Origin of the sequence: Aeromonas sp. 600886 (assembly GCF_049174935.1) — a bacterium.
In the GTDB taxonomy this organism is placed as follows: Bacteria; Pseudomonadota; Gammaproteobacteria; order Enterobacterales; family Aeromonadaceae; genus Aeromonas; species Aeromonas veronii_A.
On the sequence record NZ_JAAKUB010000022.1, the window covers coordinates 1 to 57,145 of the forward strand.

Genomic DNA, 57,145 nt, shown 5'->3' on the forward strand with positions numbered 1-57,145 from the left:
GTTCGTTTCACACCTTGTCCCATCGGGTTCTCCATGTATTGGGGGGAAAGGTGTAAACCATATTCAGGACGGGACATGCCAGACAAAAAAAGAGCAAGGTTGGCACCTTGCTCAAGGACGGGCTAGCGCCGTTTTGGCGCATTCATGCTGCTGTTGGCACGCCAGATGCAAAGACTAGATTGTCCTGCATAAGGATATGTGTGTGATTGTTACCCCAATGTTCAGGTATTCAGGCCATTTCTCGCGAAATGGCCTCTTTTTTGGCTGATTGTCGGACGTTGGCCTGCCACAGGCAGTCATGAGTGCCGCTGGTTGTGCCCGTTTGGGGCATCTCCTTGGTGAACTTATCCCATCATGGTGCGTTTGAAGGCTTAGTTGGCAAAGCCGCTCATGTCGATCACCAGCTTGCCTACCATGCGGCCCGCTTCAACCTCGGCATGGGCCTGAGCCAGCGTGACCGGGGTCAGTGAGGGGATGGTTCTGGTCAGGGTGGTCTGCAGTACCCCTTCATCGACCAGTGCCGCCACCCGGCAGAGCAGGTGGTGCTGTTCGATCATGTCCGGTGTCTGGAACAGGGATCGGGTGAACATGAACTCCTGGCTGAAGGTGACGCTCTTGCTCTTGAGCAGGGAGAGATCCCACGGCTCGCTCGATTCGGCGATGGTGCAGATATGGCCAAACGGGCGGATCAGCCCTGCCATGGTGGCCCAGTGCTCGGCGGTGGCGTTGGTGCAGAAGATGGCATCGACCTGAGTGATGCCAAGGGCGGTCAGCTCCTCCTGCAACTTGTGGTGGTTCACGACCTGATGGGCGCCCATCTCGAGGCACCACTCGCGGCTCTCGGGGCGGGAGGCGGTAGCAATCACCTCCATGTCGGTGAGCTGGCGGGCCAGCTGGATGGCGATGGAGCCCACGCCACCGGCGCCGCCGATGATCAGCAGTTTGCCACGACTTTCGCGGGTAAGAGCGAAGCGCTCGAACAGGGTCTCCCAGGCGGTGATGGCGGTGAGCGGCAGGGCGGCGGCCTCCACATCGCTCAAGCTGGTGGGGGCGATGGCGGCGATGCGCTCATCCACCAGTTGCAGGGCGCTGTTGCTGCCCGGACGGCTGATATCGCCGGCATACCAGACTCGGTCGCCCGCCTTGAACAGGGTCACTTCGCTGCCAGTGGCGATCACTTCCCCCACCGCATCCCAGCCCAGCACCCGGGGCGAGCTTTCAATTTTGGCCTTGGGGGAGCGCACCTTGGTATCCACCGGATTGACGGAGGTGGCGGTGACCCGCACCAGCAGATCCCGCGGGCCCGGAACCGGATCGGGCAGGTTGGCGGCGATGAAGCAGTCGGGGTGGTCGCTTGGCAGATAGTGAGTCAGGGCAATGGCTTTCATGGTTTTTCCTTTCAAATCGCTGTGTTCGGGATTGCCACTCACTCTAGTCTGGTTGATTATCAAGATTAAGATGGGTAATCGGCAAAGACTGTTTGAATATATGAACAATGTCGATCTGGAGTTGATGGGGCTGTTTGCCACCGTGGTGGAGCAGGGAAGCTTTACCCGAGCCGCCGAGCTGCTCGGTATGCCCAAGTCGTCGGTGAGCCAGAAGATCTCGCGGCTCGAATCCCAGCTCGGGGTGCGGCTGTTGCAGCGTACCACTCGCAGGTTGAGCCTGACGCCGCAGGGGGAGCTCTATGTGGAGCACTGTCAGGGGCTGCTGGCACTGGCCCGTAGCGCCAATCTGGCGATGGCACGGCTGCGCTCGGCCCCGGCGGGGCGGGTGCGGATCACCGCCCCCGAGGCGACCGGCACCCTGCTGCTTGGCCGGATCCTCGCCGAGTTTCGCGCCCTCTATCCCGAAGTGGTGCTGGAGCTGACCCTGAGTGACGATCAGCTCGATCTGGTGGGGGAAGGTTATGATTTGGCGCTGCGGGCGGCGCCGCTGAAAGACTCCAGCCTTATCTGTCGGCGTATCGGTCAGGTGGCGCGTCATCTGGTGGCTGCGCCCGCCTATCTGGCGGCCCACGGTATGCCGCAGCAGTTGAGCGAGCTGGGCCGTTATGCCTGTCTGGTGCACTCGGCCATGCCGGTGTGGCCATTGCAGGAGGGGGGCTGGCGGCCGCAGGGGGCCTGTGTCAGCAACAGCTTGCTGGCGCTGCGGGAGATGGCGCTTCATGACGGGGGGATTGCCCTGTTGCCCCACCATGTCTGTGAAGGGGATTTGGCGGCGGGGCGGCTGCAGAAGGTGTTGCCGGATCAGCCCATTCCGGCCAACCCGTTTTACCTTATCTATCCGAGTCGGGAGCATCTGGCTCCCGCCCTGCGCACCCTGATGGATTTCGTGGCCGAGCGGTTGCCGTTTGCCTGAGTTACCAGCTGCTCTGGCTGGCCGACTCCTGATTGGGTTTGAGGCCGAGGGGGACCGACTGGCGCTCCGCCAGCATGCGGATCTGCCCTTCAATCAGGCTGGCGCTGGGGCCCAGCACCAGCACCAGCTGGTGGTCGTTGAGCTGGATCCAGGAGAGGCAGCCCAGGCCCAGCAGGCGAGATTCATCCACCAGTGAAATATCGCGCACCCGCAGGCTGAGGCGGGTGATACAGACACTCATCGCCACCAGATTGTCCATCCCGCCCAGCACCTTGAGGTACTGGATCGCCAGCATCTGCGGGTCTGAGGGGGCAACGCTGGCAAGGCGCGGATGCTCCACCGCGATGGGCTTGCTCGGCATGCTGAGGGGGGCACGCTCCAGCAGTTGGTAAAAGAGCAGGGTGTAGGCGACGAAAAACAGGATACCGACCGGGATGAGCCAGAAGCTGTGCTCCCCTGCCTGATAGCTCAGCACCAGATCCAGCAGACCGGCGGAGAAGTAACTGCCCACCTTGATCCCCAGCCCGCTACAGACAGCGAGCGATAGCCCGGTCAACAGAGCGTGGGCGAGAAACAGCCAGGGGGCGGTAAAGGCGAACAGAAATTCGATGGGCTCTGTGATCCCCACCAGTGCCGAGGTGAGCGCCAGGGTGAGCAGCAGCCCGCCCTGTGGCAGCCGCTGCATCCGTTGGCGATGCAGCCAGATGGCAAAACAGGCGCCCGGCAGGCCGAACATGATGATGGGGTAGAGACCGGCCACATACCCTTCATGAAGGGGCTGGGCGGTGGCCAGCGCCTGCAGGTTGCTCTCGCCAAGGCCGATGACGCTGCCCAATACCTGATGCAGCCCGAGCGGGATCAGCAGTCGGTTGAGGGTGCCGTAGCAGAAGGCGCCAAACGGCGTGGTGAGCAGCTCGGAGGTGAGCAGGGTCAGCCCGCGCTCCAGTGGCGGCCACAGTAGCGAGAGGGGGATGGCGATCAGCAGGCAGGCCAAGGCCGACACCAGCAGGCTGGGAAACTCCCCCCTGGCGATCTGCAGCCAGCGGGGCAGCGTTTGCTGGTGAACCCAGGGATAGATAATGGCGGTGGTGAGTCCCGCCAGCAGGCCGCAGATCATGTCGGCGTGCAGGTTGGGGGCCAGCGTATTGAAGGCGGTGCTGAGCAGCAGGAAGTTGACCGCACCCGCCAGCGTCTGCCCGCCCAGCTCTTGCCGACTCAGGCCAAAGGCGATCGCCACCGCATAGATAAGCGGCATCTGGCTGAAGATCGCCTGACCGGTGAGGGAGAGCACCGCCAAATCGAGCACGTCGGGTTGACCAAGCCGGTATATCAGCGCCGCCATCGGCAGGATGGAGACGGGCAGCAGCAGGGCATAACCGAGCCGCTGCAGGGCTTGAGTAACGACTTGTCGAGTGGCTTTAACGGGCATACAGCGGCTACGTTCTGTGACTTGGCGCACAGTTTAACCGGAAAACACCTATTTGGGGATAGTTTTGGAACCCCTAATTTATATTTTTATTATTTCTGCCCGAAAAGCTCGCGCACTTCCCGCGAGGGCGGTGCCGTCAGCAGGCTGACCGTGATAAAGACCACCAGTGCCAGCGTGAGGCTTGGCACGATGGCGTGCAGGCCAGCCAGCTTGATCCCCCACTGACTGAGTACCCCATAGCAGACGATGCCGCTGACCATGCTGGCCAGCGCGCCCGGGCCGTTGGCCCGCGACCAGTAGAGGCCGAGCACCAGTGGCCAGAGGAACACCGCCTGCAGACCGCCAAAGGCGAGCAGGTTGAGCCAGATGATCATCTCGGGCGGTTGCAACGCCGCCAGCAGCACCAGGGTGCCGAGGATCAGGGTGCAGAGCAGGGAGAGGCGCGGAATGCGCACTTCCAGCTTCTCCTGCTTTGGACTCAGATAGTTGAGATAGAGATCCTTCACCAGAGTGGCGGAAGCCTGGATCAGCTGGGAGTCGATGGTGGACATGATGGCCGCCATCGGCGCCGCCAGAAAGACCCCGGCCAGCCAGGGGGGCAGCACTTCCATCATCAGGGAGGGCATGATCTTGTCCGGGCTGTCCATGCCCGGCAGGATGGCGCGGCCGAGGGCGCCCGCCAGATGCATGCCGAACATCAGCAGGGCGCTGACCACAGTACCGATCAGAATGCCGCGATGGAGCGCCTTGCTGTCGCGATAGCCAAAACAGCGCAGCGCCGAGTGGGGTAGCCCCACCACCCCGACACAGACCAGGATCCAGAAGCTCAGCATAAAGGGCTGGGTCAGCATGTCGCCGGCCCCTTGCGGGCTTACCAGCTTGGGATCGATCTCCCTGAGCTGGTGGATAAGGTTCGGCAGCCCGTCACCGGCAATCAGAATTCCTGCCAGCAGGGCGCCGGTGCCGATCAGCATGATGATCCCCTGCAGGGCATCGGTCATCACCACGGCGCGGAAGCCGCCGATGATGGTGTAGAGCAGCACACAGCTGGCAAACAGCATCAACCCCTGCTGGTAGGAGAGGCCGGTAGCGGTCTCCAGCAGGCGGGCACCGCCGATAAACTGCACCACCATGGTCGCGATAAAGGCGAGGATGATAGTAACGGAGCCGAGGATCACCACTGCCTTGCTCTGATAGCGGGCCCACAGCATGTCGTTGATGGTCACCGCATTGACCCGGCGGGCGATGATGGCGAACTTCTTGCCCAGTACTCCCAGAGTGAGCCAGACGGTGGGCAGCTGGATCATCGCCAGCAACACCCAGCCCAGACCGATCTTGTAGGCCGCGCCCGGCCCACCGATAAAGGAGGAGGCCGAGGTGTAGGTGGCCACTAGCGTCATCGCCAGCACCAGCCCGCCCATGCTGCGGTTGCCGATGAAGTACTCCTGCACGAAGTTGCCTTCAGCTCTATGACGGCTGGCCCAGAAACCCACCCCCAGCACCAGCACCAGATAGATGAAGAGCGGCAGCATCAGCTCAAGATTCATGGGATGACTCCTTGCCGGAAGGAGCTGGGGTATCGAGGGGGATATCCACAAACAGTCGATCCACCATCAGGGCACATAGTGCGATGAACAGCAGTGGCATCGCCACGCAACTGAGCAGGAACCAAAGGGGAATGTCCCAGCATTCGATCTCTTCCGGGATCAGATAAGCCGTGCCATACCAGGCAAGAAAATAGAGTAGGGTCAGCAGCAGGCAGAAAGCTGCTTCCCGGCGGGCGAGAGCAAAACGGTTCACCTTGGCCTCCGACAATTTTGAGGGGCGCAAGGATAACAAAAAAGGGCCATGTCGCCATGGCCCTTTTTCAGCAGAGGCTCCTTGCGGAGCAGACTTCCACCGGAAGTCCGGTCTCTATCAGAGATCCTTACAGACCCAACTTCTTGTGCAGATAGTGGGCGTTGGTACTGCCACCGTGCAATGTCATCGGGTCTCTATCAGCGATCCTTACAGACCTAACTTCTTGTGCAGGTAGTGGATATTGGTGCCACCGTGCTGGAAGTTTTCGTCTTTCATGATCTCTTTTTGCAGCGGTACGTTGGTCTTGATCCCTTCCACTACCAGCTCGTCCAGCGCATGGCGCATGCGGGCGATGGCAATGTCACGATTCTCGCCGTAGCAGATCAGCTTGCCGATCATCGAATCATAGTGGGGCGGTACCTTGTAACCGGCATAGATGTGGGAGTCCCAACGCACGCCCAGACCACCCGGCGCGTGGAAGCGCTGCACCAGACCCGGAGAGGGCATGAAGGTGGCCGGATCTTCGGCGTTGATCCGGCACTCGATGGCATGACCACGGATGCGGATATCCTGCTGGGTGATCGACAGGGGCTGACCGGCGGCGATGCGCAGCTGCTCCTTGATCAGATCGATACCGGTGACCATCTCGGTGACCGGATGCTCAACCTGGATACGGGTGTTCATTTCGATGAAATAGAACTCGCCGTTCTCGTACAGGAACTCGAAAGTACCCGCACCGCGGTAGCCGATCTCGATACAGGCGCGCACACAGCGCTCGCCGATGAACTTGCGCATTTCGGCGGTGATGCCGGGTGCCGGCGCCTCTTCCACCACTTTCTGGTGGCGACGCTGCATGGAGCAGTCACGCTCGCCCAGATAGAGGGCGTTGCCCTGGCCGTCTGCCAACACCTGAATTTCGATGTGGCGCGGGTTTTCCAGGTACTTCTCCATGTAGACCATGTCGTTCTTGAAGAACTGGCCTGCTTCGGATTTGGTTAGGGCAATGGCGGAGGCTAGCTCGGCCTCGCTGCGTACCACGCGCATGCCACGACCACCGCCGCCACCGGCGGCCTTGATGATCACCGGATAGCCGATGCGCTTGGCAATGGCGGCGTTGCGCTTGGTGTCGTTGTCCACCGGACCGTCAGAGCCCGGTACACACGGTACGCCTGCCTTCTTCATCGCTTCGATGGCGGAGACTTTGTCACCCATCAGGCGGATGGTCTCGGCGCGCGGGCCGATGAAGATGAAGCCGGATTTTTCGACCACTTCGGCAAAATCGGCGTTCTCGGAAAGGAAGCCGTAACCCGGGTGGATGGCCACGGCACCGGTCACCTCGGCGGCGGCGATGATGGCCGGAACGTTGAGGTAGGAGTCGGTACTGGCTGGTTTGCCGATACAGATGGATTCGTCGGCCAGCAGCACATGTTTGAGCTCCCGGTCGGCGGTGGAGTGAACGGCCACTGTCTTTATCCCGAGCTCTTTGCAGGCGCGCAGGATCCGCAGGGCAATTTCACCGCGGTTGGCGATGACTACTTTGTCCAACATGGGTGGCGATTTCCCTTATTCGATGATGAACAGCGGCTCGTCAAATTCGACGGCCTGACCATTTTCAACCAGGATCGCTTTGATCACACCGGCCTTGTCAGACTCGATTTGGTTCATCATTTTCATGGCTTCGACGATGCACAGGGTATCGCCGACATTGACTTGCTGACCCACTTCCACGAACGGCTTGGCTTCCGGGCTGGAGGAGCGGTAGAAGGAGCCAACCATGGGAGAGCGCATCAGGTGACCGCTCGGTGCGGCATCTGCGGCCGGCGCAGCGGCAACCGGGGCGGCGGCTGGAGCGGCAACCGGAGCGGCTGCTTGCTGCATGATCATCTGCGGTGCGGCAGTGACCTGGCCTGCGAAGTTGCGGCTGATGCGAACGGACTCTTCACCTTCGGAGATCTCCAGTTCGGCGATGCCGGACTCTTCAACCAGTTCAATCAGCTTCTTGATTTTGCGGATATCCATTAGCATTCTCTTTCTTCTTTATCTGATCAGTGATTATCAAGCCGCGTGCAGATGGCGCACGGCCGCGGTTAAAGCGAATTGATAGCCATCGGCTCCCAGACCACAAATGACCCCTTTGGCGACATCAGACAGATAGGAGTGATGACGAAACGGCTCCCTGGCATGAACGTTTGACAGGTGAACCTCGATAAAGGGGATGGCGACACCCAGCAGCGCATCGCGGATGGCGACGCTGGTGTGGGTGAAGGCGGCCGGATTGATGATGATGAAATCCACCTGACCCATGGCCTGATGGATGCGGCTGACCAACTCATGTTCGGCGTTGGATTGCAGATGTTCCAGAGTGACACCGAGTTCGCTGGCGTTGAGCTTCAGATCGGCGACGATCTCATCGAGCGTCTTGCTGCCGTAGATACCCGGTTCCCGTTTGCCCAGCAGATTCAGGTTTGGACCGTTGAGCAGGAGAATTCGGCGATGTTGCGACATATTGAGTGCATCCTCGATGATCATGCTGCTATCTGTCAGCTATCTTGTGGACTACCTGAAATCTAGCCATTTTCTGCGCAAATCGGTGTGCCCTGGCACACAGATTTCGCAATTATATTGATTTCGTGAAAATTAGCAGCATTTTACTGGTCTAATCTCTACATCTGGCTATTTATTGAGTACCACCTCCCTGTGCGCCCAGTTTCAGCCGCTCAGGCCGTTTGTACCGCTGTAGAAACAGCAAAGCCGGCACAGGGCCGGCTTTGTCGAGCAACAAACGAAGCGGGATCAGGCTGCTTCCGACTTCTCGCGGATGAGTTTGTCTACTACCCCCGGGTCCGCCAGGGTGGAGATATCCCCCAAGCTGTCGGTCTCGCCGGTGGCGATCTTGCGCAAGATGCGGCGCATGATCTTGCCGGAACGGGTCTTCGGCAACCCCTCCGCCCAGTGGATCACGTCTGGTGTTGCGATGGCACCGATCTCCTTGCGCACCCACTCCTTCACCTCTTTGTGCAGCTCGCGGCTTGGCTCTTCCCCGGCGATCAGGGTGACATAGGCATAGATGCCCTGACCCTTGATCTCGTGAGGAACCCCCACCACCGCGGCTTCGGCGATCTTGGGATGGGCCACCAGCGCCGATTCAATTTCGGCGGTACCCATGCGGTGACCGGAGACGTTCAGTACATCATCCACCCGACCGGTGATCCAGTAGTAGCCGTCCTCGTCGCGACGGGCTCCGTCGCCGGTGAAGTAGCGGCCCGGGAAGGTGGAGAAGTAGGTCTGCTCGAACCGCTCGTGATCGCCGAACACGGTGCGCATCTGACCCGGCCAGGAGTCGGTGATCACCAGGTTGCCCTCGGTAGCCCCCTCCAGCGGTTCGCCCATGTTGTCGACCAGCGCCGGTTGCACCCCGAAGAAGGGACGAGTCGCCGAGCCCGGTTTCAGGTCGGTGACGCCGGGCAGCGGCGTAATCAGGATGCCGCCGGTTTCGGTCTGCCACCAGGTATCGACAATGGGGCAGCGCTCATCGCCAATGGTGCGGTAGTACCACTCCCAGGCTTCCGGGTTGATCGGTTCACCCACCGAGCCCATGATGCGCAGGCTCTGGCGCGAGGTGCCGGTGACAGCTTCGTTGCCCTTGGCCATCAGGGCGCGGATGGCAGTGGGGGCGGTATAGAGGATGGTGACCTGGTGCTTGTCCACCACCTGACTCATGCGGTTGGTGGCCGGGTAGTTGGGCACCCCTTCGAACATGATGGTGGTGGCGCCGTTGGCGAGCGGCCCGTAGACCAGATAGGAGTGACCAGTGACCCAGCCCACATCGGCGGTACACCAGTAGATGTCCTCTTCGTGGTAGTCGAACACATATTTGAAGGTGAGGGTGGCATAGACCAGATAGCCGCCGGTGGTGTGCAGCACCCCCTTGGGTTTGCCGGTGGAGCCGGAGGTATAGAGGATAAAGAGCGGATCTTCGGCGTTCATCGCCTCGGGCGGGCAGTCGCTGCTGACGGTGGCGGTCGCTTCATGCCACCAGATGTCGCGGTGGTTGTGCCAGGCGACATTGCCGCCGGTGCGCTTGAGCACGATCACCTTGTTAACCTGGGTATCCGGGTTGGTGAGCGCTTCATCCACGTTTTTCTTGAGTGGCACCGGACGGCCACCGCGCAGTCCCTCGTCGGCGGTGATCACGATGCGCGAGCCCGAGTCGATGATGCGACCGGCCAGCGCTTCCGGCGAGAAGCCGCCGAAGACGATGCTGTGTACCGCGCCGATGCGGGTACAGGCCAGCATGGCGATGGCGGCTTCGGGCACCATGGGCATATAAAGGCAGACCACGTCGCCGCGGTGAACCCCTTGTGCTTTCAAGACGTTGGCAAACTTGCACACTTCGGCGTGCAATTCGCGATAAGTGAGTTTGCGATCTTCGGCAGGGTTGTCCCCTTCCCAGATGATGGCGACCTTGTCGCCACGCTCTGCCAAGTGGCGATCGAGGCAGTTGGCGGAGACGTTGAGCTGGCCATCCTCAAACCATTTGATGGAGACATGGCCCGGATCGTAGGAGGTGTTTTTTACCTTGGTGTAGGGCTTTATCCAGTCGAGGATTTTGCCCTGTTCACCCCAGAAGGTATCGGGATCCTCGACGGAGGCCTGGTACATGGCGGCGTAGTCGCCCTTGTCGAGCAGGGCGCTGTTGCTGATATGGGGTTTGACCGGATAGACCTTGCTCTCGCTCATCACTCACTCCTTTGAATACATACTTTTAATAATTAAGTAACAACTTATACCTTTGGCTGATGGGGGCAATTAGACTTTTGGATAGACAGCAACATTTGGTTACAGGGTAATGGGTGACACTCAGGTGGTGAGTGAGTAAAAAGGAGGACTTTGATGGATGGAGGTAGTTATGTTCTCTCTATTGCTCTGTGCATCCCTCTGGCAGTTTGATGTGCCTGTACTGGCAGACAAGCCCCCCAAAGAGTTTGCGATTACGCATCAGGAGCCGTCACAGACAGTGCGGGATCGGGTTGCCGATCAGCTTGGCAACGCATGGCAGGCAAAAAAACCGGGGGCCAAATTTTCCCTCAGTGAGCCTGGATCCCGTTACTCTGGCGACTCACCGCTCACACGCATGCTCAATGAGCGGGATGATGGTGGTGTTCCCACCCTGACGTTTGGCAGATAGTCATATCTATCGCCAGGGGATTTTCCCCTGCGGCACCAATGACATCATCATCCTTTGATGAACGCAGTCGACCTGACGTTGCGTACCAATAGATAATCCCTTTTTCCCCTGTTAATGGCTTGTCGGCACAGATGTTCAGCCTGAGTTGCAAGCCCTTGCTACCGTGGTCCTTTTGACATCCCGAGAGAGCGTTATGTCGCTAACAGAGGATGTTTATCATGCGCGATCAGAGCGTTAGTGCTTGAGCTGTGCGGCTTGCTGGCAAAGAGGGCTGACGATGATTGACTCTGTTGTAATGGAATTTGGCAACATGGTTGGCATGTTGCCATTTGGTCAGGAAACCTGGAGTGCGCAGCAACAGGATATCCCCCTGATTGCAGGAAGCAGTTGCATTGTAGAGCCTAATGATGCGATGGGTTTGACTGTCTGTGCGTTTTCATTTGGCTGGACCCAAGATAGGTGGGCGCTGGTAAACGTGGAAGTTGCCTGTGGTGTGAGTGTTACCAGCTGAAGCGATAGCTCAGGGTCAGGTTCACGACGGGTTGCCAATCGCGATCCTTGATGAGCCACTGCTTGGCACCCGCTTCTGCGTCGAGTTGCCACTTTTGCCAAGCCCAACTGTGCTCCAGGGTTAGCCCCCAGTCTCGCCAACCTTCATGAGCATCATAAGCGGCCATGTGTGCCTGACTGCCCCGGGTCAGCCAGAGGTTGAGGGAGAGCCCGGCCGGCAGCGGCAGGCTGTGCTCCATGTACCAGAGCTGGCCATAACGGCCAGTGAGGTCGACGAGCTGGGACAACGTCAATTGATGGTCATCATCCAGCTGCCATCCCAGGCGCCACATAGCACTGAAACGGGTACTATCAACCACTGGCATGGATCCAACTCCCAAGGCGATAAAACTCTTTTCATAGAGAGGTAGTGCCAGCCCGGCACTGCTTCCGTTAGTGAAAAGGAGCCCAACCTGGGTCTCCCGTTCATAACCCCACCAGAGTTGGCTGTGCTGGGTTGCGTTACTACTGGCCTGGTTACTATCCAGTTGCCAGCTGCTGCCCAGTAACAACTCCTTTGCTTGCAATGGTAGCGTCACCAGTATTAGCAGCGACAGCCAATACTTATTTGCCATATAGCCGCGCCCAGTCCCGATCCTGATGCATTCCCATCAGATGACAGATGATGCCGGAGCGCTGGAAAGCATAAATAAGCAGTATGCTGGCGGTGCAGAGCAACATGATAAGGCCAAAACTGTTGGGCAGTATGGTGCCCTGACGGGCGGTCCACCACAGTAGCAAGGGGCCCCACAGGTGCACGAAGATGCTCTTGTGGAAGATGAAGACGGTCAGCGAGTACATGCCGATCCAGTTGAGTGGTCGCCAGCAGAGACGGATATTGTGTTGGTGTAGCCAGAGCACGGTACCGATCACCAGAAACTCCATACCCCAGATCCCGGCTCGGCCGATCATGTCCAGCGCCAGTTCGTGTTCGTTGGCGTAGATGTCGTTGAGCTCGACCGTGCTTGTCTCGCCGAACATGAGATAGATGGCCAGCGCCACCAGCGACAGCGTCAGTACCAGACGGTTGAGGCGATCTCGCCATTGTGGGCGCTGATGCCAGCACCAGCCATAGAGAAAGCCGAAACAGCCACTGGCCATGAAGAGGTCGAGACGGGCATCCAGCTCATAGTCGGGGTGAACGTGCAGCTTCATCCAGCTGTCGATATGGCCGAGCAGATCCTGTACGCCGAGTTGATCCAGTAGCAGGCTTAGAAGGGTCAGCAGGAGCATGCCGCGGATGCCGAACCAGGCATACACCATGGAGAAGAGCGCCAGCAGGCACATCCAGAGCATGACCGGGTAGAACGAGATGGCCTCGCCGAAGTTGGGGGCGATGACCAACCCTTCGACATAGAGCATCAGTATGATGCTGGTAAACAGGGCCAGCTTGCTGCCCAGCTGCGGCTTGAAGCTGGCCTGATCGCGGCGGCTCAGGTTGAATGCGGCCAAGGCCAGGTAGATCTGGCTGACCCAGGGGATTAACCAGGCTGATGCGTGTGCTGTCAGCTGATCCATGGGGAGCAGGTGCCCCGCCATTGCCTTGTGTGATACATAGAAGCTGTCCCACAAGGCATGTTCCCGATTGAAGAAATCGATGTACCAGTAGTTGAGGTAACCGGTGTAGTGCTCGAAGACGGCCATGAAGATGACAAGCCCGCGCAACAGATCGAGGCCTGTGATGCGCGCATCCTGTGGAGGCATACGATTGCTCCTGTGTAGTGTGGCGAAAGGAGCGGCACTATATCGGCTTTTGTAAAACTGAACGGGAGCTGAATGTAAGCAAATATTACGGGGAGCTGTACCGATGTGCTTGTAATGACTGGGAAGTGCCTGACCTTGCTGTCATGATTTGCAATATTATTGGCTGTTTTTTAGCCTTTCTCTCGGCCAAACGCCTGAACACCGCGCACAAATACCAGCCAGCCGAGCAGATGGAACGGGAGGGCAAGCAGATAGAGCAGCAGGAAGTGCGACTCGCTGCCGCTGCTGTTGATGAAGTCGATCCAGGCGGCCAGCAGCGCCAGCATGCCGGCGATCTGGAAGCGGCGGCGCAACACCACCTCGACACCGAGATTGGCAAGGTAGAGGGTGAGCAGGATGCCGGCAAATCCGGTGAGCTGGGCGGTGCCGTAGAGCTCGCGATCCGGGTTGAACAGCAGCGAGATCAGGGGAGTAATGCCCTGATCCAGCGGGATCAGGGCCAGCAGCCAGCATGCAATCAGAAGCAGGGCTGTCTTCATCGCGGCCTCAGTCGGCAGACGGTGCCGGTTTGACCAGAGAGAGGTAGTTGGCATCCATCTTGAGGAAGACCCCCAGCAGACGGGCACTGGCGCCGTAGAAGCCAAACCGGTCGGCGGCGCGACAGGCGCTTTCGAACTTGTCAAACCAGCCCAGCAGATGGCCGTGCAGCAGCGCTTCCTGCTCGTCGAGCCAGCGTTCCCGCTCGGCCGCGCTCTTGGCTTCCGCTGCGCGGATGATGAGATTGCCCATCAGATCCAGCTCGATGGCCAGATGGTCGGCAGGCTCTTTGTATTTATCACTAACATTGATGCCGAGGCGATCGAGGCGGGCCTGCATCTCGGCCATCGGGGCCTGCATCAGTAGCTTGGCTTCACCACGGTAGAGCGATTCGTAGGGCAGGGCGCCCTGCTTGGGATCCACCAGAAACAGACCGGCGAAGTCGGCGGCCAGTTCCAGTTGGCGATCCGGGCGCACCAGCAGGCGGGCGATGGCCTCGTTGAGTTCGGCCACGGCTTCGCGCATCGGATCCAGGGTGGAGAGGCTTTTCAGGAAGCTTCGCACATCATAGGTGTCATATTCGGCGATCTGCTCATCACTGAGTTCGGCGGCGAACAGGGTGGAGAACCACCAGTAGAGTTCGGCCCGGCGTTCGCTGGTAGCCATAAATTCCTGCATTTTTCCTCCGTGGATGGCAATCGGGAGCCTTGATGGCTCCCGATTCTAACGACTTTAAAAATAAAGGAAACTCAAGGGGTCGCTTTCGTCCCCTTGGGGTCAGAGTGCCGGGAACATGGGGTCGATGCCCTTGGCCGATTCCGGCGCGCCGAAGGCAGTGACGGCGGGTGCCTGTCCGCGGAACTTCTCGATCTCCACCAGCGCGGTATGGGCCGTGGTGGCCTGCGCCAGGCTGGAGGAGCCGATGTCGGCAGTCAGCACGTTGGGATCGCCGTAGGTACAGAGAGTCCCTACCTTGCCGCCCTCTTGCGGGCCATACCAGGCTCCTTCCTGAATGCGCACCACGCCGGGGGCGTAGTCATCGCTCACCACCAGCCCGGCCAGTACCTGACCGCGTCCGTTGAACACTCGCACCAGATCGCCGTCCTTGAGGCCGCGGGATTTGGCATCCTGCGGATTCATGTAGACAGGTTCGCGACCCTGCACTGTGTAGGTGGCGCGATAGTTGTCGGAGGAGCAGAGCTGGCTGTGCAGCCGCTTGTCCGGGTGGCAGGATTGCAGGTGCAGCGGGTACTGTTTGCTGCCCGGCCCGCCGTGGGAGCGCTCGTAGGGCTCGATCCAGACCGGATGGCCCGGGCAATCCCCATAGCCGTAGTCGGCGATGGTCTTGGAGTAGATCTCGATGAGACCGGACGGGGTACCCAGCGGTTCCAGATCCGGCTCCTGACGGAACGACTCGTGACGCACCCAGGGTTGGCCCGCCGGGAAGGTGACGAAACCTTCGCCGTGCCAGAACTGGCTGAAACGGGGCAGACGAATGCCGATGCCGCGGCCCTGCAGGCGGGCATCGTCATAGATGCTCTGGATCCACTCCAGCTTGCTCTTGCCACCGGTGAACTCGGTCTCGCGACCGAAGCGACGGCAAAGATCGGCAAAGATGTCGTAGTCATCGCGCGCCTCGAACAGCGGCTCCACCACCTTGTACATGGCCAGAATGCCCGCGTTGGAGTGGGAGCCCCACTGCTCGATGTCATCCCGCTCATAGGTGGTGGTGGCGGGCAGCACGATATCGGCAAAACGGCAGCTGGCCGTCCACTGGTGATCGATGCTGACCACGGTTTCCAGCTTGCGCCAGGCCGCGACCATCTTGTTGCGATCCTGCTGGTGGTGGAACGGGTTGTTGCCGCAGAACACCGCCATCTTCATGTGGGGGTAGGTGATGGTCTGGCCGTTGAAGGCGATCTGCTTGCCCGGATTGAGGATGCAGTCGACGAAACGGGCCACCGGAATGAATTTGGAGTAGCCCTTCCAGTCGCCGTCATGGAGTGGTTTAACGCCGGGGATGACCGAGCTGAAACCGGACATGATGGGGCCGCTGGAGGTGATGGTGCCCGCCCCGTTGTAGTGCCAGCCAAAGCCGTAACCGCCCCCCGGCAGGCCGATCTGACCAATCATCGAGGCCAGTACCACTAGCATCCAGGCGTACTGCTCGCCGTGGTGCATGCGCTGTACACACCAGCCGCCGATAAGCTGGGTGCGGCCGCTGCTCATGGCGCGGGCCAGCTCGCGGATGGTCTCGGCTGGTACGCCACAGATGGCGGCGGCCCACTCGGCGTCCTTCACCTGACCATCGCTGGTGCCCAGCAGGTAGGGCAGGAACTTGTCAAAGCCGGTGGTGTAGTTCTTCAGGAACGCTTCGTCGTGGCGCTTCTCGCTGTAGAGGGTGTGGGCGATGCCCAGCATCAGAGGTACGTCGGTCTGCGGATTCAGGGTCACCTGATCGCAATTGAGGTACTTCTGGGTCTTGGATTTGACCGGGTCGACACTGATCACCCGGATCTCGCCCTTGGCTACCTTCTCTTTCAGCTGTGCCCAGTAGTCGTAGACGCTGTGATCCGGCACCAGCCAGCCCACCTGCAGGTTCTTGATGGGATCGGAGCCCCAGATGACGATGGTCTTGCTGTGTTCCAGCACCAGCGGCCAGGAGGTCTGCTGTTCATACACCTCCATGGCGCCCGCCACGTGGGGCAGGATCACCTGGGCGGCACCGGTGGAGTAGTCACCGGCCTTGGCCAGATAGGTGCCGTGCAGGTTCATGGCGCGCCCCAGCATGGCGCCAGCGGAGTGCAGCTTGCCCACAGACTGCCAGCCGGAGTGACCGGCATAGAGGGCGCTCGGGCCATAGGTCTTCTGCACCCGCTCCAGCTCGTGATAGAAAAAATCGAGCGCCTGAGACCAGGTCACCCGCACGAAGCGGTTTTGGCCGCGTTCGCTGGTGTCGGACTGGTGCCCCTTGCGTAGCCAGTCCAGCCGCACCATGGGGTAGCGGATGCGGGAGGGGTTGTAGACCACTTCACTCAAGGCTTTGAGCATGTCTGTGGGGTGCTTGTCGTGCTCGAACGGCAGGGTCTCGACCCAGCGCCCATCGACCACCCGGGCGCGGAAGGCGCCCCAGTGGGAGCCGGACTGCACCAGCTTGTCGCCAGACTCGGCGGCCATCACGGCGCGACCGAGCAGGGAGGGGCCGATCAGGGCAGAGGCACCGCTGGCCAGCAAGCCACCCAGAAAACCACGACGGGAAATATTGATCATCTTGTTATTCCTCTTTCGAATCCGGACTTAGTGGCTGCCCTGACCACCGGTATCGGCGGCATGGTTTTGCAGGTATTTGAGCAGGGTGCGCTCCTCTTCCTTGCTCAGGCGATAGTAGGCAGACATCGCCTTGAGTCCCGAAATCCAGCCGTTGGCAGTGAAGTGAGCGGGATCCGGCGCGCCGTGGCAGGAGTTGCAGGTGGATTTGTACATCTCGCCGGCGTAATCCCAGATCGGCTTGAGCGAGGACTCAAAGCCCTTGCCATCGACCCAGGCCTGCACCTGAACCTGTTCCCACTTGATATGGGTGGCGCTGTCGGTCTCCTGTTTGAGCACTTTCTCGCTCGCTTTAAGTTCGTCACGGATGGTGGCGACGAAGACCCGCTTGCCCATGTATTCGCTCAGCACCCGGCCCTTGCCATCGCTCTCGCGCCACCCTTCGATGGTCACCTTGAGGCGATCGCCGCTGCGGTCAACGACGTCGATGCGGGAGGCGGGCAGCAGTTTGCCGACCGGGTCGCTGCTCTGTTCGCTGGCATAGAGATCTTTTTCACCCAGGTTGTAGAGGGTCTCGGCGGCTGGCGCCTCTTGCGCGTCGTTGACCAGGGTGGCGTAAGTGGCCCGGAAGCCGCCCGCCATGTTGGGCAGTTCGTGGGCGATGCCCTTGTGGCACTCGATGCAGTTCATGTTCTTCGCCGCCGCATCTTTCATCGCCAGCGCAGCCGCCGGGGACTGCTTGGCGTGATCCATGTTGTCGTAGCTGTGGCAGGACTTGCAGGTCTTGGAGTTCTGGCTGCTCATCCGTGCCCACACCTTCTCGGCCAGATGCAGGCGCCGGTCCTCGAACTTCTCCTGGGTGTCGATGCTGTGGCCTATGTACTCCTGATAGAGGTCGTTGGCCGCCTCCATCTTGCGGGCCACCTTGCCGACGAAATCCTTCGGCTGGTGACAGTCGGTACAGACCGCCTGTACCCCTGAGGCATTCTTGAAGTGGATGGACTCCTTGTACTCCGGATAGACGGTGTCTTTCATGGAGTGGCAGGAGATACAGAATTCGAGGCTGCTGGTTTTCTCAAAGCCATAGTGCAGACCGACGGTGCCCGCGAGGGTGACGCCGACGCCCACCAGAAGCAGCGCCAGTACCGACCAGCGGCGGCTGGGGGTGCGCAGGAAGTGCCACAGTTTTTTCATCATGCTCTCTCACATCACTTTTTTGATGGGAGCCATGATAGGGAGGCGTTGTGAACAGAGCTGCCGCCACAAATTAATGAAATAGGGGTATTTATGACAAAATGTGAATAGAATAATCCTCCCTTGTCGACCATCGTGAACCCTGCCCATGAGCTACCACATTCTGGTTGTTGAAGATGATGCGGTTACCCGCGAGAAGCTGACCGGCTATTTCGAGCGGGAGGGCTATCGGGTGACGGCGGTCGAAAACGGCCAGGAGATGCGCGCCGTGCTGGCGGAGCAGACGGTCGATCTGGTGATGCTGGATATCAACCTGCCGGGGGAAGATGGTCTGCTGCTGACCCGTGAACTGCGGGCGCGCAGCACGGTGGGGATCATTCTGGTCACCGGCCGCAGTGATGCGGTGGACCGGATAGTCGGCCTCGAGATGGGGGCCGATGACTATGTCACCAAGCCGTTCGAGCTCAGGGAACTGCTGGTGCGGGTCAAGAATCTGCTGTGGCGGATCTCGCTGGCGGCCGCCGTGCCGAGCGAGCCTGCGGTGGCTGACGATGCGGTGCGCTTTGGCCCCTGGCGTTTTGACATTCCCCGTCGCCAGCTCAGCAAGGACGGAGTGCCGGTGCGTCTGACCAAGGCGGAATATGAAGTGCTGGTGGCCTTTGTCGCCCATGCCGGGCGGGTGCTCAGTCGGGAGCGGATCCTGACCCTCATCAGCCATCGCGGCGATGGCCCGAGCGATCGCACCATAGACGTGTTGATCCGGCGGCTGCGCGGCAAGATGGAAGCGGATCCGCGGGATCCCCAGCTGTTTGTCACCGTCCATGGTGAAGGCTATCTGTTTGCCGGTGAGATAGCCTCCTGATCCCGTTGCGGCGGCCTTGACCTGTTTGACCGGGTATCAGACCGGCGGGCGGGTATCAAATTGCGGGCAGTCGTCGCCAATCTGGTGCCAGGGCGCCTTGGAGCCGACAAAGATGTGAAACGCGGGCCGCTGGCTCGGCACATCGTCCAGTACCCCCAACCGCAGGTTGATCTTGCCGCTGCTGCTCTTCTGGCTGAACAGGCTGGAGCCGCAGTGACGGCAGAAGGCCAGGGTGGTCTCTGCAGATTTCCGGTAGCGGCCGATGGCCTCTTCTCCCTTCACTATGGTGACCTTGCTGCCATCCAGTCCGCCGACCGAGGCGTAATCTCCCCCTGAAAACTTGCGGCATTCGCCGCAGTGGCAGTTACCCATATAGTCGAACTGATCCGGCAGGGTCAGGGTGACGGCGCCACACAGGCAGCTGGCATGTAACTCTTTCATCTCTTCTCCTTGAGTGTGCTGATCGGATTTGGAACGGCTATTCGACCCGATAGACGGGACGAAAAGCGCCATCCGAGAGGGAATCTGCGGGGTCGGCCAGCGGTGCAGAGAGCGTCAGAATGGGTGGCCCCATCACCCGTGGGCACTGCTCGGCATTGGCATCAGGATGTTGCAGCAGGCAGACCGCCTGAGCGACCGCAAGACGCCCCTGCAGCCGCATCTGATCGCTGTTGGCGGCCAGGATCTTGCCCCGGTGCAGGCCCCGCTGTATCCCGTGGCTGAAGTAGGTGCTCAGCACCTGGGGCCTGTCGAGATGGCGCTGCGCCAGCTCGTTGACCGCCACTTCGGCGGCGATGGCGCCCCCCACCAGATAGTCGAGGTCGGGATAGCGGGCCAGCGTCTGCTGCACCAGCGTGCGCTGGATTTCCCGGCTGTTGTCGCCGCGCTCTGTGGTGACCAGCTTGATGGCGCTCCCCTTGATGGCGTCGGCAAAGCCCGGCTCGACGAAGTTGTTGCCACCACTCGCCTGCGGGCCGGGGAAGAGGGCGACCGAGACCGGTTTGCTGCCGGCGGGGTGGCGCTGCGCCAGCCAGTGGCCAATCTGCCAGCCCATCTGGTACCAGGAGACCCCCACCTTCGCCTGCACCAGACCGCTGGGCAGATCGTTGACCAGTCCAAAGAGCGGCAGCGGCGTGGCCTTGATGGCCTCGCGCAGGCCCTGATAGCTCACTGCGCCGAGCAAGATGGCATCGCTTCCTTCCTGCACGCAGCGTTGCAACTGCTGGCGCTGCTCGGCGAGGGCGCCGTACCCCCCCGCTTCGTGGATCTGCAACTTGACTCCCAGCCGCTTCGCCTCGTCAACCATGCCCTGATTGACCGAAAGCCAGTAGGCGTCGCGCAGATGGGGGTAGAGGGCACAGAGGGTCAGCGGTTTGGTTGCGGCGGCGGGTTCCGGCCACTGCTGGCGCACCGGCTGGCCGCTGAATTCGCCGCCGGGCCAGATATCGACTGAAAAGGCGAGGGCGGCGCGAGGCAGCGTGAGCAACCACATGAGCAACAACGGGGAGAGATAGACGCTTCGCATGGCCAGGGGTTTTGTTAAAGTGTTGGGCCATATTATCCGGTCAAAGCCGACCACAACCAAGGGACTTCCCGTGAGAATCTTTTCCGGCCTGGGTGGCAAGTTGCTGCTGGCCTTCTCCCTGATGGCGTTGCTGACCCTGAGTGCTTCCCTGCTGGGCTGGGTGGGGCTTAGCCATCTGCGCCAGCTAGAGCAAGGGGTGCAGCAGACTCTGGCCGATCAGGAGCTGGCGCGCACGCTCTCTCGCCTCAGCGGCGAGATCCAGAGCGCGTCACGGCTGCTGGCCACCGCAACCAGCGAGCAGGAGCGGGAGCATCAGGGACGCTTGCTCACTCTGCAGGGACAACAGCTGCAGCAGGTGCTGGCGCAACTTGGTCGTGGGCAGGGTTCAACAAGCCTCGATCAGCTCAGTCAGAGCATCATCGGCAATCTGGGTCAGCAGGGCTGGTTGGTGGGGGAGCGGTTGACCCTGATGGCGCAGGGTGAAGCGCAGCGTGCCCGTCTGGTGGCGGCGGCCGGGCAAATTGCCGAGCTGGCGCGCAGCCAGATGGAGAACGCCGAAACCGTGATGGTGGCGGGATTGGGTTCCCTCTACCAACAGCAAGGTGCGCAGGCGGCCCGGACGCTGGATCGCTTGCTGGAGCAAGATCTCGACTGGCTGGAGCAGATGACCGAGCTGCGCCATCGCACCCTGATGCAGCAGCAGCGCATCGAAGAGATGTGGCGCAGTGAACGGCAGGAACAGTTGCAAACGCTATTGCAAGAGGGGCAGCGGGAGCTGGCTATCTTGCAACTGCGGGCCGGGGCGGTGACCGATCCGGCCCGCCGGCAGGCGGTGGAGCAGGCGCTGACCGTGCTGGTGCAGAGCGACAAGCTGGTGCAACTGCGCAGCGACTGGCTCGGCAAGGGGGAGGCGCTGCGGGTGCTGGCCAGTGCCAATGAGGCTTTGATGAGCAGTCTCAACCAGCAGGTCGGAGAGCTGGTCAGCCGTGCCCGCGATTCGCTGGGGCAGAGCCAGCAGGCGCTAAGTCAGCGCCTCAGGCTGCTGGAGCAGGCGCTGATGGCCATTGGCCTGCTCACCCTGCTACTGCTGATGCTGCTGATGTGGCGCATGGTCTATGGCCGGATCGTCTGGCCGCTGCAACGGGCGGTGGCGGGGATGAGCCGGTTGGCGCGCGGGGATCTGGCCCCCCTTGAGCCGATCGCCGGGTCGGGGCGCGATGAGCTGGCGGAGCTGGGCCGGGCCCTGCAGGTGTTTCGTGACAATGCGGTGGAACTGGGTCGCTATCAGCGTGAGCTGGAGTCGCGGGTCGAGGAGCGCACCGGCCAGCTCAGCCACGCCAACGAGCGGCTCAATGAGGAGGTGGAGAAGCAGCGGCAGGCCCGCGCCGAGGCTGAACAGGCCAACCGGGCCAAGTCGGTATTTCTCGCCACCATGAGCCACGAGATCCGCACCCCCATGAACGGGATTCTGGGGGGCCTGACGCTGCTGGAAGATACTTACCTCAGCGATACCCAGCAGCGCTATCTGGCTGCTATCGAGCACAGTGGCGAATCCCTGCTGGAGATCCTCAACGATATCCTCGACTACTCAAAAATAGAGGCGGGCCATGTGGAGGCGCGCCGCGAGCCTTTCCCCCTGTTCCAGCTGGTGGATGAGCTGGGCGAGCTGTTTCGGCCAAAGGCGGCAGCCAAAGGGGTGACCTTGGCGCTGGAATATGCGCCCGGGCTGGCGCCGGTGGTCGAGGGGGATCTGGGCAAGCTGCGCCAGGTGCTCGGCAACTTGCTCGGCAATGCGGTCAAGTTTACCGCCCGTGGCCAGATTACCCTGACGGTGGCGCCTCTTGCCTGCCAAGGCCCTTGCGCCGAGCCCTGCATCCGCTTCGTAGTGCGCGATACCGGCCCCGGCATTCCGGCCGATGAGCAGGAGGCGGTGTTCGAGGCGTTTCGCCAGCGCAAGCGCGATATAGGCCATCAGGGCGGCACCGGACTGGGACTGGCGATCAGCCGCAAGCTGGTGGCCGCCATGGGGGGCGAGCTGATCCTTGCCAGCGAGCCGGGCAAGGGGTGTGAATTCAGCTTCAGCTTGCCCTTGCAGCGCTCGAGCGCCCAGCTGCCTGCCGAGGCGCAGCTGCTGCACCTTGGCCAGTCCCGTGACATCCTGCTGGTGGAGGATAACGAGATCAACCGGTTGGTGGCGCACGGCATGCTGACCCGCCTCGGCCATCGCGTCACCCTGGCGGAGGATGGTCGCAGCGCACTGGCGCTGGTGACCGAGCGCCCCTTCGAGCTGGCGCTGCTCGATATCAATCTGCCCGATATGGACGGTATGACTCTGCGCGAGGATCTGGCCGCCATCAGCGAGGAGATGCATGAGCGGTCGCTGCCCGCCATCGCCATCTCGGCCCAGATGTATCCGGAGGATATCCGCCACTGCCTTGCCGCCGGCTTCGTCGATTTTGTCGGCAAGCCGGTGCGGCTGGCGGTGCTGGCGAACGCCATCGATCAGCTGTTTCGGCAAGAGGGCGCTTCTATCGAGCCACAGGTGCAATTACCTGCAGCCGCGCCCCCAACTAACCAGCCCGAGTGGACCAATCCGGTGCTGGACGCCGATCTGCCCCTGCTCGGCATGGCGCGGATCCGCCAGCTGGTCGCGCTGTTTGAGTCGCAAGGGCGGGTGTTGGTGGATAAGTTGGCTCAGGGTGAGGGGAGTGAGCAACGTCAGCTGGCGCACAAGCTCAAGGGGAGTGCGCTGGCGCTGGGGTTGACCGAATTTGCCAGCCACTGTGCGGCTCTTGAGGCGGGATGCGGTGAGCCTGCGGCAATCGGGGCGCAATTTGACGCGGCGGTGAGCGGGTTGCAGCAGTGGTTGGCGGCCAACAGGGATGCGCAGCCCTGATCCCTGCTGGCGATGTACGGCGTTTAGGGAGGGTAGCCAGCCCCTGCGCCGTTTATTCGATCTCGCGAAACAGCACCTGCTTGCACTTGGCACAGACCCATTCCCGGCGAAAATCTGTCAGGTGTACCATGCCCACCTCCAGCAACTCATGGTGGCCGCAGTGATAACAGAAGATGATATCGCCATCGACTGATTCAGGGTGGGCCACCAGATAGTCGGCTTTGGTGGGGAGCTGCTCCCACGAGGTGGTGGGGACATGCTTGCGTTGGCTGGTGTAGTAGACCCAGTAGAACAGAAAAAAGACCGCCAGGATCACGAATGTCAGCAGATGGTCCATCTTGAACTCCTCCGGTTAGGTGCAGCCCCTCGGATGCATGGCTGCAATCAGCTCCATCATCATTAAATTTGTTTCGAATGAATATGCTACAGGATGGATAAAGAGGGCGTTGTGATCCCCTTCGGGTTTTGCCCGCCCACCACGGGATGAAAAATGTGCCGTTTGGCGGAGCGGCCAGGGTATTGAACGGGGAGGGAATCTTGCTTTTTACAACATAAATTCAACATTTTTTTAGGTGGTTGGACTGTCTCTTTGATCCAGCTCACGTTACAATGCCCGCGCCCACTTCACCTAACGCGCAAACGATTTTCAGGAGAGAAACGGATGTTGAAACGTGACATGACCATCGCCAATTATGATCCGCAATTGTGGCAGGCCATCACAGACGAAACCCGTCGTCAGGAAGAGCATATCGAGCTGATTGCGTCTGAGAACTACACCAGCCCCCGTGTCATGGAAGCCCAGGGCTCCCAGCTGACCAACAAGTACGCCGAAGGTTACCCCTCCAAGCGTTACTACGGTGGTTGCGAGTATGTGGATGTGGTCGAAACCCTGGCCATCGAGCGCGCCAAAGAGCTGTTCGGTGCCACCTACGCCAACGTGCAGCCGCACTCCGGCTCCCAGGCCAACAGCGCCGTTTACATGGCTCTGCTGCAGCCGGGCGACACCGTACTGGGCATGAACCTGGCCCACGGCGGTCACCTGACCCACGGCTCTCCGGTCAACTTCTCCGGCAAGCTTTACAACATCGTGCCTTACGGTATCGATGAGTCCGGCAAGATCGACTACGACGACATGGAACGTCAGGCTGTCGAGCACAAGCCGAAGATGATGATCGGCGGCTTCTCTGCCTACTCCGGCATCGTTGACTGGGCCCGCATGCGCGAAATCGCCGACAAGGTCGGTGCCTACCTGTTCGTCGACATGGCTCACGTGGCTGGTCTGATTGCCGCTGGCGTCTACCCGAACCCGGTTCCCCACGCTCACGTGGTCACCTCTACCACTCACAAGACCCTGGCCGGTCCGCGCGGTGGTCTGATCCTCTCCGCCGCTGACGACGAGGAGCTCTACAAGAAGCTCAACTCTGCCGTCTTCCCAGGTGGTCAGGGTGGCCCGCTGATGCACGTCATCGCCGGTAAAGCCGTTGCCTTCAAAGAGGCGCTGGAGCCGGAGTTCAAGACCTATCAGGCTCAGGTCGTGAAAAATGCCAAGGCGATGGCTGCCACCTTTATCGAGCGCGGTTACAAGATCGTCTCCGGTGGTACCGACAACCACCTGATGCTGGTTGACCTGATCGGCCGCGAGCTGACCGGTAAGGATGCTGACGCTGCGCTGGGCAAAGCCAACATCACCGTCAACAAGAACTCCGTGCCCAACGACCCGCGCTCCCCGTTCGTCACCTCCGGTGTGCGTATCGGTACCCCGGCCATCACCCGCCGCGGTTTCAAGGAAGCCGAGTCCATCGAGCTGACCCACTGGATCTGCGACGTACTGGACAACCACGACAACGATGCTGTGCTGGCCACCGTACGCGAGAAGGTGCTGGATATCTGCCGCCGCTTCCCGGTTTATGGCTGATAAGTCAGACCATCCGGTTTGAGACCAATGCCACCTGCGGGTGGCATTGTTTTTTCTGGCTTTTACCGGTTTTGGATGGCCGTGCTACACTGGCCGACCTAGATCCTGGCCCGCCGGGCCGGTCCCTGTTCCATTAACGCCGGAGGTCCGATGCATTGCCCATTCTGTAGTGCGGTTGATACCAAGGTGATCGATTCCCGTCTGGTGGCAGAAGGCCATCAGGTGCGCCGCCGTCGTGAGTGTCTGCTCTGTCACGAGCGTTTTACCACCTTCGAGATGGCCGAGCTGGTGATGCCCCGCGTCATCAAGTCCAACGGTTCCCGCGAGCCGTTCAATGAAGACAAGCTGCGTGCCGGCATCCTGCGGGCGCTGGAGAAGCGCCCGGTGAGCATGGAGGCCATCGAAAAGGCGGTCAACCATATCAAATCCCGCCTGCGTGCCACCGGCGAGCGCGAAGTCGCCTCCGAGCTGGTGGGCAATCTGGTGATGGATGAGCTCAAGAGTCTGGACAAGGTGGCCTATATCCGCTTTGCCTCCGTCTATCGCAGCTTCGAAGATATTCGCGAGTTCGGTGAAGAGATCGCCAAATTGGAGAAATGATGGTATCGGATGGGCAAGTGGATATCCGCTTCGCCCCTCTCTACCTCAGGACACGAAGATATTCGCGAGTTCGGCGAAGAGATTGCCAAGCTGGAGAAGTAAACCGCCATTCTCACCCATGTTGCCGCGTCCGATTACGCTGCGCTAATCGAACCTACGATACTGCGTAAAGTCGAGATGTGTTGTCAAAGGAGCCCGAATGTTTAGTCAAGATGATTACCAATGGATGAGTCGGGCCCTCGAACTGGCCCGCCGCGGCCGCTACACCACGGCCCCCAACCCCTGCGTCGGCGCCGTGCTGGTCAAAGATGGTGTGGTGGTTGGCGAAGGGTGGCATCAGAAGGCGGGCGAGCCCCATGCCGAGGTTTACGCCCTGCGCGCCGCCGGTGACAACGCCCGCGGCGCCACCGCCTATGTGACCCTCGAACCCTGCTCCCACCACGGTCGTACTCCCCCCTGCGCCGAAGCGCTGATCAACGCCGGTGTGGCCCGGGTGGTGGCGGCCATGGTCGATCCCAATCCCCAGGTGGGTGGGCGTGGCCTGCGTATGCTCTCCGAAGCGGGCATCAAGACCGATTTCGGCCTGCTGGCGAGTGAAGCGGAAGCACTCAACCCGGGCTTTTTCAAGCGGATGCGTACCGCCTTCCCGCGAGTGACCGTCAAGTTGGGAGCCAGCCTCGATGGCCGCACCGCCATGGCGAGCGGTGAGAGCCAGTGGATCACCTCCCCGGATGCGCGCCGCGATGTGCAACGACTGCGGGCCCGTCACGATGCGGTGCTCTCCAGCGCTGAAACCGTGCTGGCCGATCGTGCCTCCCTGACCGTGCGCTGGGACGAGCTGCCCCCCTCGGTGAAGGCGAGCTATCCCAAGGAGACCCTGCGCCAGCCGCTGCGGGTCATCGTCGATTCGCAAAACCGGCTTACCCCAGATCTGCCGCTATTCCAGAGCGAGAGCCCGGTGCTGCTGGCCCGCCACAAGGCGTCCGGCGATTGGCCTTCGTGGGTGCAGCAGCTGGAGCTGCCGCTGCTGGATGGCAAGCTGGATCTGGTCAGCCTCTTCATGCTGCTGGCCAAGCAGAACGTCAACTCGGTACTGGTCGAGGCGGGCCCGCGGCTCTGCGGCGCTCTGCTGGAAAAAGGGCTGGTGGATGAGCTGGTGCTCTATCAGGCGCCCAAACTGATGGGCGATGAAGGGCGCGGCCTGTTCCATCTGCCGGGCCTGACCCGGCTGTTCCAGGCGCCCAAGCTCGCCATCAAGGATGTGCGCATGGTCGGCCAGGATATTCGCATTACTGCCAAAATAGCCTGATTTATCAATGTTCAAGGGGGCATAATCAGCCCCCGTCATCAGCAAGGTGATCTGCATGTTTACCGGAATTATCGAAGCGGTGGGAACCCTGGCCGAGCTGCGCCGTCAGGGCGATGACATGGCCCTCACCGTCCACGCACTAGGTCTGGATTTTAGCGACGTCAAACTGGGCGACTCCATCGCTACCAACGGCGTCTGCCTCACCGTGGTGGCGCTGGGCGACAAGAGTTATACCGCCGACGTGTCGCTGGAAACCCTGTCGCGCACCGGCTTTGCCGCCGCCAGAGTGGGCGATAGGGTCAACCTCGAGAAGGCACTGATGCCCACCTCCCGCCTCGGCGGCCATCTGGTCTCCGGCCATGTGGATGGGGTAGGGGAGGTGAAAAGCGTCTCCAGCAGCGGCCGCGCCATCGAGTACTGGATCAAGGCGCCGGGGGAACTCTCCCGCTACATCGCCGAGAAAGGCTCCATTGCGGTGGATGGCATCAGCCTCACCGTCAACGCCGTGCAGGGGGACCTTTTCCGCCTGACCATCGTGCCCCATACCGCGCAGGAGACCACCATCGCCAGCTGGAAGCCGGGTCACAAGGTCAACCTCGAGGTGGATCAGATCGCCCGCTATCTGGAGCGGCTGATGATGGGGAAAAGTCAGGAGAGCAGCGCCTCGACCCTGACCATCGAGACGCTGGCCAAGGCCGGTTTTCTCTGACGGTGTGCGCTATATCGGCCCACCAAAACGATTTTCTGTGATCCCGCTCTGATTGAAATGGAGCCGCTAGCCCCAATCTAGAGCAACATACACACGCATTTGCGTTGAGCCTGCGGGCTCAACCCCCAAGCACACTGATGGAGTAGCCCATGGCGCTGAGCACAACCCAGGAAATCATTGCCGACATCAAGGCTGGCAAGATGGTGATCCTGATGGATGACGAAGACAGGGAGAACGAAGGGGACCTCATCATGGCCGCCTCCTGCGTCCGTCCGGAGGATATCAACTTCATGGCCCGCTACGGCCGTGGCCTCATCTGCCTGACCCTGACCCGGGATCGCTGCAAGCAATTGGCGCTGCCGCTGATGGTGGATCGCAACAATGCCCAGTTCTCCACCGCCTTTACCGTCTCCATCGAGGCGGCTGAAGGGGTGACCACAGGTATCTCCGCCGCCGATCGTGCGGTGACCGTGCAGGCGGCTGTGGCGCCCAATGCCAAGGCGGCCGATCTGGTGCAGCCGGGCCACATCTTCCCGCTGATGGCACAGGATGGCGGCGTGCTGACCCGCGCCGGTCACACCGAAGCGGGTTGCGATCTGGCCCGTCTGGCTGGTTTCGAGCCTGCGGCCGTCATCGTCGAGATCCTCAACGAAGATGGCACCATGGCGCGCCGTTCGGATCTGGAGGTGTTCGCCGAGGAGCACGGCATCAAGCTCGGCACCATCGCCGACCTTATCGAGTACCGCAACCAGCACGAGACCACGGTCGAGAAGGTGGCCGAGTGCAAGCTGCCCACCGAGTTTGGCGAGTTCGACCTCATCACCTTCCGCGACACCATCGACAATCAGGTTCACTTCGCCCTGAAAAAGGGTGAGGTACAGGCCGACCAGCCGACGCTGGTGCGGGTTCATCTGCACGATGTGCTGAGCGATCTGCTGCTGACCGACCGCCATGCAGCCCGAAGCTGGCCACTGCCCAAATCCATGGCCCGCATCGCTGACGAGGGCGGCGTGCTGGTGATTTTGGGGGCGGAATCCCATGGCGCCGAGCTGCTGGCTAGGGTCAAGGGTTTTGAAGCCGCCGACAAGGGGTTGGCACCGGAAGGAGCCAAGTGGCAGGGCACCTCGCGCCGGGTGGGTGTCGGTTCCCAGATCCTCAAGGCCCTTGGCGTGAGCAAGATGCGCCTGTTGAGCTCGCCGAAGAAGTACCATGCCCTCGGCGGTTTTGGTCTGGAAGTGGTTGAGTACATCGGCGAGTAAGTGCGCCGGACTGGTTAAATCGCGATCATGGCCGTCTATTGCGGCCATGGTTTTTGTCGTGGGTCTGTTGTGCTAGAATGTGCGCACTTTTGACTCCGGCCCTTTTGATTGCACAGATACAGGATTTCCAATGAAGGTTATCGAAGGAAATATCGCCGCTCCTGAGGCGCGCATTGCTATTGTTGTTGCCCGTTTCAACAGCTTCATCAACGACAGTCTGGTGAACGGCGCGGTGGACGTACTGAAGCGTCAAGGTCAAGTGCAGGACAGCAACCTGACACTGGTAAAAGTGCCGGGCGCGGTTGAAATGCCATTGGTCATCAAGAAGCTGGCCAAGAGTGGTCAATACGACGCCATCGTGGCGGTCGGTACTGTCATCCGTGGCGGTACCTACCACTTCGACCTGGTGGCAAACGAGAACAGCAAGGGCATGGCCCAGGTAATGATGGAATATGAAATTCCCGTTGCCTTCGGTGTGCTGACCACTGAAAACATTGAACAAGCCATCGAGCGTGCAGGTACCAAGGCGGGTAACAAGGGTGCAGAGGCTGCACTGGCAGCGCTCGAAATGATCAACGTCCTGAAAGAACTGGACGTGTAACGAGGAGAAGTACATTGAAACCGTCTGAGCGCCGTAAAGCCCGCCATTGCGCCACCCAGGCCATCTACCAGTGGCAGATGACCAAGGCTAACGTGGGTGACATCGAAGAGCAGTTCAAGATCGATCAGGACACCAAGGGTGTAGACCTGAACTATTTCCGCGATCTGCTGTTCGGGGTAGCCCTCCACTGCAGCGAGCTGGACAAGGTGTTTGCACCTTTCCTTTCCCGTCCGCTGGAAGAAGTGGACATGGTGGACAAGGCGATCCTGCGTCTGGCGACCTACGAGCTGACCCGTCGTGATGATGTACCGCCGCGCGTGGTCATCAACGAAGCGATCGAGCTGGCCAAAGCTTTTGCTGCCGATGACAGCCACAAGTTTGTCAACGGTGTACTGGACAAGGTGATCAAGTCGCTGAACAAGCGTTGATCCTGCTGTCCGTCAGCATCTAAGAGAGGAGCCAGCTTATTGCTGGCTTTTTACTGTATGGGTGAATTTGAGCTGATTGATAAGTACTTCAAGGTCCCCCACGCCCGCAAGGACGTGGTGATGGGCCCTGGAGATGACTGTGCCCTGCTGACCCTGCCCCCCGATACCCAGCTGGCGGTGAGCACCGACACTCTGGTGAGCGGCGTACACTTCTTTCCCGACATGGATCCGGTGGATCTCGGCTACAAGGCGCTGGCGGTCAATCTCTCCGATCTCGCCGCCATGGGGGCTGAGCCGCGCTGGGTGTCGCTGGCGCTGACCCTGCCTGCCATTAACGAAGGTTGGGTCGCCGGTTTTGCCGAAGGGTTTCTGGAGCTGGCCGAGTACTACAATGTGGCGCTGGTGGGCGGGGATATGACCCGCGGGCCGCTCTCCATCACCATCTCGGTGAAGGGGTCGGTGCCTGCCGGTCGCGCCCTGATGCGCAGCGGTGCCAAAGCCGGTGACGGCATCTATGTGACCGGCACTCTGGGTGATGCCGCGCTGGCGCTCTCCCACCTGCTGGGCAAACGCACCCTCAACGAGAACCAGTTGGCCGCCGTGCTGCCACGGCTCGACCACCCCCATCCCCGCATTCTGGCCGGTCAGGCGCTGCGCGGGTTGGCGGGTAGTGCGTTGGATCTCTCCGATGGGCTGGCATCGGATCTCGGCCATATCCTCAAGGCCTCCGGTGTGCGGGCCCAGATCGATCTCGATCTGCTGCCACTCTCGCCGGTGCTGCAGGATGCGGTGAGCGAGCAGGAGGCGTGGCAACTGGCGCTGGCCGGTGGCGATGACTACGAGCTCTGCTTTACCGTACCGGAGGAGCATCGCGGCGCGCTCGATACGGCGCTGGCTCACAGCGGGGTCAAGTTCAGCCGCATCGGCCGCATCGTGGCGGGCGAGCCGGGCATCGACTACCTGTGTGGCGACCAAGCGGTCGAGTTGCAACTGAAAGGGTGGGATCACTTCGCATGAGTTTGTTCAGGATAAAGCCCGAGCTGACACGACTGGATCTGAAAAATCCGCTTCATTTTTTGGCGGTGGGGTTTGGTTCCGGTCTCAGCCCCAAAGCGCCGGGCACCATGGGCACCCTGGCGGCCATTCCGCTCTATCTGCTGGTGAGCTGGCTGCCGACCCACTGGTTCATCGCCTTGCTGGCGGTGGGGTTTGTAGTCGGTATTCGTATCTGCCAGAGCGCCACCGATGCCATCGGCATGCCGGATCACGGTGCTATCGTCTGGGACGAGGTGATCGGTTTTGGCGTCACCATGATCGCCGCGCCAGCCGGTTGGGAGTGGGTGGTGGCGGGCTTTGCGCTGTTCCGGTTGTTTGACGTGCTCAAGCCCTGGCCCATCTCCTGGTTTGATCGCCGGATCCACGGTGGCCTGGGCATCATGCTGGACGATCTGATCGCCGGCCTGTTCGCCCTGTTTTGTATGCAATTACTGGCATTCTGGCTCGGTTGAGAGCCACCTTCCGGGGGATGACCGTTCTGGCATCCCCCGATTTATATCTGCTTAATTTTCATTCATCGGCATATGCTGCCGTTTATCATCCATTTCACATAAATATTCACTACTCATTCGGGGCTGGTGATTGTTTTGGAAATAGTGATAAATGCTGCTTGTTGCGTTGTTGTTGAAATTAAAGTAATGATACCAATAGATGTACGGACGCACCGGCCATTTGTGTGATGAAAATCATCATTTATCTCTGCCGAATTGGTGGTTATCTGCACAAAACATTGCGGAATTGTATAACTCAATCATTTACACCCGTGGTCAAACCGTCTAAGTTACTCGCGGGTTATTCCAAAAAAATGCAAAAAACCCGCCCGGATCGCTGGTTTAGCTGCCTCATGGATTGAGCAAATATTGCCCAAGGTAACAACCGGCATCTGCGGCTGATTTACGGACGAATTATTTGGGACGGATGTCCCCCGCAGAGGTAAACATGTCCTTGCTCGAAGTAAAGAACTTGCGGATCGAGTACCCCTCCCGCTACGGGGTGCTGGCCGCGGTGAAGGATCTCTCTTTCTCTATCGAAAAGGGTGAGATTGTCGGGGTGGTCGGTGAATCCGGCGCCGGCAAGTCCACCATCGGCAACGCCGTTATCGATCTGCTGAGTCCGCCGGGTCGCATCGCCCGTGGCGATATCTATCTCAATGGCGAGCTCATCTCCGGCAAGAGCCAGAACGAGATGCGGGCCATCCGTGGCTCCCGTATCGGGTTCATCTTCCAGGACCCCATGACCTCCCTCAACCCGCTGTTCACCGTTGAGCATCAGCTGGTGGAGACCATTCTGGCCAATACCGACCTCTCTCGCGAAGCTGCTTTTGCCAAGGCATTGGAGCTGATGGGGGCAGTGGGGATCCCGAGTCCGGAGCTGCGCATCAAGCAGTACCCGCACCAGTTCTCCGGTGGCATGCGTCAGCGGGTGGTTATCGCCATCGCGCTCTCCTGCGATCCTGAGCTGATCATCGCCGATGAGCCGACCACGGCGCTCGACGTCTCCATTCAGGATCAGATCCTCCAGCTTATCCGCGCCCTCTGCAAAGAGCGTCAGGTGGGCTGCATGCTGGTGACCCACGACATGGGCGTAGTCTCCAACGTTACCGACAAGGTGGCGGTGATGTATCGCGGCGATCTGGTGGAGTTCGGCCTGACCGAACAGGTACTGGGCAGCCCCAATCACCCCTATACCCGCAGCCTCATCTCGGCGGTCCCCCGCTCCGATGTGAAGCTGGTGCGCTTCCCGCTGGTCTCCTATATCGAGGATGCCAGTGCGCCGGATACCAATATCGACCTCAAGACCCACTGGCTCGGCCAGAGTCAGGACGAGCGTGCCTATGAAGGGGCGCTGCTGCGGGTGGAGAACGTCGATCTGAAGTTCGTCACCAAGGACTCCATCTTCCCGAGCCGCCGCCAGTATGTTCGCGCCTGCAATAACATCAGCGTCGAGATCTTCGAAGGGGAGACCTTCGGTCTGGTGGGGGAGTCCGGCTCCGGCAAATCGACCATTGCCCGCGCCATCACCGGTCTCTATCCGCCTGATACCGGCAAGATTTTCTTCGAGGGGATCGATCTGACCGCTCTCAAGAGCGAGCGCGAGCGTCGCCCGCTGCGTCGCCAGATGCAGATGGTGTTCCAGAACCCCTATTCGTCGATGAACCCGCGGATGAAGGTGCGCGACATCATTGCCGAGCCGATCCGCTTCCATCAGCTGGCGAGCAGCGAGAGCCAGATCGAGGGGATCGTCGGCGATCTGCTGGATCACGTGGGTCTCGGTCGTGGTGCTGGCCTCAAGTATCCCCACGAGTTCTCCGGCGGTCAGCGTCAGCGCATCTCCATTGCCCGCGCCCTGGCCACTCGCCCGCGCTTCCTCATCTGCGACGAGCCGACCTCGGCGCTGGATGTGTCGGTGCAGGCCCAGATCCTCAACCTGCTCAAGGATTTGCAGCAGGAGCTCAAGCTCACCATGCTGTTCATCAGCCACGATCTGCCGGTGATCCGCCAGATGTGCGATCGCATCGGGGTGATGCAGCACGGTCATCTGGTGGAAGTGGCCGAGACCGAGAAACTCTTTACCAATGCCGAGCATGAGTACAGCCGCAAGCTGATCTCCCTCATGCCGGAGTTCAAGGGAATGTCCCGCGAGGGGCTGGAAATCGCAAGCTAGGAGAGCGCCGGTGCGCCGGTCTGCTTGTCAAAAAAAGTGTCATAAGAAAGCCAAAAGCATGGAGAACAAGATGAAGAAAGGATTGTCCAAGATTGCCCTGGCGCTGTTTGCCGCCGGTTTCGCCTTCAGTGTCTCAGCCGCTGATATCAAGGTGGGTGTCGCCTCTGACGCCACTTCGCTGGATCCGCAGGAGCAGCTCTCCGGTCAGACCCTGGAGATGTCGCACCTGGTATTCGATCCCCTGATGCGTTACACCCAGGACCTGCAGTTCGAGCCCCGTCTGGCCGAGAAGTATGAGCGTATTGACGATAAGACCGTCCGCTTCCACCTGCGCAAAGGGGTCAAGTTCCACTCCGGTAACGACTTCACCGCTGACGACGTGGTGTGGACCGTCAACCGCCTGAAATCCTCCGTCGACTTCAAGGCGATCTTCGATCCCATCAGCGAAGTGAAGAAGGTCGATGACTACACCGTCGATCTGATTACCGCGAAGCCCTTCCCGCTGGTGCTGCAGACCGTCACCTACATCTTCCCGATGGACTCCAAGTTCTACACCGGCAAGACCGAAGCGGGCAAAGACAAGGCCGAGATCGTCAAGAATGGCGACTCCTTTGCCTCTACCCACGTCTCCGGTACTGGCCCGTTCACCGTCAAGTTCCGCGAGCAGGGTGTGAAGCTCGATTATGCCCGCAACGCCAACTACTGGGACAAGGCCTCCAAGGGTAACGTCGAGAACCTGACCGTGGTGCCGATCAAGGAAGATGCGACCCGTGTTGCAGCCCTGCTGGGTGGCGACGTGGACATGATCTATCCGGTTGCGCCGAACGATCTGGAGCGCGTGAAGAATGGCAAGGACTCCCAGCTGGTCACCCTGTCCGGTACCCGCGCCATCATCATCGAGCTGAACCAGAACACCAACCCGGCACTGAAAGACAAGCGCGTACGTCAGGCGATCAACTACGCCATCAACCAGGTGGGTATCGTCGAGAAGATCAACAAGGGCTTCGGTACCCCTGCTGGTCAGCTGAGCCCGAAAGGCTATGCCGGTCATAACGAGGCGCTGGTGCCCCAGTATGATCTGGCCAAGGCCAAGGAGCTGATGAAGGAGGCCGGTTACGAGAAAGGCTTCAAGATGACCTTCATCTCCCCGGCTGCCCGCTACGTCAACGACGTCAAGATTGCCCAGGCTGTCTCCGCCATGCTGGCCAAGATCAACATCAAGGTGGATCTGAAGACCATGCCGGTGGCCCAGTACTGGCCCGAGTTTGACAAGTGCGCCGCAGACATGCAGCTGATCGGCTGGCACTCCGACACCGAAGATACCGCGAACTTCTTCGAGTTCCTGACCTTCACCAAGGATGCCAAGACCGGTATGGGTCAGTACAACTGCGCCGGTTACGCCAACGCCGAAGCTGACAAGCTGGTGATGGATGCCAACGCCGAGACCGATCCGGCCAAGCGTGCCGAGATGCTGAAGAAGGTCGAAGCCATGCTGATCGAAGATGCTGCCTACGTGCCGTTGCACTGGGAAGATCTGGCCTATGGCGCCAAGAAGAACGTCGACATCAAGCCGGTGGTCAACGTGATGAACTTCCCTTACCTGGGTGACCTGGTGGTCAGCAAGTAAGAGAACGTCGCAAGGAAGGACGGGGCGGGGTGGTCAGCTGGCCACTCCGCCCACTAACAGAAGCCTGTGCCACGACACAGGCCACGTAGAAGGACAAGCATGTTTACATTCCTGCTGAAACGGTTCTATCAGGCCGTGATAGTGATGTTCGTCATCAGCCTGGTCGCCTTCTCCATCCAGGACAACCTGGGTGACCCGTTGCGCGAGCTGGTGGGACAATCCGTCTCCGAAGCCCAGCGTCACGAGTTGCGCGAGAAGATGGGCCTTAACGATCCCTTCCTCATCAAATACAGCCGCTTTCTGAAAAATGCGGTGCATGGGGATTTGGGCACCTCCTATTTCTTCAAGCGACCCGCTCTCGAGGTGATCCTCGACAAGCTGGTGGCTACCCTTGAGCTGGTGTTTGCTGCCGCGCTCATCATCGTGGTGGTTTCCATTCCACTCGGTGTCTATTCGGCGATCCGCCCGCGCAGCATTCCCACCAAGATCATCATGGCGGGGAGCAGTATCGGCATTTCGATCCCGGTATTTTTGACCGCCATCATGCTGATGTACCTCTTCTCCATCCAGCTGGGCTGGCTGCCGGCCTATGGCCGCGGCGAGACTCGTAACCTGCTGGGCTGGGAGTCGGGCTTCTTCACCTGGGACGGCATCCTGCACCTGATCCTGCCGGCGGTGTCGCTCTCTTCCATCATGCTGCCGCTGTTTATCCGGCTGGTGCGCTCCGAGATGCTGGAGCAGCTCTCCTCCGAGTACGTCAAATTCGCCCGCGCCAAGGGGCTGGACAACAACAAGGTCTACTACAGCCACGCTCTGAAGAACACCATGCTGCCAGTCATTACCGTCGGTGGGGTGCAGATCGGCACCATGGTGGCTTACACCATCCTGACCGAGAGCGTGTTCCAGTGGCCGGGTACCGGCTTCCTGTTCCTCGAGGCGATCCACCGGGTCGATACGCCCCTCATCACCGCCTACGTCATCTTCGTGGGACTGATCTTCGTGGTGACCAATACCCTGGTCGATCTGCTCTACGGGTTGATTAACCCGACCGTTAACCTGACTGCCAAGGGGTAAGCATGAGTAACGCTGTAACTGCAAGCCCAAGCCGTTGGGCACGATTCAAGAACTCTGACATCGTCTACTACTTCCTGCGGGACAAGGTAGCCATGTTCAGCTTTGCGGTGTTCGTGGTATTTGTGCTGGCGGCGCTGCTGGCCCCCTGGCTCGCCCCGCACAACGTCTATGACCAGACCAGTTTTGATCTGATGGATGCCGAGTTGCCCCCCTCCTGGCTCGAAGGTGGCGAGGAGCGCTTCTGGCTCGGTACCGACAACCAGGGGCGGGATATCTGGAGCACCATTCTCTATGGCGCCCGTATCTCCCTCACCATCGGCCTGTTTGCGGTGGCGCTGCAGCTGGTGCTCGGTATCGTCATCGGTCTGATTGCCGGTTACTTCGGTGGTCGTATCGACAACCTGCTGATGCGCTTTGCTGACGTGCAGCTGTCGTTCTCTACCATGATGGTGGCGATCATCATCTCCGCCATCTTTCAGGCAACCTTTGGCTCCGAGTTCTACTCGAAGTTCGCCATCATGATGCTGGTGGTGATCATCGGTATCGCCGAGTGGCCGCAGTACGCCCGTACCGTGCGCGCCTCTGTGCTGGCGGAGAAGAAGAAGGAGTATGTGGAAGCGGCCAAGGTGATGGGATTCCGCGCCCCGCGCATCATGTTCCGCCACATTCTGCCCAACTGCCTGTCGCCCATTCTGGTCATCTCCACCGTGCAGGTGGCCAACGCCATCATGAGCGAGGCGGCACTCTCCTTCCTCGGTCTGGGGATGCCGGTTGATCAGCCCTCGCTCGGTTCGCTTATCAGCGTCGGCTTCAACTACATCTTCTCCGGCTCCTGGTGGATCACCGCCTTCCCGGGAATCTGTCTGGTGGTGCTGGTGCTGGTCATCAACCTGCTGGGCGACTGGCTGCGGGATGTGTTTAACCCCAAGATCTACAAAGGTTGATAACCTGCGCAAGAACTTACTGCGAGGCCGTGATCAAGGCTCATGTGCTGCTCGGAATCCTCATGTATTCACATATACTCCGGTTCCTGCGCTGCTCTTTACCTTGTTGACGGACTTCTCGCAACAGTTCTTGAACAGGTTCTAGATTATGAAGAACAAGAAGGGCGCCAGTGAGGCGCCCTTCTTTTGCTTGATAGCTTTAAGCGTTATCAGGCTTTCAGCCAGCTTTCGATACTGCGCTGGATGCCTGCATCGTCCAGACCAAGCAGGGCATAGATCTCCTGCTGGGTACCCTGTTCCACGAAGCGATCCGGCAAGCCGAGGTTGAGTACCGGCTTGCACTGTTTATTGCGCATCAGCAGCTCGTTCACCGCCGAACCGGCGCCGCCCATGATAGCGTTGTCTTCGATGGTGACGAAGTGATCGTGGCTGGCCGCCAGCGACAGCACCAGCGCCTCATCCATCGGTTTGACAAAGCGCATGTCCACCAGGGTGGCATCCAGCGCTTCGGCGGCCGTTTTCGCGTGGTGCAGCAGGGTGCCAAAGGCCAGAATAGCGGTACCCTTGCCCTCTCGCAGGATACGTCCCTTGCCGAGCTCCAGTGCCTGCATCTCTGACGAGATGGGGGAATCGCTCAGACTGCTGCCGCGGGGGTAACGCACGGCGACAGGGCCTTGCTGAAGATAGCCGGTATAGAGCATCTGGCGGCACTCGTTCTCGTCAGATGGCGTCATCACCACCATGTTGGGCACGGTGCGCAGGAAGCTGATGTCGAACGCTCCCTGATGGGTCGGGCCGTCGGCGCCCACCAGACCGGCCCGGTCGATGGCGAATAGCACCGGCAGATCTTGCAGCGCCACGTCGTGGATCACCTGATCGTAGGCGCGCTGCAGAAAGCTCGAATAGATGGCCACCACCGGCTTCTTGTCGGCGATGGCAAGACCGGCAGCGAACGTGACTGCATGTTGCTCGGCAATGGCCACATCGAAGTAGCGATCCGGATACTGCTGGCTGAATTTCACCAGACCGGAGCCTTCGCGCATGGCAGGGGTGATGCCGACCAGCTTCTCGTCTTTGGCGGCCATGTCGCACAGCCATTGGCCAAAGATGGCGGAGAAGGTGGGTTTGGCGGCGCTCGCTTTCGGCAGGGAACACTCGTCAGGATTGAACTTGGGCACAGCGTGATAACCGATGGGGTCTTTCTCCGCCGGCTCGTAACCCTTGCCCTTCTTGGTTTTGACGTGCAGCAGCTGAGGCCCCTTGAGGTTGCGCATATTGCGCAGGGTCTCGACCAGTGCCTCGATATCGTGACCGTCGATGGGGCCGATATAGTTGAAGCCGAACTCCTCGAACAGGGTGCCGGGTACCACCATCCCCTTGAGGTGCTCTTCAGCCCGCTTGGCCAGCTCCTTGACCGGTGGCAGACCTGCTAACACCTTCTTGCCGCCTTCGCGGATGGTGGTGTAGAGCTTGCCTGACATGACCCGGGCCAGATGGTTGTTGAGCGCCCCGACATTCTCTGAGATGGACATCTCGTTGTCGTTGAGGATCACCAGCATGTCCTTGTGGACATCGCCGGCGTGGTTGAGCGCTTCAAAGGCCATCCCTGCGGTAATGGCACCATCACCGATCACTGCAACGACCTTGCGACCCAGCCCTTCACTCTCGGCGGCGACCGCCATACCGAGCGCCGCACCAATGGAAGTGCTGGAGTGGCCGACGGAGAGCACGTCGTATTCACTCTCGCCACGCCAGGGGAAGGGGTGCAGACCATCCTTCTGCCGGATGGTGTGGATCTGATCACGGCGCCCGGTCAGGATCTTGTGGGGATAGGCCTGATGGCCCACATCCCAGATCAGCCGATCGAACGGGGTGTTGTAGACGTAGTGCAGGGCGACGGTCAGTTCGACCGTGCCGAGACCGGAGGCAAAGTGTCCGCTGGAGCGGCTGACAGAGCGCAGCAGATATTCGCGCAGCTCGTTGCACAGCACCGGCAGCCGATCTTTGGGCAAGGAACGCAGCTCGACCGGAGTGTCCGCGAGGGCCAGGTTGGGGAAATTGCTAATATCAACGCTCATGTTGTTACTGTTATCCAGCGTTTAGTGGGTTCGCTCGATGATGTAATCGGCAAACGCTTCCAGAATGTCGGTATTGTAGGGCAAGGATTGCAGGGCTGTTAAGGCTTTCCCATGCAGTTCGCGAGCCAGCTCACGGGCATTTTCGAGTCCGAGCAGGGCCGGATAGGTACTTTTCTCCAGCGCCAGGTCAGAACCTTGCGGCTTGCCCAGGGTGGCGGTATCACCTGTGATGTCGAGGATGTCATCCTGCACCTGAAAGGCGAGGCCAATCGCGGCGGCATAGGTTTGCAGGGCAATCAGGGTTGCGTCATCGACATCGGCTTTGCACAGGGCGCCGAGCGCCACGGCGCACTCAATCAGCGCACCGGTCTTGTGGCGGTGTACCTGCTCCAGTTCGGCAAGCGTGATCTGGCGCCCTTCAGCCTGCAGGTCCAGCGCTTGACCGCCACACATACCCAGATAGCCGGAGGCGCGGGCGAGGGTACTCAGCATCCGCACCCGGTTGGCCATCAAGGAGTCGGGCATGGGGTGATCGGCCAGAATGGAGAACGCCAGGGTCTGCAGCGCATCACCGGCCAGAATGGCGGTGCCCTCATCAAACGCCTTGTGGACGGTTGGTTGGCCGCGACGCAGATCGTCGTCATCCATGGCTGGCAGGTCATCGTGCAGCAGGGAGTAGGCATGGATGCACTCCACGGCAGCCGCAGGGCCGTCCAGCAGGTCGCTCTTTACGCCCAGCATTTCGCCGACTGCGTAGACCAGAAACGGGCGAACCCGCTTGCCGCCCAGCAGCAGGCCATATTTCATGGCATCACGCAGACGAGGCGCCATGGGTGGCAAAGCTTCAAGTTTTGCCAACAGGCAGTCATCAATACGCTGGCGATGCTGACGGGAAAAATGGACCAGTGCCACTCACTCGTCTCCTTGTTCTGGCTGGAAGGGGGCGAGCTGGTCGCTGCCATCGGCCTTGCTCAGCAGGATCTGGATCTTCTGCTCGGCTTGCTCCAGCTTTTGTTGGCCAGCCCGCACCAGATGGATTCCCTGCTCGAACTGTTTGAGGGCCTCCTCCAGCGGTAGGGAACCTTGCTCCAGCTGATGAACGATGGTTTCCAGCTCTTCGAGAGTGGCGTCAAAACTCAGACGGTCGATTTTTTTACTGGCCATGTCCATCCTCGGGAATTGAAAAAACGGCTTATATTAACATCGACCGCCCACCGGGGGGAGGCTGAAAAACGCTGCCTCCTCAAACTCTCGATAAACTGGCCGATAATGAACCATGATTCTCAGTGGATGCATGCTTGCCGCTTGGGTCGCAATAGCAGAAAATTCAACAAACTATAATTGGGCATAAGAACCGGTGACAGGAGTAGGGACGTGGATCTAGGCAGTCTGATAGGGATAGTGCTGGGTTTCGGGGTGGTGGTGTACGGCATGCTGCTGGGGGGCCCCATGAGCATGTACGTCGACATGCCATCGGTCTACATCACCGTATTGGGCTCCATCTTCATCGCCATGATGAAGTTCAACCTAGGCCAGTTTCTGATGGCGTTTAAGGTCGCTGGTAAAGCTTTTATGTACAAGGGCGACAAGCTGGAAGACCTCATAGTTAAAGCCGTTGAGCTTGCCGATGCCGCCCGTAAAGGCGGATTTCTGGCGCTTGAAGCGGCCGAGATTCCCAATCCCTTCATGAAAAAAGGGATCGATATGCTGGTGGATGGCCATGATGCCGATGTAGTGCGCGCAGTGATGGAAAAGGATATCGAGTTGACTGCCGAACGTCACGTCATTGCGATCAAGGTGTTCCGTACCCTTGGGGATCTTGGCCCGGCGATGGGGATGATCGGTACGCTGGTGGGTCTGGTGGCCATGTTGGCCAATATGAGCGATCCCAAATCTATCGGTCCTGCCATGGCTGTAGCCCTCTTGACCACTCTGTATGGTGCGATCGAAGCCAACATGCTGGCCATCCCGATAGCCGACAAGCTGGAACTGCGAAGCGGCGAAGAGCGCCTTAGCCGTTCGCTGATCCTCGATGCCATCATGGGGATCCAGGATGGCCAAAACCCGCGGGTGATCCAGTCCATGCTGCAGAACTATCTGAACCAGTCCAAACGCAACAACGGCAGTGAGTAGGGAGCCCTATGTCTGATTGCAAATGCCCGCCTCCCGGCCTGCCCGGTTATATGGGGACCTTCGCCGACCTCATGTCGCTGCTGATGTGCTTTTTCGTGTTGTTGCTCTCCTTTGCCGAGATGGATGTGCAGAAGTTCAAGCAGATTGCGGGGTCCATGGAGAAGGCATTCGGGGTCCAGAATATCCTTGAGGTGAAAGATATTCCGAAGGGAACTTCTGTCATTGCCCAGGAGTTCCGTCCTGGCCGCCCAGAGCCAACCCCGATTGATACCGTGATGCAGCAGACCATGGACATGACCCAGACCGAGCTGGATTTTTTGCCCGGTGAGGCCGAGCAGGCAGGTGGTCAGGACAAGAGTGATGGCAAGCAGACGGGGGGGGACACAGCTCAGGATGCTCAGAAGGCGCAGCAGCAGTCCAATACCCTGGCAAAGGCGCTGGCCGAGCAGATGAAAGATCAGATCCAGGATGGTGCCATCGAAATCGAGGCGTTGGGACAGCAGATTATTATCCGGATCAGGGAAAAAGCCTCCTTCCCGGCTGGCTCGGCGTTTCTGCAACCCCAGTTCTGGCCGGTTATTCGCAAGGTCGCGACCCTGCTCAAGGATGTACCGGGTGAAATCACCATATCCGGCCACACCGACAACGTGGCGACCGAGGACGAGCTGTTTCAGTCCAACTGGGAGCTTTCGTCCCAGCGAGCAGTGGCTGTGGCACACCAGATGATCAAGGTCCCAGGATTTGATCAGGGACGCTTGATTGTGCAGGGGATGGCCGATTCCCAACCATTGGTGCCCAACAATACTCCCGAGAATCGCCGGATGAACCGACGGGTAGAGATCGCTATCATGCAGGGCAAACCGACCATTTCCTCTCCTATTTCGGTACCGGAAGGAAAGTAATATTTCTTGGAGCAACAGATAAAGCGGGATCTGCATCAGGGGGCCGACATGGATTTTGTGTTGGCTTCATATTAAGATGCGCCATCCGAACCGAGTGCTGCGGCGTCCTGACAGATAGCCGCAGCTTCTATTTTCAAGCAACCCAGGTTTCGACTATGAATCATACTCCGATGACTGTTCGCGGCGCTGAGAAGCTGCGCGAAGAGCTCGAATATCTCAAGACCGAGCTTCGTCCCCAGATTATCGAAGCGATTGCTGAAGCCCGTGAGCACGGTGATCTGAAAGAGAATGCCGAATACCATGCCGCCCGTGAGCAGCAGGGGTTCTGTGAAGGCCGCATTCAGGAAATTGAAGCCAAGCTCTCCAATGCCCAGGTGATCGATGTCACCAAGATGACCAACAATGGTCGCATCATCTTTGGTGCCACCGTGACCCTGCTCAAGAGCGAAACAGAGGAAGAGGTTATCTACCGCATCGTGGGTGACGATGAGGCTGACATCAAGCAGAACCTTATCTCTGTCAACTCTCCGATTGCCCGCGCTCTGATTGGCAAGGAAGTGGACGATGTGGCGCTCGTCAAGACGCCCGCAGGTGATGTGGAGTACGAAATCCTGGACGTTGCCTACATCTGATGTAGTTAATGCGGGATGAGACGGGGGAGCACTTGCTCCCCTGTTTGTTGCGCTTCAGGCTGGTTGGTAAGCGTCGTTGAAGGTGTCCTGATGGCGCTGAAACAGCCAGTGACGAAGTCGCTCTATGTTTGCCTCGCTCATCTGGAAACTGAGTGCCCAGGTTGCACGGTCTGCATTAGATTTGACCCGTCTCACCAGCCTGGCCTGCAAGGGAAATGGCGCCTCTGTGGCGATCTGCAGAGTTCCCTGCAAGGTAGTATCCGCCATCATATCTGTGGGCAGATCTTCCACGATGAGGCCATTGAGCGAAAGGCTCAGCACTTGGAGTACTCCATGAGCTGTTTGCAGTGTCGCTTTCTGGGCAAGTCTCCAAGCTCTTGGCTGGGCAAACCCCAGCTCCCGGATCACTGGCGCAGCGAGCCGAGGCTCGACAAAGCCATCTTCTCTCTGGATAAAGGTGAGGGGGAATCGCAACTGATGGCCTGCATAGCGGGCTTCCAATACCAGCTGTTCGGCTTTTTGCAGCAAGCCAAGCATGGGGTTGTCGAGATGTCCGCTCAGAAGGTGGGTCGCCTCCGAGCATCCCAGCTCCCGCAACATGGTCAGTTCATCGTCGGTCAGAATAGGATGGTGAGCCATGGCGCGTGTCCGAAACTATTCATCGCAGGTTAAGGGCTTGGCGACTACTGTGGCAAGCGACTCGGGAAGAAGTGAAATAAGGAAAGAGCAATGCTCTTTCCTTTTACTTGCGAGGCAGCTGGATTTTGGGTTCGTTGGCCTGACGATAGATGGTCAGCACATGACCCATGCTCTGTACTTTTACAGAGCCTGTTTCACGGACGATGGCATCCATAACCAGTTGTTTCATCTCGCGATCTTCAGAGGCAACCTTAACCTTGATCAGCTCGTGATGGTTCAGCGCCAGATCGATCTCCGCCAGTACACCTTCGGTCAGACCGTGCTGACCCAGCAGGACGACAGGCTTGAGGCTGTGGGCAAGGCCCTTGAGGTACTGTTTCTGTTTATTGTTGAGAATCATCGCAATTTCTTCATAAGTCAGGGTTGAAAGGGGCGTATTCTACCCCCACTTAGCCCTTAATACTAATAACCCTTGTGGTTTTTTAAAGCCGATTATCATGACCCAGAAAAAACGTTCCGCCAGCTCCACCCGCTGGTTAAAAGAACATTTCGACGATCAATACGTCAAAAAAGCCCAGAAATTGGGGCTGCGTTCCCGTGCTGTTTTCAAGATCGACGAGATCCAGGGCAAAGACCGCCTGTTGAAAAATGGCATGACGGTAGTGGATTTGGGGGCTGCCCCCGGCGGCTGGTCCCAATTCGCGGTCGAGCAGGTTGGCGAATCGGGTCGGGTCATCGCCTGCGATATTCTGCCTATGGATCCCATTGCCGGTGTCGATTTCCTGCAGGGGGACTTTCGGGAGGAAACTGTACTCGGTGCCTTGCTGGAGCGAGTCGGACCCGACAAGGTCGATGTCGTGATGTCCGACATGGCCCCCAACATGAGCGGCACCCAGCAGGTGGATCAGGCTCGTGCCATGTATCTGGTCGAGTTGGCTCTGGACATGTGTCATCAGGTATTGCGCAGTGACGGCAGTTTTGTGGTGAAGGTGTTTCAGGGGGAGGGCTTTGATGCCTATCTGAATGAAATTCGGAAACTTTTCTCCGCCGTTAAAATTCGTAAACCAGACTCATCCCGCGCCAGATCACGGGAAGTCTACATTGTGGCTACCGGTTTTAAACTGTAGTACCCTAACCTTCATCGTTAACTGTCAGTCTGCGAGGTTACTGATTTGAGTGACATGGCGAAAAACTTAATCCTGTGGCTGGTCATCGCCGTCGTATTGATGTCGGTGTTCAATAGCTTCAGCCCCAGCGATACCACCAGTCGCCAGCTGGACTATTCCAGCTTCGTTAAAGAGGTGACCCAAGATCAGATCCGTGAAGTGCGGATGGACGGTAAGGTCATTAATGGCGTCAAGCGTACTGGTGAACGATTCACCACCATCATCCCGGCGCCGGATCCCCAGCTGCTCAACGATATGCTCAATCACAACGTCAAGGTGATGGGCGAGAAGCCGGAAGAGCCGTCTTTGCTGACCTCTATCTTCATCTCCTGGTTCCCGATGTTGCTGCTGATCGGTGTCTGGGTCTTCTTCATGCGTCAGATGCAGGGCGGCGGTGGCAAAGGCGCCATGTCGTTTGGCAAGAGCAAGGCTCGCCTGATGAGTGAAGATCAGATCAAGACTACCTTTGCCGATGTAGCTGGTTGCGATGAAGCCAAGGAAGAGGTGAAGGAGCTGGTCGACTATCTGCGCGACCCGAGCAAATTCCAGAAACTGGGTGGCAAGATCCCGACTGGCGTACTGCTGGTAGGTCCTCCCGGTACCGGTAAAACCCTGCTGGCCAAGGCCATTGCGGGTGAGGCCAAGGTGCCCTTCTTCACCATCTCGGGTTCTGATTTCGTGGAGATGTTCGTGGGTGTCGGTGCCTCCCGGGTACGTGACATGTTCGAGCAGGCCAAGAAATCCTCCCCCTGCATCATCTTCATCGATGAAATTGATGCGGTCGGTCGCCAGCGTGGCGCCGGTCTGGGCGGTGGTCACGATGAGCGTGAGCAGACCCTTAACCAGATGCTGGTCGAGATGGATGGCTTTGAAGGCAATGAAGGCATCATCGTCATCGCTGCCACCAACCGTCCTGACGTACTGGATCCGGCACTGCTGCGTCCGGGCCGTTTCGACCGTCAGGTTGTGGTCGGTCTGCCGGATGTCCGTGGTCGCGAGCAGATCCTGAAAGTACACATGCGCAAGGTTCCGTTGGCAGATGATGTCAACCCGGCGCTGATTGCCCGCGGCACGCCCGGCTTCTCCGGCGCTGACCTTGCTAACCTGGTCAACGAAGCTGCGCTCTTCTCCGCTCGCGAAAGTCGCCGTGTGGTCTCCATGGCTGAGTTCGAGAAGGCGAAGGACAAGATCATGATGGGCGCAGAACGTCGCTCCATGGTGATGAAAGAGTCCGAGAAGGAGATGACGGCCTATCACGAAGCGGGTCACGCCATTATCGGTCGCGTGGTGCCGGATCATGACCCTGTCTACAAGGTTTCCATCATTCCGCGCGGTCGTGCGCTGGGTGTGACCATGTACCTGCCTGAGCAGGATCGCTGGAGCCACTCCAAGCAGCATCTGGAGTCCATGATCTCCAGCCTGTATGGCGGTCGTCTGGCGGAAGAGCTGATCTACGGTGCCGAAAAGGTATCGACCGGCGCCTCCAACGATATCGAGCGTGCTACCGACATCGCACGCAAGATGGTGACCCAGTGGGGTATGTCCGAGCGTCTCGGCCCGATGCTTTACGCGGAAGAAGATGGCGAGGTGTTCCTCGGTCGCAGTATGGCCAAGGCCAAGCACATGTCAGACGACACTGCTCGCATCATTGATGCCGAGGTGAAGCAGGTTATTGATCGCAACTACGACCGCGCCAAGCAGATCCTGCTGGATAACATGGATGTACTGCACAGCATGAAAGATGCGCTGATGAAGTACGAAACCATCGATGCCAAGCAGATCGATGATCTGATGGCCCGTCGCGAGGTTCGTGCCCCTAGCAACTGGCACGATGAGCACGGAGATACGCCACAAGGCGGATCAACCGTTGCCGCCGAGCCCAAGTCGGCGGCTGCGGGCGAGAGTGCTCCGGTTGCGGATGCTAATATCGACAAGGCCAACGACATCCCGGCTAAATAAATCCTGTTGTTGAAAACCCCGGGCTTGCCCGGGGTTTTTATTTTGCGAATGGAAGTGAAGATGCAGCTGATTAGCAAGGGGCTTAGCCTCTCTCTCGAACGTCCCCATGTGATGGGGATCCTCAATGTGACTCCCGACTCCTTCTCCGATGGCGGCCATTTCAACCAGATTGAACGGGCAGTGACCCATGCCCGTCAAATGGTGGCGGATGGGGCGACCCTTATCGATATCGGCGGCGAGTCAACCCGTCCTGGAGCGCCGGATGTGAGTGAGCAGGAGGAGCTGGACAGGGTCATTCCTGTCGTGGAGCAGATGGCCCGTGAGCTGGATGTGATGATCTCCCTCGATACCTCCAAAGCGGCTGTGATGCGGGAGGGTTGCAAGGTGGGTGCCCATCTGATCAACGATGTGCGGGCACTGCAAGAACCTGGAGCACTGCAAGCCGCGGCCGAAGCGCGGGTTCCGGTCTGTCTGATGCATATGCAGGGGCAGCCGAGAACCATGCAGGTCGAGCCGCACTATGACGACCTGATCGGGGAGGTTCGCACCTTTTTTGATGAACGCATTGCGGCTTGTCTGGCGGTCGGGATCCGTCGTGAAGAGCTGTTGCTGGATCCTGGATATGGCTTTGGCAAGACCCTTGCACACAACTATCAGCTGTTGGCGGCTCAAAAGGAACTGCTTGAATATGGCTTGCCGCTATTGGTGGGGATGTCGCGAAAGTCTATGATAGGCAACCTGCTGGGCCGTCCGGTGGATGAGCGTCTGGCGGGCAGTCTGGCATGCGCCCTTATCGGCATGCAGCATGGAGCCCGAATCATCAGGGTTCACGATGTACGGGAGACCATGGACGCATTGCGCGTCGGTTGGCTGGCAATGACGGGACAAGATTTTATTTCCAAATAATAAAGAGAACAGACAATGGCAAGAAAGTATTTCGGTACCGATGGTGTGCGCGGCAAGGTTGGCGAATACCCGATCACCCCTGATTTTGTGATGAAATTGGGTTGGGCTGCCGGCAAGGTGCTCTCCAAGAAGGGCACCAAAAAGGTGCTGATTGGCAAAGATACCCGCATCTCCGGTTATATGCTGGAATCCGCGCTGGAAGCGGGGCTCTCTGCGGCAGGCCTCAAGGCCATTCTGATGGGGCCGATGCCCACGCCGGCGGTTGCCTACCTGACTCGCACCTTCCGTGCCGAAGCCGGCATCGTCATCAGCGCTTCCCACAACCCCTTCTATGACAACGGCATCAAGTTCTTCTCCGCCGATGGCACAAAGCTGCCCGATGATGTCGAGTTGGCCATCGAAGCCGAGCTGGATCACGAGCTCAAGTGTGTTGAGTCTGCCGAACTTGGCAAAGCGGTGCGCATTGATGATGCTGCCGGTCGCTATATCGAATTTTGCAAGAGCACCTTCCCCTCCCACATGAATCTGGATGGGGTGAAAATGGTGGTCGACTGTGGCCACGGCGCTACTTATCACATTGCGCCGTCGGTTTTCCGCGAGCTGGGTGCTGAAGTGATCACCATGGGCTGTGCCCCGGATGGTCTCAACATCAACGATGGTGTCGGTTCGACTGCACCTGACGCTCTGGTTGCCAAGGTGCTGGAGTGCAAGGCTGATCTGGGGGTTGCCTTTGATGGTGATGGTGACCGTCTGATCATGGTTGACCACACCGGCTATCTCATCGACGGTGATGAAGTGCTCTATATCATCGCGCGCGATGCTCTGCGCAATGGTCGACTCAAAGGCGGTGTCGTCGGCACCCTGATGGCCAACATGGGTCTGGAGCTGGCGCTGCAAACCCTGGGTATCCCGTTTGCCCGTGCCAAGGTGGGTGACCGCTATGTGCTGGAGATGATGGAAGAGAAGGGCTGGCGCATCGGTGGCGAGAACTCCGGCCACATTATCTGTCTGGATCAGACCACTACGGGTGATGGCATCGTGGCTGCCTTGCAGGTGCTTACCGCCATGCGCAGCGCCGAGATGCCGCTGGCCAAGCTGCGCTCCGGCATGAGCAAGTTCCCGCAGGTGCTGGTGAATGTTCGTTTTGCCGAAGGCAAGGATCCGCTGGCCGCTGATGCTGTCATGGCTGAGGTTGCCAAGGTGGAACAGGAGCTGGCTGGTCGTGGTCGCGTACTGTTGCGCAAATCAGGTACCGAACCGCTGATCCGGGTCATGGTCGAAGGGGAGCATGAACAGCAGGTACGTGACATGGCTCAGCGCATCGCCAAGCAGGTTGAATCGGCGTTTTAATGAACAGTCGGGGCGGCTTTTTAGCCGCCCTGGTTGTATCTTGTTCAAACGATTCAAAAATTTAAAAATAGCACTTGTCAGCTGAGCATCCTCTGGATATTATCAGCCCCGCTTTCGCAAGGGAGTTGCCGATGGGACATCGCAAGCCGTTTGTAGCAGCCAACTGGAAGTTGCACGGTAGTAGGTCGCAGTTAGAGCAGTTTACGAGTCAGTGCCTAAACGGCGTTGACGGAAAAGTAGATGTGGTTCTCTGTCCTTCCCATGTGCATCTCGACTTTAGCGCTTCACTGCTTAATGAGCAGAAGGTAATAAAGTTGGGGGCTCAGAATGTGAGTCAGCACGCGGCTGGCGCTTACACCGGAGAAATCTCGTGTCAGATGCTGGTTGAGGCAGGGTGTCGTTACGTATTGGTAGGGCACTCCGAGCGCAGGCGTCTCTTTGGTGAGACCAGTTTTATCGTCGCAGAGAAGTTTGCGGCAGCCAGAGCGGCAGGCTTGATTCCCATCCTCTGTTTAGGTGAATCAGGCGCGGCAAGGCAGGCGAGAAGAGCCTTCGAGGTGATCGCTGAAGAGCTGGATATCGTCATAGAGAAAAATGGCGCGATGGCTTTCGATAATGCTATCATCGCCTACGAGCCGATTTGGGCTGTAGGTACAGGTAAATGCGCCACACCCGAGCAGGCACAAGAGGTTCATTCCTTTATACGTGGTCGCTTGGCGGAGGATACTCCGGTAATAGGTGAGAAAGTTAGAATCATCTATGGTGGGAGCGTAACGCCGAGCAACGCGAGAGATTTGTTTGCACAGCCCGACATTGATGGCGGACTGATTGGCGGAGCAAGCCTCGATAGCGATGCGTTTTTAGGAATTGTTGAAGCGGCAAAGGGTGCAAGTTAAATGTACGAGATTCTTTTAGTCGTTTATCTGCTGGTTTCACTGGCCCTGATTGGTCTGGTGATGATTCAGCAAGGTAAAGGGGCTGATATGGGCGCCTCCTTCGGCGCAGGAGCATCGAACACAGTATTCGGCTCCGGTGGTTCAGGCAGTTTCCTGACCCGAACAACAGCAATTTTGGCTACTCTGTTTTTCGTTATCAGCCTGGTGCTTGGATCTATGTCCAGCAATAAGGTAAAGCAGGGTAGTGAGTGGGAAAATCTGCAACAAACCCAACAGGTTGAGCAGACCAAAGCGCCAGTGAAGAAAGATACTGACGTTCCCGAGTAAGAGTTTTGCCGTGGTGGTGGAATTGGTAGACACGCTATCTTGAGGGGGTAGTGCTCTAGGGTGTGCGGGTTCGAGTCCCGCCCACGGCACCAATTAAGCAGTGAGCTCGGGAAACCGAGTGTATTATAGCCAGTCAGTCTTGTATCGAGAGAGTGAAGTGGCTATAATCTCGCACGATTTCGGACGCGGGGTGGAGCAGCATGGTAGCTCGTCGGGCTCATAACCCGAAGGTCGTCGGTTCAAATCCGGCCCCCGCAACCAAATTTCACGCATTTCCTACGCTCAGGAAGGCGGTCGCTGCGAGGCGACAATCAGGGTAAAGCGCCAAGCCCCGATTTGACATCGGGGCTTTTTGTTATGTGCAATTTACTCTGAATCGATATCTATCTGGGCTTTATGCCCTTTTTTTGTTTTTCGGAGGGTGACTTTGGCTACGTTGGAACAACGTTTGACCGATCTGCTCGAGGCTCCGGTCGTTGCCTTGGGTTTTGAACTTTGGGGTATTGAGTTTATCCGCGCGGGTAAACACTCCACCTTGCGTGTCTATATCGACGGCGAGCAGGGTGTGACTGTCGAGAACTGTGCTGAGGTCAGCCATCAGGTTGGCGCCATCATGGACGTCGAAGATCCCATCACCGAGGAGTACTACCTCGAGGTATCCTCCCCAGGCCTGGATCGTCCCCTGTTCAAGGTTGCCCATTTCGAAAAATACGTTGGCCAAGAGGCGGCGGTAACGCTTCGGATGGCAACAAACAACCGCCGCAAGTTCAAAGGCGTAATCAAAGCTGTGCAAGGCGACATGATCACCCTGACAGTAGATGGTAAGGACGACGTGTTGGCTTTCACCAATATCCAAAAAGCGAACATAGTGCCGAACTTTGGTTAACGAGGCTATCGGATATGAATAAAGAGATTTTGCTGGTCGTTGACGCAGTATCCAACGAGAAAGCGGTACCCCGCGAGAAGATCTTCCAGGCTCTGGAAACCGCGCTGGCGACTGCGACCAAGAAGAAATATGAAGGCGAGATTGAAGTTCGGGTCGAAATCGATCGCAAGACTGGTGACTACGACACTTATCGCCGCTGGGTAGTCATTGCGGATCAAGCCGCGATGGAGAACCCCTATGCTGAAATCACCCTGGAAGCGGCGCAGATCGATCAGCCGGAAATCCAGATCGGTGAGTATGTTGAAGACCAGATCGACTCTGTAACCTTCGACCGCATCACTACCCAGACCGCCAAGCAGGTTATCGTGCAGAAAGTGCGCGAAGCCGAGCGTTCACAAGTAGTTGATCAGTTTAAAGATAAAGAAGGCACCATCATCAGTGGTGTGGTCAAGAAGAGTAACCGCGACAACGTCATCCTGGATCTGGGCAGCAATGCTGAAGCCGTGATCTTCCGTGATGACATGCTGCCGCGTGAAACCTTCCGCCCGGGTGACCGTGTCCGTGGCCTGCTCTATGCAGTGCGTCCGGAAGCCCGTGGTTCCCAGCTGTTTGTCAGCCGTTCCAGCCCGGACTTCCTGAAAGAGCTGTTCCGTATCGAAGTACCGGAGATCGGTGAAGAGATGATCGAAATCATGGGCGCTGCCCGTGATCCGGGTTCCCGCGCCAAGATCGCGGTGAAGACCAACGATCGTCGTATCGACCCGATCGGTGCCTGTATCGGTATGCGTGGTGCCCGTGTGCAAGCTGTCTCCGCAGAGCTGAGCGGTGAGCGCGCCGACATCGTGCTGTACGATGACAACCCGGCCCAGTACGTGATCAATGCCATGGCGCCTGCCGATGTGGCCTCCATCATCGTTGATGAAGACAACCACACCATGGATATCGCCGTGGAAGCTGCCAACCTGGCTCAGGCCATCGGTCGCAATGGTCAGAACGTGCGTCTGGCCTCCCAGCTGACCGGTTGGGAGCTGAATGTGATGACCGTTGAGGACATGCGTGCCAAGCACCAGGCCGAAAACGACCGCATCATGAACCTGTTCACCAGCACCCTGGATATCGACGACGATTTCGCCGGGCTGCTGATGGAAGAGGGCTTCTCGACCCTAGAAGAGATCGCCTTCGTACCGGTCAACGAGTTGCTGGCTATTGACGGTCTGGATGAAGACATGGTCGAAGAGCTGCGCAAGCGTGCCAAAGATGCCCTGACTACCCAGGCGCTGGCCAAAGAGGAGTCCTTTGATGGCGTCGAGCCGTCCGAAGAGCTGCTCAATCTGAACGGTCTGAGTCGTGAACTGGCATACGCTCTGGCGGGCCGCGGCGTGGGCACCCTGGAAGATTTGGCTGAGCAAGGTATTGATGACCTTGCTGGTATTGAAGGGCTGACTGCCGAGAAGGCGGGTGAGCTCATTATGGCTGCTCGCAATATCTGTTGGTTCGGAGAAGAGCAGTCTTAAGTAAGATCAAACGGAGGAAAATGAATGGCAGAAGTATCAGTCAAACAACTTGCCACTGACATCGACACACCGGTTGATCGTCTTCTCCAGCAGTTTGTCGATGCCGGTATCAGCAAGAGCAAGGCCGACGACATGGTCAGCGAGTCTGAAAAGCAGACTCTGCTGGCACACCTGAAGAAACAGCATGGAGGTGACGAGGTCGCCGCTCCTGCCCGCATGACTTTGCAGCGCAAGACCAAGAGCACCATCAGTGTTCAGGGAACCGGCGGCAAGAACAAAGAAGTGCAGGTGGAAGTTCGCAAATCTCGCACCTATGTAAGACGCTCGGCGCTGGAAGAAGAACAGCGTCAGGCGGAAGCCGAGGAAACAGCGCGTTTGGAAGCAGAAGAAAAAGCTCGTCGCGAGGCCGAAGAGAAGGCTCGCCTCGAAGCTGAAGAGAAGGCTCGCCGTGAGGCTGAGCAGGCTCGTCGTGAAGCTGAGGAAAAGGCGCGGATCGAGGCACAATCAAAGGCTCGACAGGCTTCACAGCCCGCCAAAGCAGCCAGTAGCACAGCTCAGCAAGAGGCAGAAAAGATGGCCAAGCGCGAAGCAGAAGAACTGAAGCGCCAACAGGAACAAACAGCTTTGAAAAAAGCTGAAGAACTCGCCGCGAAGAAAGCCGAAGAGGCTCGTCTCATGGCGGAACAGAACGCAGCCCGCTGGGCTGAAGAAGAGGCCGCTCGCGCCAAAGAGAGCAGCGACTACCATCTGACCACCAACAAGCATGCGCAAGCCGCAGAAGACGAGTTGGATCGGAAAGAAGAGACCAGCCGTCGTACTGCCGCTGCCGCTGTCAAGGCCCCGAAAAAGGCGGGTCGTCGCGATGATGATCGCAATGATCGCAACTCCCGTGATCCGCGTGCCCGTAAAGGCAAACGTGGCAAGGTCGCTACCCCGAACGCCATGAAGCACGGCTTCAACAAGCCGGCTGCCGTGGTGAACCGTGACGTTGTCATCGGTGAGACCATCACCGTGGCCGAGCTGGCCAACAAGATGGCCGTCAAGGGCGTTGAAGTCATCAAGGCGATGATGAAGATGGGGGCCATGGCCACCATCAACCAGGTGATCGACCAGGAGACCGCTCAGCTGGTCGCCGAGGAGATGGGTCACAAGGTTGTGCTGCGTCGCGAGAACGAGCTGGAAGAGGCGGTACTGTCCGATCGTGACGAGACCTCCGAAGCCAAGCCCCGTGCACCGGTCGTGACCATCATGGGTCACGTTGACCACGGCAAGACCTCGCTGCTGGACTACATTCGTAAAGCCAAGGTTGCTGCTGGCGAGGCCGGTGGTATTACCCAGCATATCGGTGCTTACCACGTTCAGACCGATAGCGGCATGATCACCTTCCTGGATACTCCGGGTCACGCGGCGTTTACCTCCATGCGTGCTCGCGGTGCCAAGGCGACCGACATCGTTGTTCTGGTCGTTGCTGCTGACGACGGCGTGATGCCGCAAACCATCGAAGCTATCCAGCACGCCAAGGCTGCCGGTGTGCCGCTGGTTGTGGCAGTCAACAAGATCGACAAGCCGGAAGCGGATCCGGATCGCGTCAAGACCGAGTTGGCTCGTTACAACGTCATGTCCGAGGATTGGGGTGGAGACTGCCAGTTCGTGCACGTATCTGCCAAGTCCGGTCAGGGTATCGACGATCTGCTGGAAGCCATCCTGATCCAGGCTGAAGTACTGGAGCTGAAAGCGGTGGTTGACGGTATGGCCAACGGCGTCGTGATCGAATCCTTCCTGGATAAAGGTCGTGGTCCGGTTGCTACCGTACTGGTACAAGAAGGTACTCTGCGTCAGGGCGACATCGTTCTGTGTGGTCTCGAGTACGGCCGTGTTCGCGCCATGCGTGACGAACTGGGTCGCGAGATCAAGGAAGCGGGTCCGTCCCTGCCGGTGGAAATCCTGGGTCTCTCCGGCGTTCCCTCTGCCGGTGACGAAGCCACCGTTGTCCGTGACGAGAAGAAAGCCCGTGAAGTGGCGCTCTACCGTCAAGGCAAGTTCCGCGAAGTCAAGCTGGCTCGCCAGCAGAAGGCCAAGCTGGAAAACATGTTCGCTAACATGACCGAGGGCGAAGTGTCCGAAGTGAACGTGGTGATCAAGGCCGACGTACAAGGTTCTGTGGAAGCGATCTGCGATGCGCTGGTCAAACTCTCCACCGACGAAGTGAAGGTGAAGATCGTGGGTTCCGGCGTAGGTGGTATCACCGAAACCGACGCGACCCTGGCTGCCGCTTCCAGCGCCATCCTGGTTGGTTTCAACGTCCGTGCCGACGCGTCTGCGCGCAAGGTTATCGAATCCGAGAGCCTGGATCTGCGTTACTACTCCGTCATCTATGACCTGATCGACGAAGTGAAGCAGGCCATGAGCGGCAAGCTGGCCCCAGAGTATCGTCAGGAAATCATCGGTCTGGCTGAAGTGCGTAGCGTCTTCAAGTCTCCGAAGTTCGGCGCCGTTGCCGGCTGTATGGTTACCGAAGGTGTGGTCAAGCGTTCCAACCGTATCCGCGTTCTGCGTGACAACGTGGTTATCTATGAAGGCGAGCTGGAATCCCTGCGCCGCTTCAAGGATGACGTCAACGAAGTTCGCAACGGCTACGAGTGTGGTATCGCGGTCAAGAACTACAACGACGTGCGCGAAGGCGACCAGATCGAAGTTTACGAGACTGTTGAAATCCAACGGACTCTGTAAGCCGAGAGTTAGACAAAATAGGGGGCCGCGGCCCCCTTTTATCGCAGGATAGAATATGGCCAGAGAATTCAGCCGGACCCGTCGGGTCGGACAGCAGATCCAGCGTGAAATCGCGCTGATCCTGCAGCGCGAGGTGAAAGACCCGCGCATCGGCATGGTGACCGTTTCCGATGTGGAAGTGTCCCGTGACCTCAACTATGCCAAAATTTACGTCACCTTCTTGCAGCTGGAAAATGATGCCGAGCGCATCAAGGAAGGCTTGCAGGGTCTGACCGAAGCAGCCGGATATATCCGTAGTCTGCTGGGCAGTGCCATGCGTCTGCGCGTGGTGCCCGAGCTGCGTTTCTACTACGACCAGACCCTGGTCGAGGGGATGCGTCTCTCCAACCTGGTGACCAAGACTGTGCGTGAAGACAAGCGCCGCATGGCCGAATCCGGCCGTGACGAAGAAGCTGAATCCGCACCGGATGACACGACTGAGGATAAAGCCTGAGATGACCCGAAGACGTCGTTTCAAGGGCCGTGATGTGCACGGCATTCTGCTGCTGGACAAGCCGACCGGCCTGACCTCCAACGATGTGTTGCAGAAGGTCAAGCGGATTTACAACGCTGCCAAGGCCGGTCATACCGGGGCGCTGGATCCGCTGGCGACCGGCATGCTGCCGATTTGCCTCGGTGAGGCCACCAAGTTCTCCCAGTATCTGCTGGAAGCGGACAAGCGCTATGAGGTGACCGCCAAACTGGGCGAGCGCACCAACACCAGCGACTCCGATGGTGAGGTGGTCTCCACCCGTCCGGTGAACGTGGCTGTCGGTACCCTGATCGAGGCGCTGGACCAGTTCCGCGGCCCCATCATGCAGGTGCCGTCCATGTACTCCGCGCTCAAGCACAACGGCCGTCCGCTCTACGAATATGCCCGCGAAGGCATCGAGATTGAGCGTGAAGCCCGTCCCATCACCGTATTCGAGCTCAAACTGCTGAGTTTCGAAGGTGATGAAGTGCGCCTTGAAGTGCACTGCAGCAAGGGCACCTATATCCGCTCTCTGGTGGATGATCTGGGTGAAGTGCTGGGTTGTGGCGCCCACGTGACCCAGTTGCGCCGTACCCAGGTGGCCAGCTATCCGTACGAGCGGATGCTGACTCTGGAGCAGCTCGAGTGTATTTTCGAGCAGGCCAAGGCCGAGAGCATCCCGCCGCGCGAGCAGCTGGATCCCCTGTTGCTGCCGATGGATACTGCCGTGGCAAGCTTGCCCGAGGTGAACATGCTGGCTGTTGTGGCTGCCTATGTGAATCAGGGCCAGGCCGTGCAGGTGGCGGGTGCGCCGCACAGCGGTCAGGTTCGTATGACGGTCGGCCCGGAGCGCGAGTTCATCGGGGTTGGCGAGATTGATGATGATGGCCGCGTCGCCCCCAAGCGACTGGTACGTTATCACGACGAGGAGTGATCCTCAGGCGGTATCGGCGTGCTCTTTCCCTCTCTCGCTTCTTTCTCGTTGCGAAAATGGGCAGGGACGATTATCATACCGCCC

Annotated in this window: 54 protein-coding genes and 2 tRNA genes; 34 read left to right on the forward strand and 22 right to left on the reverse strand. The window is 59.1% G+C overall.

Going from position 1 to position 57,145, the window contains the following annotated elements; all coding sequences use genetic code 11:
* Positions 1-371 precede the first annotated feature (371 nt).
* Positions 372-1,388 carry a zinc-binding alcohol dehydrogenase family protein gene (locus G5179_RS16010; protein WP_167556680.1) on the reverse strand — a complete coding sequence of 339 codons (1,017 nt, stop codon included), beginning with the start codon at positions 1,386-1,388 and terminating at the stop codon, positions 372-374.
* Between the two features lie 100 nt (positions 1,389-1,488).
* Here G5179_RS16010 and G5179_RS16015 point away from each other — a divergent pair, with 100 nt between their 5' ends.
* The gene (locus G5179_RS16015) at positions 1,489-2,361 is read left to right on the forward strand and encodes a LysR family transcriptional regulator (protein WP_162504381.1); all 873 of its coding nucleotides are present in this window, start codon (positions 1,489-1,491) and stop codon (positions 2,359-2,361) included.
* A gap of 1 nt (position 2,362) precedes the next feature.
* Here the strand turns inward: G5179_RS16015 and G5179_RS16020 are convergent, their stop codons facing one another.
* The 7 genes from G5179_RS16020 to acs all read right to left on the reverse strand — a co-directional run bounded on the left by G5179_RS16020 (position 2,363) and on the right by acs (position 10,330).
* A complete protein-coding gene (locus G5179_RS16020; RefSeq protein WP_042080616.1) occupies positions 2,363-3,790 on the reverse strand; it encodes a PTS transporter subunit EIIC in 1,428 nt (475 codons plus the stop codon).
* A gap of 89 nt (positions 3,791-3,879) precedes the next feature.
* Positions 3,880-5,337: a sodium/pantothenate symporter gene (gene panF / locus G5179_RS16025; protein ID WP_216979392.1), complete on the reverse strand. Its 1,458-nt coding sequence runs from the start codon at positions 5,335-5,337 to the stop codon at positions 3,880-3,882.
* The gene (locus G5179_RS16030; protein ID WP_254204220.1) at positions 5,327-5,590 is read right to left on the reverse strand and encodes a DUF997 family protein; all 264 of its coding nucleotides are present in this window, start codon (positions 5,588-5,590) and stop codon (positions 5,327-5,329) included. Before G5179_RS16030 ends, panF begins: the two co-directional genes overlap by 11 nt.
* Before the next feature lie 207 nt (positions 5,591-5,797).
* A complete protein-coding gene (gene accC, locus G5179_RS16035) occupies positions 5,798-7,138 on the reverse strand; it encodes an acetyl-CoA carboxylase biotin carboxylase subunit (RefSeq protein ID WP_216951972.1) in 1,341 nt (446 codons plus the stop codon).
* Positions 7,139-7,153: 15 nt separating this feature from the next.
* A complete protein-coding gene (gene accB, locus G5179_RS16040) occupies positions 7,154-7,609 on the reverse strand; it encodes an acetyl-CoA carboxylase biotin carboxyl carrier protein (protein ID WP_216951971.1) in 456 nt (151 codons plus the stop codon).
* A gap of 36 nt (positions 7,610-7,645) precedes the next feature.
* Positions 7,646-8,095, reverse strand: coding sequence for a type II 3-dehydroquinate dehydratase (gene aroQ, locus G5179_RS16045; RefSeq protein WP_139743401.1), 450 nt, complete (start codon positions 8,093-8,095; stop codon positions 7,646-7,648).
* 288 nt (positions 8,096-8,383) lie between these two features.
* Positions 8,384-10,330: an acetate--CoA ligase gene (gene acs, locus G5179_RS16050; protein ID WP_421258711.1), complete on the reverse strand. Its 1,947-nt coding sequence runs from the start codon at positions 10,328-10,330 to the stop codon at positions 8,384-8,386.
* A gap of 169 nt (positions 10,331-10,499) precedes the next feature.
* Between acs and G5179_RS16055 the strand changes: the two genes are divergently transcribed.
* Complete coding sequence (locus G5179_RS16055) at positions 10,500-10,778, forward strand: hypothetical protein (RefSeq protein WP_216951969.1); 279 nt, start codon at positions 10,500-10,502, stop codon at positions 10,776-10,778.
* 277 nt (positions 10,779-11,055) lie between these two features.
* Positions 11,056-11,289 (forward strand): hypothetical protein, encoded by a 234-nt coding sequence (locus G5179_RS16060; RefSeq protein ID WP_216951968.1) that lies wholly within the window; start codon positions 11,056-11,058, stop codon positions 11,287-11,289.
* Here G5179_RS16060 and G5179_RS16065 read toward each other — a convergent pair.
* The 6 genes from G5179_RS16065 to torC form a co-directional block, all read right to left on the reverse strand.
* On the reverse strand, positions 11,279-11,902 hold the full coding sequence (locus G5179_RS16065; RefSeq protein ID WP_216951967.1) for a MipA/OmpV family protein: 624 nt from the start codon (positions 11,900-11,902) through the stop codon (positions 11,279-11,281). The two genes, G5179_RS16060 and G5179_RS16065, sit on opposite strands and share 11 nt — an antisense overlap.
* Positions 11,892-13,031: a hypothetical protein gene (locus G5179_RS16070; protein WP_421258712.1), complete on the reverse strand. Its 1,140-nt coding sequence runs from the start codon at positions 13,029-13,031 to the stop codon at positions 11,892-11,894. Before G5179_RS16070 ends, G5179_RS16065 begins: the two co-directional genes overlap by 11 nt.
* A gap of 170 nt (positions 13,032-13,201) precedes the next feature.
* Positions 13,202-13,570, reverse strand: a complete 369-nt coding sequence (locus G5179_RS16075) for a hypothetical protein (protein ID WP_421258713.1) — start codon at positions 13,568-13,570, stop codon at positions 13,202-13,204.
* A 7-nt stretch (positions 13,571-13,577) separates the two neighbouring features.
* Positions 13,578-14,246, reverse strand: a complete 669-nt coding sequence (gene torD, locus G5179_RS16080) for a molecular chaperone TorD (protein ID WP_021230390.1) — start codon at positions 14,244-14,246, stop codon at positions 13,578-13,580.
* A gap of 99 nt (positions 14,247-14,345) precedes the next feature.
* A complete protein-coding gene (gene torA, locus G5179_RS16085) occupies positions 14,346-16,838 on the reverse strand; it encodes a trimethylamine-N-oxide reductase TorA (RefSeq protein WP_421258714.1) in 2,493 nt (830 codons plus the stop codon).
* Between the two features lie 27 nt (positions 16,839-16,865).
* Complete coding sequence (gene torC, locus G5179_RS16090; RefSeq protein WP_080771394.1) at positions 16,866-18,032, reverse strand: pentaheme c-type cytochrome TorC; 1,167 nt, start codon at positions 18,030-18,032, stop codon at positions 16,866-16,868.
* A gap of 145 nt (positions 18,033-18,177) precedes the next feature.
* Between torC and torR the strand changes: the two genes are divergently transcribed.
* On the forward strand, positions 18,178-18,891 hold the full coding sequence (torR, locus tag G5179_RS16095) for a two-component system response regulator TorR (protein WP_167572487.1): 714 nt from the start codon (positions 18,178-18,180) through the stop codon (positions 18,889-18,891).
* Positions 18,892-18,927: 36 nt separating this feature from the next.
* On the opposite strand, the gene G5179_RS16100 is transcribed toward torR, so the two are convergent.
* Positions 18,928-19,332 carry a GFA family protein gene (locus tag G5179_RS16100; RefSeq protein ID WP_421258715.1) on the reverse strand — a complete coding sequence of 135 codons (405 nt, stop codon included), beginning with the start codon at positions 19,330-19,332 and terminating at the stop codon, positions 18,928-18,930.
* A 37-nt stretch (positions 19,333-19,369) separates the two neighbouring features.
* Positions 19,370-20,416 (reverse strand): TMAO reductase system periplasmic protein TorT, encoded by a 1,047-nt coding sequence (gene torT / locus G5179_RS16105; RefSeq protein WP_421258716.1) that lies wholly within the window; start codon positions 20,414-20,416, stop codon positions 19,370-19,372.
* Positions 20,417-20,486: 70 nt separating this feature from the next.
* Between torT and torS the strand changes: the two genes are divergently transcribed.
* Positions 20,487-23,312 (forward strand): TMAO reductase system sensor histidine kinase/response regulator TorS, encoded by a 2,826-nt coding sequence (gene torS / locus G5179_RS16110; protein ID WP_421258717.1) that lies wholly within the window; start codon positions 20,487-20,489, stop codon positions 23,310-23,312.
* A gap of 52 nt (positions 23,313-23,364) precedes the next feature.
* On the opposite strand, the gene G5179_RS16115 is transcribed toward torS, so the two are convergent.
* On the reverse strand, positions 23,365-23,649 hold the full coding sequence (locus G5179_RS16115; protein ID WP_005343504.1) for a hypothetical protein: 285 nt from the start codon (positions 23,647-23,649) through the stop codon (positions 23,365-23,367).
* Between the two features lie 324 nt (positions 23,650-23,973).
* Here G5179_RS16115 and glyA point away from each other — a divergent pair, with 324 nt between their 5' ends.
* The 13 genes from glyA to G5179_RS16180 all read left to right on the forward strand — a co-directional run bounded on the left by glyA (position 23,974) and on the right by G5179_RS16180 (position 37,498).
* Positions 23,974-25,227, forward strand: coding sequence for a serine hydroxymethyltransferase (glyA, locus tag G5179_RS16120; RefSeq protein WP_005338884.1), 1,254 nt, complete (start codon positions 23,974-23,976; stop codon positions 25,225-25,227).
* 150 nt (positions 25,228-25,377) lie between these two features.
* Complete coding sequence (gene nrdR, locus G5179_RS16125; RefSeq protein WP_005338880.1) at positions 25,378-25,827, forward strand: transcriptional regulator NrdR; 450 nt, start codon at positions 25,378-25,380, stop codon at positions 25,825-25,827.
* Positions 25,828-26,026: 199 nt separating this feature from the next.
* A complete protein-coding gene (gene ribD / locus G5179_RS16130) occupies positions 26,027-27,136 on the forward strand; it encodes a bifunctional diaminohydroxyphosphoribosylaminopyrimidine deaminase/5-amino-6-(5-phosphoribosylamino)uracil reductase RibD (protein WP_407957023.1) in 1,110 nt (369 codons plus the stop codon).
* A gap of 55 nt (positions 27,137-27,191) precedes the next feature.
* Positions 27,192-27,845, forward strand: coding sequence for a riboflavin synthase (locus G5179_RS16135; RefSeq protein ID WP_421258718.1), 654 nt, complete (start codon positions 27,192-27,194; stop codon positions 27,843-27,845).
* A gap of 149 nt (positions 27,846-27,994) precedes the next feature.
* Positions 27,995-29,104, forward strand: a complete 1,110-nt coding sequence (gene ribBA, locus G5179_RS16140; RefSeq protein ID WP_421258719.1) for a bifunctional 3,4-dihydroxy-2-butanone-4-phosphate synthase/GTP cyclohydrolase II — start codon at positions 27,995-27,997, stop codon at positions 29,102-29,104.
* A gap of 130 nt (positions 29,105-29,234) precedes the next feature.
* Positions 29,235-29,705, forward strand: a complete 471-nt coding sequence (gene ribE / locus G5179_RS16145) for a 6,7-dimethyl-8-ribityllumazine synthase (RefSeq protein ID WP_019445931.1) — start codon at positions 29,235-29,237, stop codon at positions 29,703-29,705.
* Between the two features lie 14 nt (positions 29,706-29,719).
* Entirely contained in the window at positions 29,720-30,133 is a 414-nt protein-coding gene (gene nusB / locus G5179_RS16150; RefSeq protein WP_005343514.1) for a transcription antitermination factor NusB, read from the forward strand.
* Between the two features lie 57 nt (positions 30,134-30,190).
* Positions 30,191-31,150 (forward strand): thiamine-phosphate kinase, encoded by a 960-nt coding sequence (gene thiL / locus G5179_RS16155; RefSeq protein ID WP_421258720.1) that lies wholly within the window; start codon positions 30,191-30,193, stop codon positions 31,148-31,150.
* Positions 31,147-31,641 (forward strand): phosphatidylglycerophosphatase A, encoded by a 495-nt coding sequence (locus G5179_RS16160; RefSeq protein WP_064337201.1) that lies wholly within the window; start codon positions 31,147-31,149, stop codon positions 31,639-31,641. The genes thiL and G5179_RS16160 overlap by 4 nt, the downstream gene beginning before the upstream one ends.
* A 487-nt stretch (positions 31,642-32,128) precedes the next feature.
* On the forward strand, positions 32,129-33,853 hold the full coding sequence (locus G5179_RS16165) for a dipeptide ABC transporter ATP-binding protein (RefSeq protein WP_421258721.1): 1,725 nt from the start codon (positions 32,129-32,131) through the stop codon (positions 33,851-33,853).
* A 70-nt stretch (positions 33,854-33,923) separates the two neighbouring features.
* The gene (locus G5179_RS16170; RefSeq protein WP_421258722.1) at positions 33,924-35,480 is read left to right on the forward strand and encodes an ABC transporter substrate-binding protein; all 1,557 of its coding nucleotides are present in this window, start codon (positions 33,924-33,926) and stop codon (positions 35,478-35,480) included.
* Between the two features lie 99 nt (positions 35,481-35,579).
* Positions 35,580-36,554, forward strand: coding sequence for an ABC transporter permease (locus G5179_RS16175; RefSeq protein WP_042080630.1), 975 nt, complete (start codon positions 35,580-35,582; stop codon positions 36,552-36,554).
* Between the two features lie 2 nt (positions 36,555-36,556).
* Positions 36,557-37,498, forward strand: coding sequence for an ABC transporter permease (locus tag G5179_RS16180; RefSeq protein WP_040068611.1), 942 nt, complete (start codon positions 36,557-36,559; stop codon positions 37,496-37,498).
* 209 nt (positions 37,499-37,707) lie between these two features.
* Here the strand turns inward: G5179_RS16180 and dxs are convergent, their stop codons facing one another.
* Genes dxs through xseB form a run of 3 tightly spaced genes read right to left on the reverse strand, consistent with a single transcriptional unit; the run spans position 37,708 to position 40,740 of the window.
* Positions 37,708-39,576, reverse strand: a complete 1,869-nt coding sequence (gene dxs / locus G5179_RS16185) for a 1-deoxy-D-xylulose-5-phosphate synthase (protein ID WP_421205879.1) — start codon at positions 39,574-39,576, stop codon at positions 37,708-37,710.
* A 21-nt stretch (positions 39,577-39,597) separates the two neighbouring features.
* Positions 39,598-40,488 carry a (2E,6E)-farnesyl diphosphate synthase gene (ispA, locus tag G5179_RS16190; RefSeq protein WP_216951956.1) on the reverse strand — a complete coding sequence of 297 codons (891 nt, stop codon included), beginning with the start codon at positions 40,486-40,488 and terminating at the stop codon, positions 39,598-39,600.
* Positions 40,489-40,740: an exodeoxyribonuclease VII small subunit gene (gene xseB, locus G5179_RS16195; protein WP_421258723.1), complete on the reverse strand. Its 252-nt coding sequence runs from the start codon at positions 40,738-40,740 to the stop codon at positions 40,489-40,491.
* 210 nt (positions 40,741-40,950) lie between these two features.
* Between xseB and pomA the strand changes: the two genes are divergently transcribed.
* The 3 genes from pomA to greA all read left to right on the forward strand — a co-directional run bounded on the left by pomA (position 40,951) and on the right by greA (position 43,243).
* Positions 40,951-41,709, forward strand: a complete 759-nt coding sequence (gene pomA, locus G5179_RS16200; RefSeq protein WP_216951954.1) for a flagellar motor protein PomA — start codon at positions 40,951-40,953, stop codon at positions 41,707-41,709.
* 8 nt (positions 41,710-41,717) lie between these two features.
* Complete coding sequence (locus G5179_RS16205; RefSeq protein WP_216951953.1) at positions 41,718-42,611, forward strand: flagellar motor protein MotB; 894 nt, start codon at positions 41,718-41,720, stop codon at positions 42,609-42,611.
* Between the two features lie 155 nt (positions 42,612-42,766).
* On the forward strand, positions 42,767-43,243 hold the full coding sequence (gene greA, locus G5179_RS16210) for a transcription elongation factor GreA (RefSeq protein ID WP_216951952.1): 477 nt from the start codon (positions 42,767-42,769) through the stop codon (positions 43,241-43,243).
* A 54-nt stretch (positions 43,244-43,297) separates the two neighbouring features.
* Here the strand turns inward: greA and G5179_RS16215 are convergent, their stop codons facing one another.
* Positions 43,298-43,882 (reverse strand): PilZ domain-containing protein, encoded by a 585-nt coding sequence (locus G5179_RS16215; RefSeq protein ID WP_421258724.1) that lies wholly within the window; start codon positions 43,880-43,882, stop codon positions 43,298-43,300.
* 103 nt (positions 43,883-43,985) lie between these two features.
* Positions 43,986-44,282: a ribosome assembly RNA-binding protein YhbY gene (gene yhbY, locus G5179_RS16220; RefSeq protein ID WP_033114153.1), complete on the reverse strand. Its 297-nt coding sequence runs from the start codon at positions 44,280-44,282 to the stop codon at positions 43,986-43,988.
* 97 nt (positions 44,283-44,379) lie between these two features.
* Between yhbY and rlmE the strand changes: the two genes are divergently transcribed.
* The 13 genes from rlmE to truB all read left to right on the forward strand — a co-directional run bounded on the left by rlmE (position 44,380) and on the right by truB (position 57,061).
* Entirely contained in the window at positions 44,380-45,009 is a 630-nt protein-coding gene (gene rlmE, locus G5179_RS16225) for a 23S rRNA (uridine(2552)-2'-O)-methyltransferase RlmE (RefSeq protein ID WP_216951950.1), read from the forward strand.
* A gap of 45 nt (positions 45,010-45,054) precedes the next feature.
* A complete protein-coding gene (gene ftsH, locus G5179_RS16230) occupies positions 45,055-47,007 on the forward strand; it encodes an ATP-dependent zinc metalloprotease FtsH (RefSeq protein WP_421258725.1) in 1,953 nt (650 codons plus the stop codon).
* A gap of 60 nt (positions 47,008-47,067) precedes the next feature.
* Positions 47,068-47,913, forward strand: coding sequence for a dihydropteroate synthase (folP, locus tag G5179_RS16235; RefSeq protein ID WP_421258726.1), 846 nt, complete (start codon positions 47,068-47,070; stop codon positions 47,911-47,913).
* 15 nt (positions 47,914-47,928) lie between these two features.
* Complete coding sequence (gene glmM / locus G5179_RS16240) at positions 47,929-49,263, forward strand: phosphoglucosamine mutase (protein WP_005338823.1); 1,335 nt, start codon at positions 47,929-47,931, stop codon at positions 49,261-49,263.
* Positions 49,264-49,394: 131 nt separating this feature from the next.
* On the forward strand, positions 49,395-50,159 hold the full coding sequence (gene tpiA, locus G5179_RS16245; protein ID WP_005358498.1) for a triose-phosphate isomerase: 765 nt from the start codon (positions 49,395-49,397) through the stop codon (positions 50,157-50,159).
* Positions 50,160-50,486, forward strand: a complete 327-nt coding sequence (secG, locus tag G5179_RS16250) for a preprotein translocase subunit SecG (protein ID WP_005338811.1) — start codon at positions 50,160-50,162, stop codon at positions 50,484-50,486.
* A 7-nt stretch (positions 50,487-50,493) separates the two neighbouring features.
* A tRNA-Leu gene (locus tag G5179_RS16255) sits at positions 50,494-50,578 on the forward strand.
* A 92-nt stretch (positions 50,579-50,670) separates the two neighbouring features.
* Positions 50,671-50,747: transfer RNA gene (locus G5179_RS16260), tRNA-Met, on the forward strand.
* 166 nt (positions 50,748-50,913) lie between these two features.
* Positions 50,914-51,372, forward strand: a complete 459-nt coding sequence (gene rimP, locus G5179_RS16265; RefSeq protein WP_005338809.1) for a ribosome maturation factor RimP — start codon at positions 50,914-50,916, stop codon at positions 51,370-51,372.
* A 14-nt stretch (positions 51,373-51,386) separates the two neighbouring features.
* Entirely contained in the window at positions 51,387-52,886 is a 1,500-nt protein-coding gene (nusA, locus tag G5179_RS16270) for a transcription termination factor NusA (RefSeq protein WP_421205885.1), read from the forward strand.
* Between the two features lie 24 nt (positions 52,887-52,910).
* Positions 52,911-55,616 (forward strand): translation initiation factor IF-2, encoded by a 2,706-nt coding sequence (infB, locus tag G5179_RS16275; RefSeq protein ID WP_421258727.1) that lies wholly within the window; start codon positions 52,911-52,913, stop codon positions 55,614-55,616.
* A gap of 55 nt (positions 55,617-55,671) precedes the next feature.
* Positions 55,672-56,109 (forward strand): 30S ribosome-binding factor RbfA, encoded by a 438-nt coding sequence (rbfA, locus tag G5179_RS16280; RefSeq protein ID WP_236296001.1) that lies wholly within the window; start codon positions 55,672-55,674, stop codon positions 56,107-56,109.
* 1 nt (position 56,110) lies between these two features.
* Positions 56,111-57,061: a tRNA pseudouridine(55) synthase TruB gene (gene truB / locus G5179_RS16285; protein WP_245094887.1), complete on the forward strand. Its 951-nt coding sequence runs from the start codon at positions 56,111-56,113 to the stop codon at positions 57,059-57,061.
* The last annotated feature ends 84 nt before the right edge of the window (positions 57,062-57,145 follow it).

Coding starts and splice junctions, on each gene's coding strand:
- G5179_RS16015 (WP_162504381.1), top strand. CDS start 1,489: ATGAACAATGTCGATCTGGAGTTGATGGGGCTGTTTGCCACCGTGGTG.
- torR (WP_167572487.1), top strand. CDS start 18,178: ATGAGCTACCACATTCTGGTTGTTGAAGATGATGCGGTTACCCGCGAG.
- acs (WP_421258711.1), bottom strand. CDS start 10,330: ATGAGCGAGAGCAAGGTCTATCCGGTCAAACCCCATATCAGCAACAGC.
- torA (WP_421258714.1), bottom strand. CDS start 16,838: ATGATCAATATTTCCCGTCGTGGTTTTCTGGGTGGCTTGCTGGCCAGC.
- G5179_RS16160 (WP_064337201.1), top strand. CDS start 31,147: ATGAGTTTGTTCAGGATAAAGCCCGAGCTGACACGACTGGATCTGAAA.
- panF (WP_216979392.1), bottom strand. CDS start 5,337: ATGAATCTTGAGCTGATGCTGCCGCTCTTCATCTATCTGGTGCTGGTG.
- secG (WP_005338811.1), top strand. CDS start 50,160: ATGTACGAGATTCTTTTAGTCGTTTATCTGCTGGTTTCACTGGCCCTG.
- G5179_RS16215 (WP_421258724.1), bottom strand. CDS start 43,882: ATGGCTCACCATCCTATTCTGACCGACGATGAACTGACCATGTTGCGG.
- xseB (WP_421258723.1), bottom strand. CDS start 40,740: ATGGCCAGTAAAAAAATCGACCGTCTGAGTTTTGACGCCACTCTCGAA.
- accC (WP_216951972.1), bottom strand. CDS start 7,138: ATGTTGGACAAAGTAGTCATCGCCAACCGCGGTGAAATTGCCCTGCGG.
- rlmE (WP_216951950.1), top strand. CDS start 44,380: ATGACCCAGAAAAAACGTTCCGCCAGCTCCACCCGCTGGTTAAAAGAA.
- glmM (WP_005338823.1), top strand. CDS start 47,929: ATGGCAAGAAAGTATTTCGGTACCGATGGTGTGCGCGGCAAGGTTGGC.
- G5179_RS16060 (WP_216951968.1), top strand. CDS start 11,056: ATGATTGACTCTGTTGTAATGGAATTTGGCAACATGGTTGGCATGTTG.
- G5179_RS16115 (WP_005343504.1), bottom strand. CDS start 23,649: ATGGACCATCTGCTGACATTCGTGATCCTGGCGGTCTTTTTTCTGTTC.
- yhbY (WP_033114153.1), bottom strand. CDS start 44,282: ATGATTCTCAACAATAAACAGAAACAGTACCTCAAGGGCCTTGCCCAC.
- infB (WP_421258727.1), top strand. CDS start 52,911: ATGGCAGAAGTATCAGTCAAACAACTTGCCACTGACATCGACACACCG.
- ribE (WP_019445931.1), top strand. CDS start 29,235: ATGAAGGTTATCGAAGGAAATATCGCCGCTCCTGAGGCGCGCATTGCT.
- tpiA (WP_005358498.1), top strand. CDS start 49,395: ATGGGACATCGCAAGCCGTTTGTAGCAGCCAACTGGAAGTTGCACGGT.
- folP (WP_421258726.1), top strand. CDS start 47,068: ATGCAGCTGATTAGCAAGGGGCTTAGCCTCTCTCTCGAACGTCCCCAT.
- dxs (WP_421205879.1), bottom strand. CDS start 39,576: ATGAGCGTTGATATTAGCAATTTCCCCAACCTGGCCCTCGCGGACACT.
- greA (WP_216951952.1), top strand. CDS start 42,767: ATGAATCATACTCCGATGACTGTTCGCGGCGCTGAGAAGCTGCGCGAA.
- nrdR (WP_005338880.1), top strand. CDS start 25,378: ATGCATTGCCCATTCTGTAGTGCGGTTGATACCAAGGTGATCGATTCC.
- G5179_RS16070 (WP_421258712.1), bottom strand. CDS start 13,031: ATGCCTCCACAGGATGCGCGCATCACAGGCCTCGATCTGTTGCGCGGG.
- G5179_RS16180 (WP_040068611.1), top strand. CDS start 36,557: ATGAGTAACGCTGTAACTGCAAGCCCAAGCCGTTGGGCACGATTCAAG.
- G5179_RS16205 (WP_216951953.1), top strand. CDS start 41,718: ATGTCTGATTGCAAATGCCCGCCTCCCGGCCTGCCCGGTTATATGGGG.
- G5179_RS16055 (WP_216951969.1), top strand. CDS start 10,500: ATGTTCTCTCTATTGCTCTGTGCATCCCTCTGGCAGTTTGATGTGCCT.
- truB (WP_245094887.1), top strand. CDS start 56,111: ATGACCCGAAGACGTCGTTTCAAGGGCCGTGATGTGCACGGCATTCTG.
- aroQ (WP_139743401.1), bottom strand. CDS start 8,095: ATGTCGCAACATCGCCGAATTCTCCTGCTCAACGGTCCAAACCTGAAT.
- nusA (WP_421205885.1), top strand. CDS start 51,387: ATGAATAAAGAGATTTTGCTGGTCGTTGACGCAGTATCCAACGAGAAA.
- rbfA (WP_236296001.1), top strand. CDS start 55,672: ATGGCCAGAGAATTCAGCCGGACCCGTCGGGTCGGACAGCAGATCCAG.
- G5179_RS16065 (WP_216951967.1), bottom strand. CDS start 11,902: ATGGCAAATAAGTATTGGCTGTCGCTGCTAATACTGGTGACGCTACCA.
- G5179_RS16170 (WP_421258722.1), top strand. CDS start 33,924: ATGAAGAAAGGATTGTCCAAGATTGCCCTGGCGCTGTTTGCCGCCGGT.
- G5179_RS16165 (WP_421258721.1), top strand. CDS start 32,129: ATGTCCTTGCTCGAAGTAAAGAACTTGCGGATCGAGTACCCCTCCCGC.
- glyA (WP_005338884.1), top strand. CDS start 23,974: ATGTTGAAACGTGACATGACCATCGCCAATTATGATCCGCAATTGTGG.
- G5179_RS16100 (WP_421258715.1), bottom strand. CDS start 19,332: ATGAAAGAGTTACATGCCAGCTGCCTGTGTGGCGCCGTCACCCTGACC.
- ribBA (WP_421258719.1), top strand. CDS start 27,995: ATGGCGCTGAGCACAACCCAGGAAATCATTGCCGACATCAAGGCTGGC.
- thiL (WP_421258720.1), top strand. CDS start 30,191: ATGGGTGAATTTGAGCTGATTGATAAGTACTTCAAGGTCCCCCACGCC.
- torC (WP_080771394.1), bottom strand. CDS start 18,032: ATGATGAAAAAACTGTGGCACTTCCTGCGCACCCCCAGCCGCCGCTGG.
- G5179_RS16020 (WP_042080616.1), bottom strand. CDS start 3,790: ATGCCCGTTAAAGCCACTCGACAAGTCGTTACTCAAGCCCTGCAGCGG.
- accB (WP_216951971.1), bottom strand. CDS start 7,609: ATGGATATCCGCAAAATCAAGAAGCTGATTGAACTGGTTGAAGAGTCC.
- G5179_RS16175 (WP_042080630.1), top strand. CDS start 35,580: ATGTTTACATTCCTGCTGAAACGGTTCTATCAGGCCGTGATAGTGATG.
- torD (WP_021230390.1), bottom strand. CDS start 14,246: ATGCAGGAATTTATGGCTACCAGCGAACGCCGGGCCGAACTCTACTGG.
- torT (WP_421258716.1), bottom strand. CDS start 20,416: ATGCGAAGCGTCTATCTCTCCCCGTTGTTGCTCATGTGGTTGCTCACG.
- G5179_RS16075 (WP_421258713.1), bottom strand. CDS start 13,570: ATGAAGACAGCCCTGCTTCTGATTGCATGCTGGCTGCTGGCCCTGATC.
- G5179_RS16010 (WP_167556680.1), bottom strand. CDS start 1,388: ATGAAAGCCATTGCCCTGACTCACTATCTGCCAAGCGACCACCCCGAC.
- G5179_RS16135 (WP_421258718.1), top strand. CDS start 27,192: ATGTTTACCGGAATTATCGAAGCGGTGGGAACCCTGGCCGAGCTGCGC.
- ribD (WP_407957023.1), top strand. CDS start 26,027: ATGTTTAGTCAAGATGATTACCAATGGATGAGTCGGGCCCTCGAACTG.